The sequence below is a fragment of the Moraxella sp. K127 genome (assembly GCF_015223095.1).
GTDB lineage: Bacteria > Pseudomonadota > Gammaproteobacteria > Pseudomonadales > Moraxellaceae > Moraxella.
Map to the genome: position 1 here is coordinate 1 of NZ_JADFBZ010000023.1, position 43695 is coordinate 43695.

Genomic DNA, 43695 nt, shown 5'->3' on the forward strand with positions numbered 1-43695 from the left:
ACCCCACTCTCAACTTAAAATCATCTCAAACCTAAGTGGTGGGTTGCCAAGTTGTTTGTTAATCTGCACACAAACACTGTGAGCCAAGAGTTTTCTAATCACACGATTGGACAGGTGCCATAAATCTCTTGCTTTGATGATTTTGGCTTACACATAAAGCACCGAACACATTCATCATCTTATCCTTAATCCAGACCAAATTAGCACAGTGTTTGGCAATGTTTGGGTATGAGCCTAATTTAGGGAAGTAATGCTGATAGCAGTTTTTAAAGTAACGCCAAATGCCTTTGTCTGTATCAAAACCCAAGCTCTCACCTACAAGCTCCATGGTGATGACTTCGGCATCAGATAAGGCAGGGGGAAAGCTTTTGCTTCTTAAAGGTTGGGTTACAAGATTTTGATACAAAGCCTCTACCAAAAGATAGACAACAATGATAAAATCATCATACGACATGGCTTGCTCCCTTTGTTTTGTGGTGAAACTTAGGATTGGGCTATGTCGTTTTTGTTTCAAGGGGCTTGGGTTTAGTTGAGAGTGGGGTATTAGATAATTATTTTTGGGTTGTAGGGGTGAATTACAATTCGCCCTTGGCAAATCAATCGCTTATATAAAAAGAATGAAGCACTTCCCTATTTTTGTATGATAAGCTGGCAGGTGTAATTGGCACATTCTGCCTTTAATATGCCATGTCCTTGTAGCATTTCTGCCCCAATCGCTTGCTCTGACAACATCTGCTCCAACACCGCTTTGCCGTCATCGCCATATAAGGCGGTGGCTAGGGCATGGGCTTTTTGGGCGTGGGCGTGGCTTGCCTGCTTGATGGCATCGCTGTCTTTGGGGTGGGCGTAGTACCATGCCAGCTCAAAGATCTTATCCGACTCGATGACATATAGGGGCGGTTCGTGTCCTGATGTGTAGCTGTATTTGTCCGCCATAGCCCCATGAAAATCTAGGGCGTCCGACTTGGTGGCAGTGGGGGCTATCAGCGTCTTGGCACGCTCAAACCTGCCCTGCCCTGTCTCATCGATGGCAGGATTTGCTTGCCAATTTGCCACGTCATAGACCACTTTTTCATAAACCTTTGGCTCGCCGTCATCTTGTACCACGTCCTTGTGCGTGGCGGGACGAAAAAACAACGCCAATGCCAAAGCACAGGCGATGATGACCGCCCAGATGATGGGGGTTTTAAAGGATTTTTTGGCAGGGGCAGAATTGGTGTCGGTCATGGCTGGTATAAATGGTAAATGGTAAAATGGCTTGCGTTAATGATAGGGCGTGCCTGTCTTTGGTATTTGCAATGAAAAATAGGGGAAATCGCCCGTTTTTCAAGGAAAAGTCCGCAGTTGATATTGCAATATCAACAAGGATTTTGACGCAGAAAAACCAGATTTAGCCATTTTTCATGCAAAAATGGATTGAAATCGTCAAATCTTTGTCATATCCTATAACAATGTTATCAATGGCAGGCACGCCCTACATATGCGGGAAAATAATGGCGGTTATTGTAGCCGTTTTTGGGTCATTTTAACAGTTTTTATTGTAAATTCATCAGGACAAGATATGCACCATTTTATCGTCATTGGCAACCCCATTAGTCATTCCAAAAGCCCTGCCATTCACACCGCCTTTGCTCGTGCGGTGGGGATTGATATTAGTTATCGACGCCAATTTTGCCCTGATGATTTTGACAGTCTTAGGGCGGTAATAGAAGCTTTTTTTAACGGTGGCGGTGTGGGGGCGAATGTAACCTTGCCCTTTAAAGAAATGGCGTTTGACATCTGCCAAGAAGTCGGCACATTAAGCGAATACGCCAAAAACGCAGGGGCGGTAAACACGCTTGCCCTAAAAAATGGCACGCTCTTTGGCGACAACACAGATGGTCAAGGACTGGTGGCGGATTTGGTGAACCATGGTGTGGATTTATACAACAAAAAGGTCGCCATACTTGGGGCAGGTGGAGCAACTCGGGGGGTTATTTTACCACTGGTTCAACGTGGTGCCAGAGTATCAGTTTTTAACCGTACACCATCAAAAGCCCACATACTTGCCCAAAATTTCATCACGCAAGGCATTACCATAAATGCCCACGCCTTGGATGATTTGACAGGACATTTTGACGTGATTATCAATGCCACATCCGCCACAACCACAGGGCAAACGCTGGATTTGGGTGATGTATCGGCTGATGTGGCTTATGACATGATGTATGGCAAGCCGTCTGCTTTTTTGGAGCATTTTAATACCGCCAAACAGATAGACGGCATGGGTATGCTCATCAATCAAGCTCGCTTATCCTTTGAGCTGTGGACAGGTCGGGCGGTGGATTTGGATAAGGTGGTGTTGGATTTATAATTTATTTTTATAAAAATAATAAAAATGTATGAAAAATAGTTATTTTTAACACAAAACCCCTAGCATAAATCACAAAATAAGGTATAGTAGGGAAATGATGTTTTAACACATTTCCCCTTATCATATTTTTATCACAAAGGAGCTGTCTTATGCTAACGTACAAAGCCCCGCTACGGGACATCAAATTTCTCATCAATGAAGTCTTTGATTATCCAAGCCACTATAAAACCTTTGAGCATGGCAAAAATGCCGACAGCGAAACGGTTGGCATGATTTTAGAAGGCTTTGCCGACTTAGCCGAAAACGTCATCGCCCCCCTGTATCAGTCAGGCGATGCCGAAGGTTGTCATTTTAAGGACGGCGAAGTTACCACGCCCAAAGGCTTTAAAGAAGCATACGAGCAGTTCGCCCAAGGGGGCTGGCAAGGCATTGCCTACCCTGAGCAGTATGGCGGTATGGCTCTGCCAATGTCGCTCAATCTCATCAAATCAGAAATGCTTGGCACCGCCAACTGGTCATTTGCCATGTATCCAGGGCTATCGCTTGGGGCGGTCAATACCATTTTGGAATACGGCACGACCGAGCAAAAAGACCTATACCTACCCAAGCTCGTTACTGGCGAGTGGTCTGGCACCATGTGTCTGACCGAAGCCCAATGCGGTACCGACCTAAACCAAATGAAAACGTCCGCCAAGCCCAACGATGACGGCACTTATGCCATTAATGGCTCTAAGATTTTCATCAGTGCTGGCGAGCATGACCTGACCGAGAACATCGTACACATCGTACTAGCACGCCTGCCTGACGCCCCTGCTGGCACCAAAGGCATTTCGCTATTTATCGTGCCAAAATTCTTGCCTGACAATGACGGCAACATGGGCGAGCGTAATGGCGTAAGCTGTGGCTCTATTGAGCATAAAATGGGGATTAGTGCATCTGCCACGTGCGTGATTAACTTTGATAATGCCACAGGGTTCTTGATTGGCGAGCCGAACAAAGGACTAAAAGCCATGTTCACCTACATGAACACCGCCCGTGTCGGCACTGGCATTCAAGGCTTGGCTCACATGGAGCTTGCCTTCCAAAATTCATTGCCTTATGCCAAAGAACGTCGTTCTATGCGTGCCTTATCTGGCACCAAAGAGCCTGATAAGCCAGCTGATGCCATTCACTATCATGCCGATGTCCGCCGTATGCTACTGACCCAAAAGGCATTTAGCGAAGGGGCGAGAAGCATGATTTATCATGTTGGGCGTTATTCGGACAAACTGGCGGATGCGACCGTGCGTGGGGACAAAAAAGAGATTGCACATTGGGAAGACAAAATGGGCTTTTTCACGCCTGTGCTAAAAGGCTTTTTGACCGAAATCGCCCAAGAATCTGTAAAAAACGGCTTACAAATCTTTGGTGGTCATGGCTACATCAAAGAATGGGGCATGGAACAAATCGCCCGTGATGCCCGTATCAGCACGCTATATGAAGGTACGACAGGCGTACAAGCCCTAGACCTACTCGGTCGCAAGGTGCTACTACAAGGCGGTGGCAAGGTCGTGCGTGATTATACCGCCAGCATCATGAAATGGTGTGGTGATTATGCTTTGGATAAAGACATGCGTAAATACGTCTGGGCATTGACCAAACTGTGTGCCGAATGGAACGCCTTAACCTTACGCCTTGCCATTACCGCCAAACGCAAAAACCGTGAGATTATCTCGGCAGCGTCCGATGATTATCTCATGTACTCAGGCTATGTGATGATGGCGTATCACTGGGCGAGAATGGCGAGTGTCGCCCTTGACAAGATGAAAAATGGCGGTGAACAGCCCCGTGAGTTCTACCTTGCCAAGACCCAAACGGCAGAGTTCTATTTTGATAAAATCCTACCACGCACCAACGGGCTTGCCGACAGCATGACCGCCCCAAGTGAAGTGATGACCGACATGGACATCGAGCATTTTATCATTGATTAATTATTAGTTTAAAAATCATCAAAAACCACTCATCAATTTGGGTGGTTTTTGTTTGGCTTGGGCGTGTTGAATGTTGGTATTTGCCATGAAATGTCTGTTTAAAAAATTTTCATTTAAAAAAGTGCATAGCACGCCACTCTTCATGCCTAACCCCATTCCCAACTTTATATAAGCAATTGATTTATCATAGGGCAAATTGCAATTTGCCCCTACAATTTACCCAAAGGTATAGTTCATTAGCAATACCATTAAAACAATCAAAGGCGGATTTTGGTTTTGGTAATGGCATTTTGTGGTAAAATTTGCCTTTTGCAAACCTTTTAATTAAACGACACCATGACCGACATCAACCCATTACACCCCAACCCACAAGCCCCAACCGCCCTAAACCCCAAACCCAACGACATCATACCGCCAAAATCCGCCCACATCGCCAAGCATGGCGACAAGCGTATCCTAAGGGTGGTGTCTATCAACGTCAATGGGCTAAGAGCCAGTGAGAAAAAAGGCTTATTTGACTTTATCACAAAGTCGGACGCAGACGTGATATGTATGCAAGAGACACGGATAACCCATGAGCAGTGGACGGATAAGTTTAAGCCTGTGGGCTATCACGCTCATCTGTTCCCTGCCGAGCGAGCAGGCTATGCAGGGGTGGCGATTTATAGTAAATTGCCCTTTATCCCCACAGACGGGCTTGGTTTTGACATTGCCGACACGCAAGGGCGGTTTACTTGTGGGCAGTTTGACCTAAGCGAATGGGGACTTGATACGCCTGTGCATATTGCATCTTTGTATTTGCCATCTGGTTCATCAGGTGATGATGCTCAGGCTCGCAAAGATGAATTTTTGGAAAAATACAAAACCATATTAAAACGCTGGCGAGATGACAATAAATCCATCATCATCTGTGGCGATTATAATATCGTGCATAAACGCATTGACATCAAAAACTGGTCGGGCAACCAAAAAGCATCTGGCTGTCTGCCCCATGAACGGGCGTGGCTTGACCATATTTATGATGAGCTTGGTTATGTGGATACATTTCGGGTGGTGCGAGATGACAGCGACATCTATTCATGGTGGTCAAATCGTGGGCAAGCCCGTGCCAAAAACGTGGGCTGGCGTATAGATTATCACGTCTGTTCATCCGACTGGAAGTCTCGTACAGCAGGGGCGTGGGTCTATCGTGATGCGTGGTATTCTGACCACGCCCCTGTGGTTGTGGATTATGTGATTGGGTAGGTGCATTGCTGAATTAAAAATGAAGGCATTGTTAATTAACTATACCTTTGGGCGGATTTGTAGGGGCAAATTACATTTGCCCTGCGATAAGGCGTTGATTTTTGGGCGAATTGCAATTCGCCCCTACACATCAAATTTTATGTTTTAATTTTATGGTGCTTGATTTTGGCAGGGAGAAAAAATGAGCGATGATTTTTATAAAGAACTACACATATCAGCCCAAAAACCCTGCAAAATTAGCAAAATCCACAAAAATTCTGTATAATGAACCAAATCTATTTTTAGGAGAATGCAATGGCATTTAAAGACATGGTTGGACAAAAAGTCCCAAGCGTAACTTTCCGCACCCGTCAAGGCGACAACTGGGTGGACGTAACCACAGACGAGTTGTTCGGCGGCAAAAAAGTCGTGCTGTTTAGCTTGCCAGGGGCATTTACCCCAACGTGTTCATCAACACACCTGCCCCGCTACAACGAGCTGTGCGGTGAGTTCAAAAAACTGGGCGTGGACGACATCATCTGCGTGTCGGTCAATGACACCTTTGTCATGAACGCATGGAAAGCCGACCAAGAATGTGCCAACATCACCGTTATCCCAGACGGCAATGGCGAATTTACAGACGGTATGGGGCGACTTGTCGGCAAAGAAAATCTTGGCTTTGGCAAGCGTTCATGGCGTTACTCCATGCTTGTGGATAATGGCGTGATTGTCAAAATCTTTGACGAACCCGAAAAAGACGGCGACCCCTTTGAAGTGTCGGACGCTGACACCATGATTAAGTTTTTGAACCCCGAATGGACGGACAAGCCGTCTGTGGCGATTATCTCAAAAGCAGGGTGCCAGTTCTGCATTAAGGCAAAAGAAGCCCTAACCGCTCGTGGTGTGGCGTACGAAGAGCTGGTACTGGGTCGTGATGTTACCACAACGGCAGTGCGTGCCATGACAGGGCGTGAGACTGTGCCGCAGGTCTTTATCGGTGGTAAGCACATTGGCGGTTCGGACGATTTGGAAAAATATCTGACGAGTGGTGAGTGTGTGCTTTAATTAAAAGTATCACTTAGAACTATCAAAAAAACGTGGCAAAAATGCCACGTTTTTTAGTATTATCGCTCGCCCAGACCTTCGGATAACGTCTTGGTAATCGGCTTGGTCAGATAGGACAACACCGTCCGCTCCATTGCCTTGATGTCCACACTGGCAGTCATACCCGGTTTGATGACAATCTCATCTTCACGAGCCGCCACCTGAGCCCCTTCTATGCGAATCTGCACCCGATAATAGGGCTTATCGCCTTGTGGGGTTTTCTCCATGAGCGTATCTGGACTGATGTAGATGACCTCGCCATTCATCGCCCCAAAGATAGAATAATCATAAGCGTCCAGTTTGACACTGGCAGTCTGTCCCTCTTTGACATAGGCGATGTCCACAGGCTGAACCTTTGCCTCCACCACCAAATCACTGCTGGTCGGAAGCAGCTGCATGATGGTATCGCCTGATCGCACTACCCCGCCAATGGTCGTAACGGCGATGTTATTCACCTTGCCGTCCACAGGGGCAAATAGACGTTTTTCTTCTAATACTTGGGTTCGGTCTCTGAGCTGTTCGCTCTCAGATTCTAGCTCTTCTTGGGCTTTGGTCAGCTCGGTTTGAGCATCCTCAAAGTATTTGTTGCGTTTGTTGGTAATCTGTGCCTCGATGTCCGCCACTTGACGACGAAGCCTAATCACATCTGCCTGACTGACATCGCCATGAGCCAGTAGCGGTTCGTTCATGGCAAGTTCTCGCTTGGCAAGTTCTAGCATTTTTTGTAATGATGCCACATCTTGGGTAATGGCTTGACGGCGACGATTGTATAGCTCGGTTTGGTTTTGGACGTATTCGGCATACTTTTGTATCTCTTCTGGAAAATTTAATGGACGGTCAAAAATCTCCGCCTCCAAACGTGCTACTCTTGCTCGCAGTGCTGCTACTTTGGTTGCTGAATTGTCCAGTGCTGCTTTGGCACGCTCTTCTTCTAATATCGCCAATAAATCGCCTTTTTTGACATCATCGCCCTCTTTGACCAAAAGTTCTGATACCACGCCATTATCGGTTGCCTGAATCTCTTGGGTGCGGTCAGATGCGATGACAGTCGCCTGAGCTCTGGTAACCTGGTCAATCTTGGCAAATGATGCCCATGTAATAAGCACGATAATGGTCACCAGTGCCACCCAAATAATCACACTGGGCTTACTGCGTGATTTGGCTTTTTGATAGTTTTTTTGACTCACAGTATCTCCCTTTATGGTTGTTTGGGCGTATTAGGATTGGTGCCAATGTTTTGTGTGGCATTGCCCTGCTCTACTTTTTTCATGGCATCTTTGGCATTTTGCTCGTTTTGGATAAGCCGTGACAACACCGCCTGCTTGGGCCCATCCATGACCACTTTACCATCTGCCATGATGATGATACGATTGACCAAAGCCAGTAGTCCCATTTTATGGGTTGAGACGATGAGCGTCTTGGTGGGGTCTTGGAGCTCTTGGGCAAGCACTTGTAGACACTGATTTTCTTGCATGTTGTCCATGGATGCCGTTGGCTCGTCAAGTAGCCATACCGATGGTTTGGTCAGCACTAAGCGGGTGAAAGCAACCAGCTGTTTTTGTCCGCCTGACAGACCCTTACCCCCTTCACTGATGGGCAAATCCAGACCACTAGAATGCCCTGATACTAAGCGAATAAGCCCCGTGCGATGCAACTCTTGTCTGATGACATCATCAGGTGGGGCGGGCATGCCAATGAGCAGATTCTCACGGAGCGTCCCTTGGAAAAGACGATGGTCTTGTTGTAGATAGCCCACCTGCTCACTCATGGATTCACGGCTGATGTGGCTGATGTCCAGCCCATCTAACAATACATGACCGCCTGTGGGCATGTATAGACCTGATAGGATTTTTAAGAGAGTAGATTTGCCAGAGCCGATAGAGCCTAATATTGCCACACGCTCGCCTGCCTTGATGTCCAAATGCTCAATATTTAGGGCGTTCCGCTCATTGCCTGCATAATTAAAGGTCATGTTATGGCACTGATACCAGCCATGAATGCGAGATGGGGCAAGCGGATGAGCAACATTGTTATTGTCTTGTTCTAATGCAAAAAGCCTTTCAATATTGACTTTGGCGGCTTTTGCGTGTGAATACTGTACCAGCAAGTTTGGGGCGTTCATGATGGGAGCAAGAATACGGCCGCCCAAAATGGTACAAGCAATCAGACCACCGATGGTCATGCCCTGCGACATTACCACAAACGCCCCTGTAATGACAATCCCCACATAGCTGATTTGTTGGAGCATTTGTACGCTATAATTTAGGTTGTCATTGGCATGACGCATTTTTAGGTCGTTGTCGATGGTGTCGCCCGTCACATCCAGCCATTTGGATAAAAACTTCCAGTTGCCCGACCCTGCCTTGATGGTTTCCATGCCTTCGACCGTCTCCACCAAAATCCCCGTTTTTAGATAGGATGCGGCGGCGTTTTCGGCAGAGATTTTATCAATCTTTTTACGGCTAGATAAGCCCAATATGATGCCAATTACTGCGGCAATGAACGGAATAATGGCAACAATGGGCGAGCCGATGACCGCAATCAAGATGATGAACAAAATACTCATCGGAATATCAACAAGCGTAAACAGCGTGCTTGCCGTAAAAAACGAACGCACCTGCTCATAGCCACGAAGCTGAGCTGCCAGTGAACCGACTGAGTTTGGCATCTTATCCACACGCACCGCCAGCAGTCGCTCAAAGATATTTCTTGATAATATCTCATCAACACCGATGACCATCTTATCCATGACCTTAGAGCGGGCAAATTTCATCATCGCTTCAAAAATAATCATCAAGCCCACGCCTGATGCTAGGATAATCAAGGTGTACTGGCTGTTTGTTGGAATGACACGGTCATAGACCTGCATGGAAAATAGCGACACAGCAAGGGCAAGCAGGTTGATGATAAAAGATGCCACAACCGCTTCTACCACAACACGCTTATGCTCTGTCAGATTTTGCACCAAAAGTTCGTGAAAGCCGACTTTTTTCTCAGCGACCAGCTTGTCCGAGACACGAATTTTTGCCACAAAATCCAAATCCGACGTCTGACAGCTCACTCGCCCTTCGACACTCTCAAACAGCCAGCTTAGACCGTATTTTTGGACAATGCGACCATAGCCTAACTTTTGATGATGAGCAAGCAGGGGCATGTAAGCAGCATCTGGCTCATCCATGACATCTGGCTCATCAGAGATGCCCAAGATGTCAAGCAAATGGGTCAATCGCTCTTCATGGTCATCAAAGCCTGACACACGACCAAGTGCGGTGTCCAGACGATTTTTGTCCACGGTCACGCCCACGTCTTTTAAAAGCTCAAACACCGCAATGCCCAAGGCATTGTTGCTGGTGTATTGTTTTGGTAGCTGTTGGTTGTCGGGGTTGTCAGTGGTTTGGTTTAACGACATCAGTTATCCTTGGCTTGTCACGCTTTGGCATGACAATATTTGATAAATATAGGTAAAAACCATCACGGTACTCTTTGTTTAAATACACCCACATGTGTCGATGTTGATACATACCGCAACTTAATTCTGTCAAACGATAAGTTTAACACAACGGTTTTTTTATATGGTTAAGATTAAGTTATTGATTTGTTTGTTTAAAGTCATCAGCGGTCGGAAAACGACGTTCATCCACAGGCTGGATTTGCTCGCCCATTTGTACGCCTTCGCCATCAATGATGTGCTCCATCTGAGCATCTGATGAATGAATCTCATCGATTTCATCCATCTCATTGCCCATCTCATCTGCCAAGCGGGGTGGCTCTATCCACAAATCCTGCTGATTGACAAAACTGTCATCAACCATTGGGGTGCTTAGCTTTGGTGCTGACTGAGTATTGGTCTCACGCCATGCCAAAAACGTACGATAAGGACGAAACTCACTGACGGGTGCATGAATGACATGATAATCTGACTGCCAATCCATCGCCCCAAAGTCCACTTGTAGCTTATAAAAACTTGCCACCATTTGGCTTTGGACTTCTAGCAGTTGCTGTTCATACTGAGTGTGTTCACGCACGGCATTTAGCACTTCTAGCCATGATTTTCGCCCTGCGATGAACTGACGACCATACGAATCCACCACCAGTTTTGCCCCATCGATGGCAAGTTTAATAGACTGCTCTCTGTCTCTTGATGAGACGAACTCTTGGTACTGGGTTTGTAGGCTCTCCATGACTGTTCGCCGTGTCGCTTCTTGGGTCTGAGTTAGGCTCATGGCACGGGCATTGGCGGCACGGGTTAGGGCAAGCGATGAAAAACCCGCCCCTGGATCATAGGACATGCCCACCGAAAACTCGCCATCATCTTCGTTATTCTCATGCTCAAAGGTATGTTGATACTGGGCGTAGATGTTGGGATAACGTCCTGCCGCTTGGGCTTTTGCTTCTTGTTTGGCGGCTTCTACTTGAAAATGCTGACGCACCACACTAGGATGATGACTGCCCATATTGCCAAACACCTGCGTTTCAAAATTTACCGACTGTGCTTTGGCGTAGTCCGTTAAGGACTTCATGGTGATGTTGTATTTTTTATCGCCCAGCTCTTCACCGATGAGCTGTGAGAGTCTGGCGGCAGCGACCCGCTCTTGTTCTATGGCATTTTGTAGCGAGTTTTGGTCTTGGTAAATGCGATTTTTGACCAAATCCAGCTCAATCTTCGCCGACACGCCCTGTGCCACCCGACGCTCCATCATCGCTTCAAACTCTTTTAGGCGTGCCAAACTGTCAGCATACAGCTCCTGCAAGGCAACGGCGTAGATATAACCCCGCCAGATGTCAATGGTGTTTTTGGCAACGGTGTTTTGCTGTTCAAAGACATACGCATTGGCGGCTTTATTGTCATAAATGCTTTGGTTAATCTGTGCCGTCAGTCGCCCCCCTGTCCACAGTGGCTGACGAATGGCAACAGTGCTCACCAGTCCGTCGTTTTTGTCATGCCCTGTACTAATCGTGGGGGTCGGCAACATGCCCAGTTTGGCAGCACGCACGCCTTCGGCAGCCGCCATTTCATCAGCTTTGGCAGCATTGACCAAGGGGTGGGTTTGCGTGGCACGAAGTAGTAGTGCATCCAAGTCTAGCGGATTAATATTTGCCAAAACAAAGGTGGGCATCAGTCCTAGCCCAAAAAGCACGCATTTTTTTAGATTATGAAAAGTCATCAAAAAGTCCAATTACTTATCATGAATAATAAGCAAAGATTATGCCAACATGAACACCATGTTCAACTTTATGCGTTATTTTATTTGGACAGCCCTAACATCATCCAAAATATGGGACATTGCCATCTGCCCAAACAACAAGGCAGACAGATGAGCTTGGCATAAGTTGAGATTTGGGTAAAATTAGCACTATAATAGCAAATTTTGACAAAAAATGCTCTACATTTTGGATAAAGGGCGACTTTTAGACCGTGGCATCTTTGTCCGTCTGTGATAGCATGTTTGTGATGGGTTTGGCAAGCACCAACAGTAGCACCCCACAGACCACCAAAAAGACCGTCAATGCCGTAAAGAGCTTTGGCAAGTCCCCTATCGTCTCTGCCGACACATAGCCACCTGAGATAGAGCCTATCAGTCCGCCCAACGAGATGGACGTGTACCACAGCCCCATCATCACCCCTTGCATGCCTTGTGGGGCAAGTTTGGTCATGCTGGACATGCCCACAGGCGAGATACAAAGCTCAGCGATGGTCAAAAAAAGCAGTGATGAGACAAGCCACATCATGGACACGCTGGCACTGCCTGCCACAATCATCTTGCTCGCCATAATCATGATGGCAAAAGCAACCGACGCCAGTAGCATGCCTAGGGCAAACTTTGTCATGCTATTTGGGTTTTTGTGGCGTTTGCCCAGTTTTATCCACAACATGCTCACCAAAGGGGCAAAGAGCAGGATAAAAATGGGGTTTAGTGACTGAAACCACACCGTTGGAATGTTAAAACCGCCCAAACTGCGGTCAGTATAACGCTCAGCAAATAGGTTAAATGATGCAGGTTGCTGCTCAAAACTTGACCAGAACAAAGATGCTCCGATGATGAGAAAAAAGCAGACAAGCAGACGCATTTTTTCTGCCTTGACAAAGCGAGATGACAAAAACGCCCACCCAAAAAAAGCAAATAATGCCCCGATGATGAGATACGTCATGGCATCACGAATCGCCACGGCATTGATGGTTAGTACGCCTGTGCTTACCAGCACCACCAACCCACACAACGCCACCAAAAAGGCAAAAACCACTTTGCCCACATGAGCCACACGGCGACTGGGCTTATCCCAGCTGACACTCATGCCTTTGCTGTTTGCAAATTCGGTCAGGTATTTTTTGGCGACAAAGCGATACACCAACAACGCAATGAGCATGCCAATCCCACCGATGGTAAAGCCTGTGTGCCACTGACCTTTGTCCACAAAATAACCTGTGGCTATCGGGGCAACCATCGCCCCTAGGTTGATGGACATATAAAAAACGGTAAATCCTGAGTCTCGTCTGTCATCTTTGTCATCATAAAGCGAGCCGACCATCACCGCAATACACGTCTTAAACAGCCCCGTCCCCAGCACCAATAAAATCAGCCCCACAAAAAACATGGTCATGCCAAGCATGGGCAATGCCGACATGCCAATCGCCAAATGCCCCAGTGCCATGATGATACAGCCCCACCACAGTGAACGCTCCTGTCCAAGCCAGTTGTCAGCCAGCCATCCGCCTGCCAATGGCACCAAATACATCATGCCACTAAATATCCCATAAATGGCGGCGGCTGTCGTGTCATCAAAACCAAAACCACCCGAGACGATGGCGGTCGTCATGAACAAAACCAGCAAAGGGCGAATGCCATAATAAGAAAAACGCTCCCACATCTCCACAAAAAACAGCCCTTGCAAGGGCTTGGGATGTCCTAAAAATGCTTTGTCTAGCTTTTTAAAGTGGGCATCTGCGTTGGTGTCTGCCGATGAATTTGCCATGCTTTTTTCCTTAAAATGATGATTTTAGATATTTGCAAGCAACATTAACCCCATTCTCAATTTTATATAAATAATTGACTCATCAAGGGTAAATTGCAATTTTCCCCCACAACAAATAATGATAGAACAATCAATGAGTTACCATTTTAAGCTAGGATTGGGGTTTGTTTTATCAATTTTTTGCATAAAAATCATGATTCATAAAAAACCTTATTTAATGATAAATAAGGTTTTGTCAGATTACTGGGCGACTTCCTGCTCACTGGGAGCTGTTTGGGCATCATCACCTGCCACACTCTCGGCAGTGGTCTCATGTGGTGCATCGCTGGTCGCCACGTCACTGGCAACAGGCTGGTCTTCTGCTGACTTTTCTTGGACGGGGGTCTGAGCATCGCCTGCCGAGTTGGCAACTTGTTCGGCTGCTTCTTGTTCGGCGGTGTCGCTGGCGACAGTATCTGCGGTCGCATCAGGGGCGGTCGCTACCGCCACAGCTTCTGCCTTTTGGGCATCGGTGGGGTTGTTCTCTTGCTGGATGAGTTCGTCTAAGGCTCTGCCTGCGGGCGTGGCTGAGACGGTTGCAGGCTCATGGTTGCCCGCTGGGCGTAGCCATGCAAAAACGGCGATACCGCCGATGAGAACCAAAAGTAGAACCACACCAATCAAAGCATGGATGATTTCTTTGGTTGGGTTGTTTTCAGAAGCGTCGTGTGCGTGTGCCATAAATCACCTGTCGTGTTGATGGGTTTGATTTAACCGTTTGTTTGGGCATTTAATGATACGATTTTTAAAACCTTTACAAAGTTTTAAATGTCAAATTTTTAAAATTTTACAGTTTTTAAAATTCACTCATCAAATGCTTACATGAGTTTTATTTTTAAGACATAAATTTTTCTCTATTATATACCAATTTTTACCATTTTGTACAATCCCATATTAAAATTATGGGTAATTTTTACATTTTTTGTCATCAGTCTCGCACGCCATCGCCTTGATAGTACAGTTCATGACTGGCATCATAAAGGTTTTGACGTCTGACGACAAAGCTAAGCCCGATGAGCAACAAGCACAATATCAGTATCGGGTAACTGCCCCATCGCATAAAAGGTGTCGTCCCTGTCATCATCGGCACATCCCCACGCAACACCGTTGGCACAAAAGGGGTCGCTTGGCTGATGATACGTCCCTTATCATCAATAAATGCCGTCACGCCCGTATTGGTCGCCCGTGCAAACCAACGCCCTGTCTCTATGCTTCGCATTTGCACCATTTGTAGGTGTTGCAAAGGACCGGCACTCGTGCCAAACCACGCATCATTTGAGACAGTCAGGAGAAATTGGGTGTCTTTGGCGTTTTTGCGAGTGGTGTCAGGATATGCCACCTCGTAGCACACCGCCGGCCCCATGGGCTGATTTTTGACCAGTAATGGCTTTTGGTTGTCATTGCCACGGCTAAAACTGACTACATCCTGCATGCCTGCCAAATCAGGCAAAATATTCAACATCCCCTCAAAAGGAATGTACTCGCCAAAGGGGACAAGATTTTGCTTTTTATACAGACCACCACTATTCTCACCCAATGCCAACACACTATTATATAGATGTGGATAATCTCGCTCGGCAGGGTCATAATGCTCTATGTCCCGATAAGGAATGCCCATGACCCATGTCGCTCCCTGTGTGCGAGCATGAGTGTGTACGTCATGGATAAACGCCCACGCTTCGTCTTGGAACATGGGAATGGATGCTTCGGGCCACACCACGACATCCTGCCCCCATTCACTCTCTGACAGCTGGGCGTAGATGTTTAGGGTCTCGTGGCGGTATTCGGTTAGCCATTTTAAATCTTGGGGGATGTTGCCCTGCACGAGCGACATGGACAATCTCTCGCCCGTGGGGGTCGTCCATTTGGGGTCAATGACCCACACCAATATGGCAAACAACACCAAAAAAGCACTGATGAACAAAAACCCTAATTTTTGGCGAAACACTTCTACCACACTCGCCCCGAACAGCACCGCCACAAAGCTGATGGCAAATACGCCAAACATCGGTGCCAGCGAGCTTATCCACGCCAAATCGGCAAAAGCATAGCCCACAAACAGCCACGGAAATCCCGTCAGTAGCCATGTCTTTATCCACTCTTGTATCACCCACAAAGATGCAAACGCCAAAGGCTGACGACCCATAAAACGCACAAACATCCACGCCATCACCGCATGGAACAGCCCCATGATAAATGCCATCAGTGCTATCATGATAAGGGCAAGCCATATCGGGATGTTGCCATACTCATGAATGGACGTATAAAGCCAAAACGCCCCCACCGCCCACAGCCCAAAGCCATACGCCTGCCCCACCCAAAACGCACGCCCCGCCTTCTCTTCGCCCACCAGACAAGCATACAGCACCATGGGCGAGAGTATGGCTATCGTCCATAGTTTATAGGGGGCAAGCGACAATGAGAACATCGCTCCTGCCATCAGGCACAACAGAACAGGAATGATGAGTGGCAGGCGTTTTTTGGTGGTGATTTTTTGGCGAGTGGCACGCTTGGCAAGTCGGGAAGCTGGCATGCTGACGGAAGTGGCTTGATGGGTCATGACAAAGAACAAGGCAAATAACCGCTTATTTTAGCAAATTTTCGGGGTAAATGTCATCTTTTCATCCCCAATCGGGCAATCCGAGTGTACCGCCAAGATTGCCAAGGGGGAGTTAATCGGTATACAATACACCCTAACAACCCAAAATAAAGGGGAACGCCATGATTATAGACCTACCACCCCAAACCGAGCAAATCATCGCCCAAGTCGCCAAAGAGCAAGGGCAAAGTGTGCATGATTTTATCGTGATGAGTGCCTACGAAAAAGCAGTACAAGCCATGACGGACAAACCGCAAGCACAGGGCTTGGGCGAGCGTATTCATCTGATTTTTGCAAAGGCGGATTTTCCTGAACTTAGTTTACCGCAACGCACCGATCACCCAAGACACATTGAGTCATGAATGATTTATCAGTCAGCTATTTATTAGATACAGCTAACAAAATTTAATTTTACTACGGAAACCATTCGCCCTAAGCTCGTCAAAAATTCGGTTTCTTTTATGGCTTGACGGGATCGCCATGAATGGAGAGCGTAGCACTTTTTCATTTTGCAGAGTGTACTAATGTTATTTCAGAATTAAATAAGCCAGAACCTAATTTAAATGTCATTCGTTGGCTAAATCAGCACCCCACGGCTTTTATTAGCACCATTACCAAAGCTGAGTTATTGTATGGCGTGGCAAATTTATCTGATGGCAAAAGAAAACGACAACCATCCCAAGCCACCGATGAGATTTTGGCATTATTTGAAAATCACACATTGTCATTTTGCACCAAAAGTGCCGAGCATTATGCCAAAGTCATCAGCGACCGCCAAAAGCAAGGCAGACCTATTTTAATGGCAGACGCATTGATTGCCAGCATTGCCCTTGCCAATGGTTTGACAGTTGTTCCAAGAAACATCAAAGATTTTGATGGTATTGATAAATTAGCACTATTTAACCCTTTTAATCCATGAAAATCAAAATACCCTTTCCCAAACCCCCAATTTTACGGTAAAATTAGGGGTTTTTATTTTATATTCAATTCAAAGCATTTAAAGGTACTCTCATGACCCTACCCACAACCTACACCCCGTCCGAACTTGAACAAAAATGGTACACCACTTGGGAAGACAAGGGCTATTTTCGCCCCACCCTTGATAAGCCAAAATCTTTCTCTATCGCCATTCCTCCGCCAAACGTAACAGGCTCGCTCCATATGGGGCATGGCTTTAATAACACCATTATGGACGCTCTGACTCGCTTTCATCGCATGAAAGGCTACAACACCCTATGGCAACCAGGTACCGACCACGCTGGTATCGCCACGCAAATGGTGGTGGAGCGTCAGCTGGGCTTAGACGGCATTAGCCGTCATGATTTGGGGCGTGAGAAGTTTATTGAAAAAGTGTGGGAATGGAAAGGGCAGTCGGGTGGCAACATCACTCGCCAAATCCGCCGTCTTGGCTCGTCCGTGGACTGGTCTCGTGAACGCTTTACCATGGACGATGATTTATCCAAAGTGGTTAAAGAAGTCTTTGTCCGTTTGCATGATGAAGGCTTGATTTACCGTGGCAAACGCTTGGTAAACTGGGACTGCAAACTGCACACCGCCCTATCCGACCTAGAAGTAGAAAGCGTAGAAGAGCAAGGTAATTTGTGGCATTTTAGATATTATTTTGCCGACAAAAATTTGACAACCCAAGACGGTAAAAATTACCTTGTCGTGGCGACCACACGCCCTGAAACCCTGCTTGGTGATAGTGCCGTGGCGGTACACCCTGAAGATGAACGTTACGCCCATTTGATTGGCAAAACGATTGTCCTACCGATTACGGGGCGTGAAGTGCCGATTGTGGCGGACGATTATGTAGAAAAAGACTTTGGCACAGGGTGTGTCAAAATTACCCCTGCTCACGACTTTAACGACTATGAACTTGGCAAACGCCACAACCTGCCACTCATCAATATTTTTGATGAAAATGCACACGTTAAGGCAGAATTTGACTTTATTGCCAAAGCAGGCGAGCAAATCTCCGACCACATCACCGCACCTAGTGAGTATGCAGGGCTTGACCGTTTTGTCGCTCGTAAAAAACTCGTGGAGCAAGCCCAAAACGAAAACTGGCTTGAAAAAATTGAACCCTACACCCTAAAAGCCCCCCGTGGCGACCGCTCTGGCGTGATTGTTGAGCCACTTTTGACCGACCAATGGTACGTCAAAATCGCCCCCCTTGCCGAGCCTGCCATTCAAGCGGTGCAAAATGGCGACATCAAATTCGTCCCTGAGCAATACACCAATATGTACATGGCGTGGATGCGTGATATTCAAGACTGGTGTATCAGTCGTCAGCTGTGGTGGGGTCATCGCATTCCTGCGTGGTATGATGATAATGGCGGTGTGTATGTGGGGCGTGATGAAGATGAAGTGCGTGCTAAATATGGCTTGGGCGACACCCCCCTTCGTCAAGATGAAGACGTGTTGGACACTTGGTTTAGCTCGGCTCTGTGGACGTTTAGCACGCTGGACTGGACAGGAACAGATGCCGACTTTGACAACACCATTTTACAAAACTTTCACCCCACAAGCGTCCTAGTTACAGGCTTTGACATCATTTTCTTTTGGGTTGCCCGTATGATTATGATGACCTTGCATTTTGTCAAGGACAAGGACGGCAAGCCACAAGTGCCATTTCACACCGTCTATGTGCATGGCTTGGTGCGTGATAGCGAAGGGCAAAAGATGAGTAAATCTAAGGGCAACGTGCTTGACCCCTTGGATTTGATTGACAGTATTGACCTAGAAAGTCTGGTAGCAAAACGCACCACGGGACTTATGAACCCCAAAGATGCGGTTAAAATTGAAAAAGCCACTCGTAAAGAGTTCCCCGAAGGCATTCTTGCCTATGGCACAGATGCGGTGCGTTTTACCTTTGCAAGCCTAGCTAGCACAGGGCGAGACATCAATTTTGACCTAAAACGTGTGGAAGGGTATCGTAACTTTTGTAATAAGATTTGGAACGCCACTCGTTTTGTGTTGATGAATGTAGAAGGTAAGCCAATCAGCGACACGCCCCGCCCCGAGCTGTGGGAGTTGTCCGAAAAATGGATAATAAGCCGACTACAAAAATGCGAGCAAGCGGTGAATTTGGCGTTTGAGACGTATCGTTTTGATTTGGCAAGCCAAGCGATTTATGACTTTATTTGGAATGAATACTGCGACTGGTATGTGGAGCTTGTCAAGCCTATCCTAAACGATGAGAGCGTGCCTGATGAGCGTAAAGCGGAGATTCGCCGTGTGCTGTTGTCGGTGCTGGAAGTTGCTTTGCGTTTGACGCACCCCATTATGCCGTTTATCACCGAAGAGATTTGGCAAACGCTTGCCCCCATGCTTGGGCAGACAGGCGAGAGTATCATGCTTGCCCCATTCCCTGTGCCAAACGATGAACGCATTGACGAGCAAGCCGAAAGCGACATGGCGTGGCTACAAAGTCTTATCGGTGCGGTGCGAAACATTCGTGGCGAGATGAAACTGGGCAATGCCGTGCGTCTGCCTGTGCTACTGCAAGGCGTAACGGACGAAGAGAGAGCGAGCCTTGCACGCATTGAAAGCCAGTTTAAAGCCCTTGCTAAGGTTGAAACGCTAACCATTGTCGGCGATGATGACGAGATTCCATTGTCATCACAAGCCTTGATTGGTTCGCTAAAAGTGCTGGTGCCGATGAAAGGCTTGATTGACCCAACCGCCGAGCTAAACCGCCTAAATAAAGTGCGTGAAAAACTGCAAGCCCAAGCGGACGCAATTAGTAAAAAGCTATCCAATGAAGGATTTGTCGCCAAAGCTCCTGCCCAAGTGGTAGAAGCGGAAAAGGCGAAATTGGCGGAGTTGAACGGGCAAATTGGAGAGATTGAGAAGCAGGTGGGGCAGTTGAGTAGTTTGTAATCCCAATAACGGCAAATAGATTATTTTATAATCTATTTGCCCAATATGCCACTTAGTGATGAAAAAATAAATGAAACCTTTTATAAAATGGGCTGGCGGTAAGAGTTCTTTGCTTGATGAGATTCAAAAACGCTTGCCTGATTTTGTCTATTCACAAGATTTTTGTTTGGTAGAGCCTTTTGTTGGTGGTGGGGCGGTGTCCTTATGGGCATTGTCCGATTTGCCACATCTAAAACAGCTTATCATCAATGATTACAATGCCGATTTAATCAATGTGTATCAAGTCATTAAAAATAATCCTGATGATTTGATAGAATATATTGAAAATTTACAAAATCACTATGATAAATTAACAGATCTAGAAAGCAAAAAACCTTATTTTTATCACAAAAGAGATGTTTTTAATCAAAGAACCAGTAATAATATTGAACAGGCAGGGTTATTTATATTTTTAAATAAATCTGCTTTTAATGGCTTATATCGTGTTAATAAAAACAATCAATTTAATGTCCCCATTGGCAGTTATAAAAAACCAACATTTGTAGATAAAGAAAATATTTTAAATATTTCAAAAAAGCTACAAAATACCAAAATACTAACAGGTGATTTTGAATTGGTTTTGGCTCATTTGCCAAATAATTTTCCCTGCCTATTTTACCTTGATCCGCCTTATCGTCCAATCAGCGATACCGCAAGTTTTACTTCTTATTCCGATAGTGGATTTGATGATAACGAACAAAAACGCTTGGCTAATTTTTGTAAAAAAATAGATGAATTAGGTCATTATTTTTTATTAAGCAATTCCGATCCAAAAAACACCAATTCATCTGATGAATTTTTTGACGAATTATATCAAGGTTTTAAAATAGAGAGAGTACAAGCCAATCGCACCATTAGTGCCAACAGTAATGGTCGCAAAAAGGTAAATGAAATCATGGTCAGCAATGGAGCTTAATATGAAATTAGCATTTGATGATTTTTTAAATAGTATGTCAGAAACCAATGCCACTTTGGATTATTTTACTGATTTTGATAAAGTAAAAAAGAATGTCGCTCAAATTGAGATTCACTTAAACCAGCTTAATTATTTATTAGGAAAAGATGATTTAAAACAAGCAGTTTATGAATTATATGCAGAATGTCCAAATGCGTTTTCTATCTTAGAAATATTAATTGCCGTTAGAAAAAAGGAACAAAAGAAAAGTCTAGATGAGCAAGGTCAAGTGGTAACATTAAATAGCTACTTTCAATCAGCGGATAAAATTATAGATTTTCTTAATAATACAGGGCTTGCTGATGTATTTAGAGATAAAAACATCAAAAATTTGGTTGATTATGTGTTTGGCATTGAAGTAGGCTTAGATACTAATGCCCGAAAAAATCGTGGTGGCGATAATATGTCAAAAGCTGTTCAATTATTATTTGACAATGCAGACATTTATTATAAAAAAGAAGTTAGAAACACCATTTTTACAGACATTGAAAGCCTAGGAGCTGATGTTAAGCAATTTGATTTTGTCATCAAAACCAAAAGAAAAACTTATGTGATTGAAACCAATTATTATAATAGCGGTGGCTCAAAGTTAAATGAAGTTGCCAGAGCTTATACCGATGTCGCCCCAAAAATCAATCAATATCCGCAGTATGAATTTGTTTGGATTACCGATGGGCAAGGGTGGAAAACCGCCAAGAATAAACTACAAGAAGCCTATACTCACATTCCTTGTGTTTATAATTTATATACTTTGCATGATTTTGTTGAGCAAATAAATAGCGAAGGTGTTATAAGGGATTGGTAAAATGAAACTAAATTCTTATTTTGAATCAGATGATAAAAACTTTAATATTTATCAAGGTAATTGTATTGATATTATGTCGCATTTTCAGGACAATTCCATAGATATGATATTTGCCGATCCGCCCTATTTTTTATCCAATGATGGATTAACTTTTAAAAATGGCATTATCCAATCGGTTAATAAAGGCGAATGGGATAAAAATGACAATGAAGCTAGTATTTATAATTTTAATCATGAATGGATAGCACAAGCCAGACGATTATTAAAAGATAATGGAACTATTTGGGTAAGTGGCACACACCATAATATTTTTACTGTTGGTCAAGTATTAAAAGAGAATAATTTTAAAATATTAAATATGATAACTTGGGAAAAACCCAATCCACCGCCCAATTTTTCTTGCCGTTATTTTACTTATTCAAGTGAATGGATAATTTGGGCAAGAAAACATTCTAAGACACCACATTATTTTAACTATGATTTGATGAAAAAACTAAATGGCGATAAACAACAAAAAGACATATGGCGATTGCCTGCGGTGGGTTCTTGGGAGAAAATGCAAGGTAAACACCCTACTCAAAAACCACTCGGTCTTTTGTCTCGTATTATATTATCATCTACCCAAAAAGGCGATTTGATTTTAGATCCATTTTCAGGTTCTGGCACAACAGGCATTGCGTCAATATTGCTTGATAGGAAATATATTGGCATTGAACAAGAATTGAGATTTTTGAAATTATCCAAAAGGCGTTACCAAGCAATGACACTTGAATCAAAATATGAATTTAAACAAAAAATCCGTGAGCAAATCAGTGTGATTTAACCGCAAAAGAAAAAGCCATAGAAATGGCAATCAATGAGAATTATGGTGTACGTTGATACGAATATTTTTTACGTTATGTACGTCAATAATTTAGCAGATTAACCCCCAACAAGCCCCCTTGCCACCCTAAACACCCCACAATGCCCCTCCACCACCGTATCCACATCGTCCGAATAGCCCCCGCCCATGACGACAGCGACAGGTATGCCGTAGCGGTGGGCGACACTTAGCACCATTTCATCACGCTCATGACAGCCCTGCATGGACAGCGACAGCTTACCGAGCTTATCGGTAGCAAGCACGTCCACACCCGCCTGATAAAAGATAAAATCAGGACAAAACTCATGAATTAGCCTAGGCAACGTACCCGCAAGCACGCTCAAATACTCATCATCGCCCGTGCCGTCATCAAGCTCTATGTCTAGGTCGGACGGCGGTTTGATAAAGGGATAGTTCTTTTTGCCGTGCATACTAAACACAAAAACACGGGGGTTATGTGCCATGATAGACGCATTGCCATTACCCTGATGTACGTCCAAATCCACGCTCAAAATGCGTTTGGCTTGCCCCCGTGCCAACAGTAGATTGCTCGCCACGCACACATCATTAAACACACAAAAGCCCTCGCCATGCCCTGCAAATCCATGATGTGTTCCTCCTGATGTGGACAGCGATATGCCGTATTCTTTGGCATATAAGGCACATTCATAGGTGGCGTGCGTGATGTAGCGTTCTCGTTTGACAAGTTCTGCGGACATGGGCAGTCCGATTTTGCGGATTTCTTTGTCCGTTAGCGTGCCTGTTTTTAATTTGTGCCAATAATCAGCGGTGTGGGTGGTTAGGATTTCTTGCTCGGAGAGCAGTTGGGGGTGGAACAGATTGTCAGGCGTGATAACGCCTTCTTGAAGCAGTTTTTGGGGAATTAGGTCGTATTTTGCCATAGGAAAGCGGTGGGACGCTGGCACACTACGGCAAAATAGGGGCGAATGGGCGATTTTTAGCATGGCTTATTGGGCGGTGTGGGTGGGCAGAAAAAATGTCCGCTTTTCATCGTCCACAACCGCCTTTATCTCATCGCCCACGTCCACATAATCCCCTGCAAACTGGCTTGGCTCATCGTCCGCCAGCACAAGCGTCATGATACCCCGAGCCACTTCGGTAAGCCCTGCCAGAGCTTGTAGATAACAGCCGAGCAATTTGTCGGTTAAAGGATTAAATTCCACGTCAAAGGCAATCTTGGCACGCACTTCGCCGTCTGTGGGGTCAAACTCAATCCCGCCAAAGCTCACGTTCATGTTCATCTTGGCAATCTCCATGAGCATGGCGGTATAATGACTCACAGGCACGCTGTCGTCTAATATGCCAAATGCCGAGACAAGCTGATTGTCTTCGTTGATACGAAACACACACGTCCAGTCGTTCTCACGGTCGGTAAAGCCCATGATAAGATGATGTGTGTGTCCGCCGTCATCGGGTGGGCGGTGGTCGTATTTCCAGTCTTGTTTGTCAAGCCACGCCATGATATCGCAGGTTATGGGGTGCGATGTGGGCTTGGCGGTGGGGGCGGTTAGGATTTGTTTGGGTTTGGCGGTTTTTGGGGTATCTGCCCCCTTGTCCGCTACGTTATCCGCTGTCGTGTCCGCTTTTGTGTCGGGTTTGGGTTTTTTAAATAGACTTTTGATTTTTTTAAACATAAGATTGCCTTGATTGTATTTTAAGAAGTTGTATACCTAACGAGCTTGATAATTACCACGCCCCTACATCCACACATCATTGCGTCTGTAATAATTTTAAAATTTCTTGGACGTATTTCAAGAATTAGCATAACAAAAAATAAGGGAATTAAAAAGCATTATTTGGGGTTTTTGGGGATTTTTCAATTTATCTTTAATTATTAAAATCTTTTGGGTGTGGTGGGTCAATCACGGTTTTGCGTAATTTATGGGATAAATTTAAAAATGTGTTTTTATTAAATGGCTAAATTTTAAAATTTGCCAAATCCGCCACATAACATTCAAATTTCCCCCAAAATTTGCTATGATAACACTTTATAATCAAGAACAGCCCCATGACCCATTCAGTAATCCTACAACTACACCAAGTCGCCATTGGACGGGGCGATTTTATCTTGTGCGATGATGTCAATCTCACCCTACACGCAGGCGATGTGTGTCATCTGGTCGGCGAAAACGGACTGGGCAAGACCACCCTACTCAACCAAATCGCAGGACTACTGCCCACCACGCATGGCACGATAAGCAAATCCCCACTGGTGTACGTCTCTCATCAGCTTGGTATTAGCCCTGCCTTGACAGTTAGCCAAAATTTACGGTTTTTGTTTTCGCTGTATGACGTACAAGCGGATAATGACACCATTGATACCGCCCTAGACATGGTCGGGCTATATGGTTTGGGCGATACGTCCAGCATTCAGCTATCGGCAGGACAAAAAAGACGAATCGGACTGGCACGATTATTCATCATGACCCCCACCCACGCCCCCTTATGGCTCCTTGATGAGCCTTTGACCGCCCTAGATGTGGCAATGGTTGCCAAATTAGAAAAACGCATGGGTGAGTTTGCAGACATGGGCGGAGCAATCCTTGCCACGAGCCACCAAGCCATGCAAGGGGCAAACCGTGTGCTAGACTTAGCGGAGTTCGCCCTATGAAAGCTCTACTACAACGAGAATGGCAAATCAAACGTCAAGGGGCGGTGCAGTGGCTGTATCCGTTGGTGCTATTTTTGCTCATCATCACGCTGTTTCCGCTTGCTATCGGGGCAGAGCCTGCCACGCTGTTACGCTTGGCAAGTTCGGCGGTGTGGATAGCGGTGCTGTTGTCGCTCGTTATGGGTATCGAAGAGCTGTTTCGCCCTGATTTTGATAATGGCACGCTTGCCGAGCTTGTCGTCTCAAATGCTCCGCTTGCCACATGGGTCGCTGTGCGGTTGGCGGTGCATTGGCTGTTTAGTGCAGGCTTTGTGGCGGTGTTATCATTTCTGGCGATACCTTTATTTGGCTTGCCTGTGGGCGACACGCTCATGCTGGCGGTGTCTATCATGGTCGGCTCACCCATGCTTCTTATGCTGTCTGCCATCGCAAGCTCGCTCACACTCACCCTAAAAAATGGGGCGGTACTCGTGCCACTCATCGCCCTACCCATGCAACTGCCTGTGCTGATTTTTGCCACAGGGGCGGTCGATTTGCACGCCACAGGGCTAAATGGTTTGCCCATTCTTGCCATGCTCGGGGCAGGCAGTATCTTGGCGGTGATGATAACGCCGTTTGTCATTGCAGGGATTTTAAAAATGGCGTGGGCGGATTGATTGGGGTTTTTGTTTTACAATCATTTAAATTCAAAATACACCACCAAAGGGCATGGAAAGCACGCCCCTACAAAGGTATTTTTTAAGATTTGGGGGTCGGTTCAGACTTACCCCATTTTTATTACCCCCATTTTTATTACCCCATTTTTATAACTTCACTTTTATAACAACGGACTAAACAGTCTCACCGCCCCGTCTAGCAATTTTAAATGCCACTTTCTGGCTTGCCACTCATCAAAAGACAGCTCATCAGAACCTTTTAAATAATCCTGCTGTAACTCATCAATCTCATCAATCAGCCCGTAGCTCTCATTACCCCGATAAATGGCAAGGGTTACTTCCATGTTAAGATAAAAACTTCTCATGTCCATATTGACCGTGCCAAACAGGGCGTATTCTTTATCAATGCTAATGATTTTGCTGTGTAGCAGACCATTTTTATAAAGTGCCAAACGAACCCCTGCCTTTAACAATGGCTCAAAATAGGCTTGGGACGCATATTTGACCAGCTTAGAATCATTGACTTTGGGCATGATGATACACACGTCCACGCCACGGCGTTTGGCACTTAGTAGGGCAAGCATTAACGGTTCATCAGGCACAAAATAGGGCGTGGTAATGACAATCTCACGTTTGGCATGATATAGAGCCGTAACAATGGTCTCATACACCAAATGCCCTGCCAGTTGTGGGGCGGACGGTAACAGTTGTAATTGGACGTTGTGGGTTATGGGGTAGGATTTTTGTGTGGGTGTGGGCGTGGTTAACAGCGTGGCGGTGCGATTGGTGAGTTTGTTGCGGTAGTCGTTGATGATGTTTTTTAAAAAATACACGTTGTCATCGGTCTCGGCACCCATATCAGTCGTGATGACCGCCCCCATGGCTTTGACCACGCCCAAATCCTGCGTATGCACTACCCTTAGCATGACATCAATCCACTGCCCGACATCACTGTCTTGCTTAAAAAACTTAGGGTCTGCCAAATTAAAACTGCCCGTATAGCCGACATGCTCATCGATACACACCAGTTTGCGGTGATTGCGAACATCGGCACGAGCCACCAACGATTTGAACAGTCCCACAGGAAACAGCTCTTCGACACGCACGCCTGCCGATGTCAAGGTGCGATAACGTTCATGGACAAAAAACTTGGCACTGCCCACGCTATCTGCCAACAGCACGCACGACACGCCACGCTCACAAGCACGCTCCAAGGCGTCAAATACGTCCAGCACTTGCCCTTTGGGGTGGACAATATAAAACTCAAGCAACACCGACTCTTGGGCGTTATCAATGTCATCGATGAGTGCGTCAAACACCTGCTCCGCCCCCGACAGCAAAGTTACACTGTGATTGCCCTGCACGCCAAAGCCTGTCTCACGCTCGCCCCTATCTGCCAAGGCTCGCCATTTGTCGTGGGTGATGATGTCTTTATCACTGCCCAGATTGATGTTTTGGTGGCTTGCCAAGTCAATGAGCATGGTCTCAATCATGTCAATGCGGTGCTGATAGCGTTTACTGATGAAAATCTGCCCAAAAATCAGATACAGCACCACCCCCAAATACGGCATGAGTGCCAGCACCGCAATCCACGCAATCGCCACGCCATAGTTCTTTTGATGTATCAAGATATTGGCAATGAACACCAATATGATGATAAAGTGCAAAACGGCTAACAGCTCAAACAGCCAGTGGTTAGAATCTATCATGCAAGCTATCTTAATGGTAAAAGAAACATGGGCGTGGCAGGGCGGTCATGACTCTACCGCCAAACTCTCCATGCTCCATCGTGGCACGCACGCCACCGCCAAATCGTCCGCCTGCCCCATGCTAAGACGGCAATATCCTGCATAGGCTATCATCGCTCCGTTGTCGGTGCATAGGTGCAAGGGGGCATAATGCACGCTCGCCCCCATTTTGGCAAGGGCGGTCTCCAAATGCGTGCGTAGGCTCGCATTGGCAGACACACCCCCTGCGATGACCAGTTGTTTTAGCCCTGTTTGTTTTAGGGCTTTGGTGCATTTTTTGACCAGCGTATCCACCACCGCATACTGAAAACTTGCCGAGATGTCCGCCCGCACCACAGGGTCGGTGTCGCTCCCTTTGGTGTCCTTAATCAGATTATGCACGGCTGTTTTCATGCCACTAAAACTAAAATCCAGCCCCTTACCCATCATTGGGCGTGGCAAGTCATAGGCGTGGGGATTACCCCCTTTGGCAAGTCGCTCCACATTCGGCCCACCGGGGTAAGGCAGACCGAGCATTTTGGCGGTTTTATCAAAACACTCGCCCACCGCATCATCAATACTCTCGCCCAATATCTCATACCGCCCCACGCCGTCTGCTCGCACCAGCATGGTATGACCGCCCGAGACGAGCAGACAAACAAAGGGGAAATTGACCCCTTTATCATTTTCTATCATCGGAGCAAGCAGGTGCCCTTCCATGTGGTGAACGCCAATGGCAGGCACACCAAGCCCATAGGCAAGCGTCCGCCCAAATAACGCCCCTGTCATGAGTGCCCCAATCAAGCCGGGTCCTTTGGTGTAGGCGACCGCATCAATGTCGGATTTGGCGATATTTGCCTTATCTAGGAGTTCGTTAAACAGTGGTACCAGTTTACGAATGTGGTCTCTACTGGCAAGCTCAGGCACGACCCCACCATAAGTGGCGTGTAGCTCAATCTGGCTATACAGCACCTGTGCCAGCACCCCACCTTGACCGCCGTTTAGCTCGCTATCATAAATGGCAAGCCCTGTCTCATCGCAGGACGTTTCTAAACCTAATACTTTCATGATTTGTTTTCCAAAAATTTGGGGTATTATAGCATTTTTTAGATGATTGGCATTTGGATAAAGATTTTTGATTTTTAATATGTTAAATTTTATTTTATAAATCATTGATAAGATTAAAATTATTTAAAAATCACAATCCGCCCCTACCAATTACCCATCCTTTATTATAAACTAAATACCCTTTTATCATTTAAAAAGACAAACCATGCCAACCACTCCCAAATCCCCCCTTATCATCGGCTTAACAGGCGGTATCGGTAGCGGAAAAACTGCCGTGAGCGACCATTTTGCCACGCTCGGCATAGACGTGATAGATGCTGACGTGATTAGCCATGCCATCACCGCCAAAGGCTCGCCTGTGTTAGATGAGCTTGCCCACGCCTTTGGGGCGGATATTCTCACGGACGGCGTGCTTGACCGCACTTACCTGCGTGAGCTTGTCTTTGCTGACCCCGCCAAACTTGCCACGCTAAACGCCATTACCCACCCTGCCATACGCACCCAAATCAAGCACGAGCTTGACCACGCCAGTAGCCCCTACGCCATATTGTCCGCCCCGCTTTTATTAGAGAGCATCAAAGACGATGATAAAGGCTTGACTGCTTTTTGTGATAGGATTTTGATCGTGGACGTGCCGATAGAGCTGCAAATACAGCGAGCCAGCAGACGAGACGGACAGAGCGATAAGGACATTTTGGCAATCATTGACAAGCAAATCCGCCGAGATATACGCCTATCTTATGCCGATGACGTGATAGATAATACAGGCAGTTTGGATAATTTATACCGCCAAATCAATGCATTACATAAAAAATATCTGGCCATGGCAAATGATTTGGCAAAAGATAAATGATTTAAAAAGCACCTTGTAAGCAAATGCTTACACGCATTGATGACATTGGCGTATTTTCTTAGGGGCTAGATTTTGGCATAATACACCCATCAGCAAGGATATGGCAAATGGATAAGCCAACATGGAAGACCGCTGATATTATGGAAGCCCTTATGGATAACGCAAGTAGCAAAACCCCTATGAAACCACAAACTCCCCCAAGTTTGTGGTTTTGTTTTTTAGCCATTTTATAATCATAAATACGGTTAAAAAGCAAGGTGCATACCACGCACCTTCCAAATAAAAAATCATATTGGTACATGATATACACCCCACCACCAAACAAAAGTTGACAGCTCAGCGACTACCCAAATACAGCCCCACCATCGCCACGAGATACAACAGTCCTACATACGCCAACACATTGACCCACACAGGTTGGGGCGAGCATTTATGCCGTAAACCCCAATTTAACCACGCAAACACAGGGGCGAACAAAAACGACAAAGTCATGGCAAAGGCAATCATCTTACCCACCATGCCCCCAAACAGCCCAATGACCACCCCTGCCATCAACAGCGAGCCTAATGTCCAGTAACGAAGGTGTTTTTGTTGGGTGTTGTCATCAAGCGGTCGGTTTTGTAAAATCGCCACCGCCTGCTGATTGCCCCGTGAATAGCCGTCCACCGCCACGATTGTCGTACCATAGATACACACAAACGCCACAAAGAGCATGGGCAGACGTGTCCACTCGCCAATGGCGTGGGCGTACATACCCACGAACTCACCGACAAATTTACCGCCTTGCAACGGCTCGCCATCGCCTATCGCCACCATCGCCCCCAACGCCATAAACATAAGTGCCAGCACCACACTCACGGCATAGCTGACATTAAAATCACGGCGATAGCGGTGCTTATAGTCGGGGTTGATTTTGTTTTTTTCGGCAATCCACAGCGAGCTTGACACACTAAGCTCCATCGGAGCAGGCATCCAGCCCATCAGTGCCACCAAAAACGGCACGGCACTCCACACCCATGGGGACGGGGGCGACACAGGGGCAGACGGTGTGGGATTTGCCATGACCATGACAAGGGCGACCAGCGTGATGACACTTAGGGCAAGCATGATAAATTTGGAGATGTGGTCAAGTTTTTGGTATTGTTTGCCAAAGATGAGCCACACAAAACTTATCATGATAATCGCATTTAACATTGGCAACGGCACGCCCTGTCCCATCATCATGCCAAGCAGTACCGCCGACAGTAGCGTACCCCCTGCGACATTGACGACTGTGGCGAACATATTAAACACCAAAAACAGCATGAGATAGCCACGCCCACGCTCGGCATAGCCTGCCAGTAGCGTTTTGTCGTTTTGGTTGGCATAGTCAAAGGCAAGGCGAAAAAAGGGATATTTTAAGGCATTGACCAGCACAATCAGCCCTGCCAATTGCCAGCCATAATACACGCCTGCTTGTGTGGACGCAATAATGTGCGAACCGCCCACACAGGACGACGCCATGATGATACCAGGTCCATACTGGCTAAAAAATGCGGATTTGGGCGGTGTGGATAAAGTAGTGAGTTTGGTTGTCATGATAAACCCCGATAAATAAAGGGCAACCCATGACCGTCCACACCAAAAACTACCCTGATGATGACCACCAAGGATAAAGACAATAAGAATGACACGATTAGTTTCCTACGCCAGTATTAACTGTATCAGGTTCACGGGTATTTCTCAGCCGTCATGGACAGCACCCCGACTAATGGAGCGGTTATTGTATAAAATTTCACCCAGCTTGACAATATCATTTTGCCAATTTTTAGCATAAAAAAACACCTTGATAGCCATCAAGGTGTTTATCATTCATGCCGTCATATTAGGCAGGGATACGCAACACTTGACCCACATAGATTTTGTCAGGGTGAGATAGTAGCGGTTGGTTCGCTTCAAAGATTTTGTTGTACTCGTTGGCATTGCCGTACATTTCTTTGGCGATTTTAGATAAGGTATCGCCTGATTTGACGGTATAAAAACGAGACTCAGGCTCTGGGGTTGCCACAGTTAATTGGTCGTCCACTTGGGCGACGTGCTGAACGTTACCGGCAGCAAGCACCGCTTTTTCACGGTCGGCTTGCGATGCGGCCATACCTGACAGGACAACCGTATCAGTATTACCATTATAGTTGACCTTTAAGCCAGTGATATTAGCATTAGCTTGCACACGAGCCAACAGCAAATTGGCAATCTCTTGGGCGCTAGGCTCAGCAGGAGCTGATGTTGTTGGTGTAGGGGTTGTTGGGGCTGATTGCTCTTTTTTATTGCGGTTAAATACTTTATCGCCGATGTCTTTGGCAAAACTAAAAATACCCATGATGGCTCCTTATTTGGATTTGATAGAAAGTGTGTTGACGTTTAGCATGGTTTGTCTAGCAACCATCCTTAAACTCCCTGCTATCTTAGTATAAAATGATAAAAATTTGCACTGTATTTATGCGTAAAATTGTTATACTTATGTAGGGCATGCCTACCCTTTATAACACAATTTAATATTCAGAAATTTTATAGCAATAAAATGATGCTTTTGCATGAAAAATGGCTATCCGACCACTTAAATTTAAAAAATTAAGTAAAAAATCTTAAAAATTTACCCAGTTTAAGTGGTCGGATTGTTTTTCATCGTCAAAAACTTGCTTGATAGAATGACTATCAACCTGCGTTTTTTCCTTGAAAAACGGGCGATTCCCCTGCTTTTTTAAACAGGCATTTTTCATTACAAACATAAAAGGCAGGCGCGCCCTAATGACATAAAAAACCACTTTTTAAAACTAAAAAGTGGTGTGTGTTTGACTTCTGCCTGGCTTATACTTTGGCAGACACGTAGTCAATGGCTTTTTGAACAGTGGTCAGCTCAGCTGAATCTTCGTCGGGAATGGTAATACCAAACTCATTTTCAAACGCCATCACAAGCTCCACTAGGTCAAGAGAGTCTGCACCTAGGTCGTCCATGAAAGACGCTGCATTGTTAATCTCGTCAGCATTTAGGCTAAGTTGCTCAGCAACGGCTGCTTTTACTTTGGCTTCGATATCGCTCATAAGAGTATCCTTTTTAACATGGGAATTTAAGAAAATCAGCACCAATGATTTGATGACTGAAAACTTGTGTATGATAAAACATTTTTGTCATTTGTGCAAGTGCTATTAGTACGCTCGTTCACAAATTTACATAAAATCGTGACGTACACGTGACAAATCACATGTACATGCCACCATTGACCGCCAGCACTTCGCCAGTGATGTAGCTTGCCCCATCACTTGCCAAAAACGACACCGCCGCGGCAATCTCCTCAGGCTGAGCCATACGCCCAAGCGGTACAGCGTCCAACATGGAGTTTACCAAACGCTCGTCTAGCTCTTCGGTCATGTCTGTCTCTACAAAGCCAGGAGCGACACAGTTTACCGTTACGCCACGAGAGCCAATCTCACGAGCCAACGCACGGGTAAAGCCCTCCACGCCTGCCTTGGACGCGGCATAGTTGGTCTGACCTGCATTACCCATCTGCCCGACCACGGATGTGACGTTAATGATACGTCCAGAGCGGGCTTTCATCATGCCACGCACCGCACGGCGACTCATGCGATAGATGGCGGTCAAGTTGGTGTCAAGCACGCTCGCCCAGTCTTCATCTTTCATTCGCATGAGCAGACCATCTTTGGTAATGCCTGCGTTATTGACCAGTACATTGACCGAACCATACACACTATCAATCTCTTCAAAGAGCTTATCAATCGCCGCATCATCACAGACATCAAGCACACGCCCGATACCGCCCGACTCAGACAGATACTCTTCTATCGCTTCTGCCCCACGCTCGCTGGTGGCGGTGCCAATGACAAAATGCCCTTCGCTGGCAAACTGCTCGGCAATGGCACGTCCGATACCACGGCTCGCCCCTGTGACTAGGATAATCTTACGACTCATCTAATTGCTCCAATTTTTCTAAACGTGCTAATTTGTCCGTCGGCAAAGCGACAATCGGTGTCTCTTGGCGTTTGGCAAGGTTGGATAGGACATTGCCCGGCCCGCATTCAATCACAACATCGATTTGTTTATCGGCAAGTTTTTGCATGGTTTGTGACCACAACACCGGCATGGATAACTGTTCGGTCAAGGCGGTCTTGATGTCGTTGGCATGCTTATGCACTTGGGCATGACGGTTTTGGATGACGGGGATTTGGGCGGTGGCAAATTCGGTCTCATCCAAAAGTTTTGCCAATGCATCACTGGCAGGGTTCATCAGCTCACAGTGCGATGGCACAGAGACTTTGAGTGGCACCGCCTTTTTGCCCAGTGCTTCTACCGCTGACAGCACATGGCTCACACCCACTTGTGTGCCTGCAATCACCACTTGACCAGGGCTATTAAAGTTGGCAGGACCTACAATGCCTGCGTTTTCGGTAGCATCTTCGCACAGACTGGCGACCTGCTCATCATCTAATCCTAGCACCGCCGCCATCTGCGTATCTATCCCTGCCACCGCCCTTGTCATGAGCTTACCACGCTCATGCACAAGCTTGACCGCATCTGTCAGGCTAAGCACGCCACTTGCCACCAATGCCGAGTACTCACCGAGCGAATGCCCTGCCAAACACAGCGGTGTTATTCCCTGTGCTGACAGTTTGTCTTTGACAATCTGCCAAATCGCCACGCTCGCCGTAAGCAGAGCAGGCTGAGTAAATTCGGTCTTGTTTAGGCGACTCTCATCATGGGTTATCTCCCACAAATCCACGCCCAACGCACCACTTGCTTCGTCAAACGTAGTCTTTACCACACTAAAATGCTCGGCAAGCTCATCCATCATGCCAATGGTCTGCGAGCCTTGACCGGGGAAAATCACTGCCACACGTTTTGTTGTCATGTTACACCATTTACACCATTTTTTATCAAACATTCATCAGGCTGATGAACCAAACATTTTACCTTGACTTCCTCCCCGCCCTAAGTGCGGGGATTCCTTCTACAAGACGGTGAAGCCCCACCGCAAGCCTAAGATAGTGGCAACCGCCCGTACGACACACCGTACATCTTAGGTTCTTATTTTAAGCTAATCCTACTGTTAGGATTGTCATAGACACAAATTAGCTTAAGTGTGTGTTTAAAAACGTCTTACCAGTTAAGTTACTGCGTACTCGCAATTTAGTCTTAACTTAACTGTGGAATGTAAGACATTGAATATAGTGAGATGAGTATAGCAAAACTTATCGCATTTAACAATTGTCTTATATCCACCGCCCAAAGTCGCAGGTTTACGGCAACGGAGGATAATTTAAAGAGATTTTAAATAAAAAGCCAAGCTCATGGGTCATGAAACTTGGCCAGATTCGGTATTTACAAGGTAAATCCAAACAAATTAGCTTTCGGCGGCTACTTTAAATAGCTGACGACCACGGTAAAAACCGTCTTTGGTCGCATGGTGACGAATGTGTTTTTCGCCAGTGGTAGAATCAATGCTTAGAGTAGCAACGCTGATACGGTCGTGAGAACGACGCATATCACGGCGTGAACGGCTTTTGCGGTTTTGTTGAACTGCCATGATAGCTCCTAAAATAAAGTACGGCAAATGACTGCCAAATTTAAATGAAAGTGGGTATCTGTGGCGGTAGCATCATTTTCGCCTAATCAAATGGGTGCAGATACATTAAACGCCCTATTATACCAAAAATTTGACATTTTAAAAGCCCATTTTTGCAAAATTTACAAAATATTGGCTTAACCCGACAGCTTGCCCTTTAACTGCCCCAACACAGCAAAGGGATTCTCGGCAGGTTCATCCGCCACGTCGCCCACGCTGTCTGTATGCATATCACAATCATCATGGCGTGGCGAGAGCGGAATGGCAAGCAACAACTCATCTTCTAGCATGTCCGCCACAGGAATCATTTTTTTATCATCAAGACAAACCTCATCTAACAGGACATAATCTGCCGTCTCATCTAGGGCATTTAGGTAGCCAATTTTATTTTCGCTGTCTAAGATTGCCATGCGGTAATTGCCCGAGACATCCACAGGCATGGGGTCAAGACAGCGTTGGCACGCCACGGACAGCGTCGCTTTGACATCATAGGTTAGCCACAGGATTTTGTCTTGTCGGGCGAGCGTCAAGGCAACGCTTAGCAAATCACCACTAGCGATAACCTGCCCTGCTAGGCGTGGCAAGGCAGTCATAGGAACATCGCCCTGCCATGTAAAGCCGATGTCTGCCCATTTGTCAAAGGCGATGTTTTGGGGCAGTGTGCCTGATTGGTTCATGGGTGCGGTCATCTTGTCTTCATCATAAAAATTTGGCTTATTATTTCATAAAACCTGCCAAAATTCACGCAAAATTTGTGGGGCGTGGTATAATTTTTGTTTTTAGATTCAGATAAACCCCATGAGCACCACTGATTTTAGCAAGCTGGGTCTGCACGCCCAAACATCACTTTGGCAAGCCTTTTATGATGACAAAACCATACAGGCGTGCGTGGCAGACGTGTGCCGTTTTGATGAGACATATCGCACGCTAAAACGGACGTGGCAAACCCTAAGCGATGATGAGCATGAACAGACCGACTGGCTCATCGCCCTATTTAACCATCTCTACCAGCACAGTGCCATGCCGACCCTGCTCGTGCGTGGCGAGAGCGAACCTGAATACTTTGCCAGCAAAGACGGCATGCCTGCCCGCATTGAGTTCGCTCATGGGTTCTTCCAAAGTGCGTTGCATGAGATAAGTCATTGGTGCGTGGCAGGGGCAACACGCAGGGGACTTGATGATTTTGGCTATTGGTACTGCCCTGACGGGCGAGATGAGATGACCCAACGCCAGTTTGAGAAGGTAGAAATCAAACCCCAAGCCATCGAATGCCTGCTGTCATTGGCGTTGGGGCGGTATTTTTATGTCTCAGCGGACAACCTAAATGCCGATTTTGACACATCAAACAGCACCTTTGCCACAGACGTGTACGCCCAAGCTCATGCCTATTTGCAAAATCCACACGCACCGTCTCACCCTTTATCCAAAGATGCCAAACGCCTGATTTGGGTGTGTTTAGACATGAATATGGCAAGGCAGGGGGTGATTTGTAAATATCATTTATCCCACAAATCCATCTAACACATTATCAGTTTATAAGGACAATCCATGAAAACACTCTACATCCACCCTGACAACCCCCAACCCCGTCTGATAGACGAAACGGCAACTGCCTTATCATCGGGCAAAGTCATCATCATACCGACCGAGTGTGGCTACCGTTTCGCCTTTGGGATGAGTGCCAAAGACGCCTTTGAACGCTTGGTGCGTGTGGGGTCGGATGAGTCTGATTTGCTGTTGGTGTGTCAAAACATCAGTCAGCTGTCGGATGTGGCGGTCGTGGCAAATGACGCTTTTCGCACCCTAAAAAGCGACTTTACACCCCAGCACGCCTTTATCTTGGAGCCAACCAAAGCGGTCAATAAAAAAATCATCAGCAAAAAATCACTTCGCTTTACCACATCTGCCACGCCCGTGATGACGGCATTGTTAGAACAAATTGGCGAGCCGTTTTTTATCGCCCCACTCGTCTATCAAGGCGAGCCTGTCAGCGAGCATTATGACATCACGGACAAATTAGACTCACAAGCAGACATCTTTGTGGATGTGGGCGTGATTGATGATGTTGAGATAAGCGTGGTTGATTTGACGGGTTAGGATTTGTTTTTATTGGTAGATTTTTAAAACCCAAATACCAATTTTAAAAAACAAAAAAGGTGCAAATCGCACCTTTTTATCCGTCTTGCCTGTTATTTACGGTCAGGCAAATTGATGTTCATTTCAAGCACATCAAGGCTCTCTTCATGACGCTGTTTGATATTAACATCGTCAATCTGTACGCCACTGATGAATTTATTAACCACCGCCAAAATCTCACGCTTCATCTCATCCACACGCTCAGGGGTTAGGCGAGTGTTTAGGCGGTCGTGGCTTGCGACGATGACTTTTAGGCGGTCTTTGGCGATAGACGCACTGGTTGGCTCATCGCCCCCACCAAATAACGTACTCCAAAATCCTTTTTTCATATCAGCCCCCGAACAACTTAGCAAAGAAACCTTTCTTTTTGACATCAATGTGACGCAAAGGACGGTTTTCACCCAAGAATCGTGCCACGATGTCATCATAGCATTGACCTGCTGCCGAGTCTTTAAAATAAATGACAGGCTGACCGTGGTTTGACGCTTCTAGCACAGCATTCGACTCTGGAATGACGCCGATGAGTGGCACTTTTAGAATGTCATTGGCAATGTCATCAATGTCCATCATCTCACCGTGAGCGGCACGCTCTGGGTTGTAGCGAGTAATGATGAGATGTTCTTTGACGCTACCTCCTTCTTCGACACGTTTGGTGCGAGACTGCAAGATACCAATGATACGGTCAGAATCTCGCACGCTCGATACTTCTGGGTTGGTGACAATCAAAGCTTCATCGGCGTGATACATGGCAAGCTGTGCCCCACGCTCAATCCCTGCTGGACTGTCGCAGATGATGTAGTCAAAGCCCAGCTCATCAGACAGCTCTTTCATGACCGCTGCCACGCCTTCATCGGTTAAGGCGTCTTTATCACGGGTTTGCGAGGCAGGTAAGATGTACAGATTTTCCTGCTGTTTGTCTTTGACCAGTGCTTGTGAGAGCTTGGCATTACCACTGATGACATCCACAAAGTCATAGACAATGCGGTTCTCACAGCCCATGATAAGGTCAAGGTTACGCAAACCCACGTCAAAGTCGATGATGACCGTCTTATAACCACGCTCTGCAAGACCCGCCCCAAAAGACGCACTGGTGGTGGTCTTACCCACACCGCCTTTACCTGATGTTACTACGATGATTTTTGCCACAGGGCAACTCCTTATAATTTGGTATTACTACATTTATCAATTTAGCAATTTAAAAAATACTTTGTGCTCAACTGTCTTTTTTATCATTGCTGTTATTTTTACCCTATTCATCAATGATTTACTACCAGTTAAGATTTAGAAAAAATTTATCTATTTTACCATAATTTTAGGGCATGTTGAACTTTTGTATTTGCAATGAAAATCACGAAAAATCGCACGTTTTTCAAGGAAAAAGTGAAGTTTGATAGTCGTTCTATCAAACAAGCTTTTGACGATGAAAAACAATCCGACCACTTAATCGTGTAAATTTTAAGAGTTTTAACTTAATTTTTTAAATTAAGTGGTCGGATAGCCATTTTTCATGCAAAGACACCATTTTATTTCTATAAAATTTCTAAATTTTAAATTGTGTTATAAAGGTTCAACATGCCCTGAACAATGATAAACCAAACCCATCACGCCATGAGCGTAAAGATAAGCCCCTTATCTTCATCATAGCTGACTTGCACCGCCTTATCTATCATCTCAAGCGGAATGGCGTCGCTTAGGCAGTAGGTGCCTGCCACCGAGATCAACGTGGGGTTGAACTTTTGGCAAAAAATACGAGCGTGTTTGTCGCCTGTCGCCCCAGCAACCAGTCGCCCTTGTCCATGCCCATAAATGTGCAAACTGTTATCGGTAATGGCCTCTGCACCATTGTTTACCCCACCGATGATGATTAAATCGCCACCTAAGTGTTGTAAACTCTGACCTGAACGAAGCATTTGACCATGCACTCTACTGGTTACACCTTGCTCTTGCTGGGGGATGGTTTGGGGTGTAGGCCGATTGCTAAACTCGCCTGCTTGCTCTGATGATTTTAGTTGTGATGATTGAGATTGTGATGATGGGGCATTATTATCCACACTACTTGTTTTTGACGTTGGGGCAAAATGTGAGTCAACTGGCAAAATGCGTTCCATACGTTTACCATCAGCAGGAAAGCTCGCCAATCGTAGGGCATTTGCCTGCTCGCTTAATACACCATCAACCACGCCTATCGGCTGTACGCCCATCTGCCACAACATCTCAACCAATGCCGACAAATCAAGCTTACACTCACTGTCTAGCACCACAGGCACGGACGTGTTGTCTTTTAATAGAACACTTAGTTCATCTTGAATGGCGGTCAGGTCGTCAGTGTGCAGTTTTAGACGGCTAAAACTGAGCATTTTGCCAAATAAAGTAATCGGTTTCATAACATCATCACCTAAAATTTTGCCAATTTTACCATTTTTTTGGTGTTTTGGGGCAAAATCATCGCCTTTGGGTGGCGATTTTGGCATTTTTGGTGATGAGTGGCGTGGTTTTATTTGGTGACATAACAACCCGTTTTATAAATGTAACTGCTCTTTGTGTTTCCACTGCTGGACTTTGACTTGCTTTTCAAAGGCATTTAGAGCGTCATCAATCACCCCACTCACGAGCTTTTGTAGTTGTGGGTGTGTGGTATCAATGCCTGCCACCCCTTTGGCGACATTGACCATCAGGGCGTCTAGGGTTTTTTCATCAAACAAATGCTCATTGAGCGCCATGGTAACATTCTCACCAATATGACGACCCACACTCGTAATCTGCGACTCTATCATGCCCCCTGCGATGGGAATGAGTTTAAGATAACGTCTTAGCTCAGGCGTGTCAAGCAGTGCCTGCTCAACGGACGTGCCGATGTCATGCGAGAGCTGTTGCCCTGTCTGTGCCAAAAACGCCTGCTGTAACTTCGGGGCAAGCTCACGGCGAAGCAAATCAAGCATCACACTCTCAAACTCGGCACGGTTACGGTCAATGGTCGCCTGAATCAGCGTGCCATGTGTCTTGGACTGTGCCATCTGCTCACGAAAGTTATCAATGGCGGTCAAAATCACTCGGTCAGAGAGTTCCTCTAAGATGACATGATAATAAAACTGGGCAGATGTTATCCACTTTTTAGGAATGACCATCACGCCTGTGTCATGCAAGCGTTTGATGATAATCCCTGCTCGCAGCAGTCTTAACGCACGAAGTATGGGAAAACATGCCAGCACTTCATACCAATGCACAAAGGGAAAAAAGAACCAGCGATAATAAGTGCGACGCTTGATGGCAAGTAGCCACCGCACCAACAGCTCACTCACCCAAAACAGCGTAAACATCCCCCCAATGGCGGATAAGCTCACATGATAAGTCGCTTGATAGGCACTGAGCATGCCACTAAATCCGCCCCACTCGGCAAGTTTGGTCACAAGTCCGCTCATCAAAATGTTATCGGCAAATATCAAACACAGGTCAATAACCAGCAGGATAAGCATGCCGACATCGTAGATGATTTTGGTGCGACTTTGCTTAGCGGTCGGCTCTCGCTCGTCTTTGTCCGTGCCAAAGAGCGGAATGACATCATCTGGCACATCAGAGGGTTGGGGGATTTCTAGGTCGGACAAATGGGGGGTGTGTTTGCTACTCATGGTGTTTTGCTATGATTAAACTTGTAAACATTGGGGTATTGTAAAACTTTTTGGGCAGTTTTAAAAGGTTTGGTTTTCTCATTATTTAGCCCCACTTTTATTTAGACCTACTCAAACTCACTCATCATTTGCCCAACTCGCTCATCTTTGGCAGTCCACACCTTATCCAAAAAGTCAAACAGCTCCGCCTTGACCGTCTCATCACTGTCGTATTTACCGTCTTTTAAATCGGTAAATAACCGCTCATCCATGTCCAGATGACGAATGTCCACCCCCAAACGGGTCATCTTACCTGCCCACAGCTCGCCATAGTCAGGCACACCATCAGGATAGACCACCGTCATGTCCAATATGCCGTCTATCTTATCACCCAAACTGGCAATGGCTAAGGCAAAACCTCCTGCTTTGGGCTTTAATAGGTGCTGATAAGGCGAGTTTTGGCGGGCGTGCTTGTCCTTACTAAACCGTGTGCCTTCTAGGTAGTTGAGCAGAACAAATGGCTTATCAGCGAGCAGTCCGCAGGCACGTCTGGCTTCTTCCAAATCCCGAGTGGCAAGGGCAGGGTTTTTGGCGATTTGTGCCTTGGAGTGGCGTTTCATCATCGGAAAGTCCAAAAAATAAAACGCCTGCCCCACGATAGGAATATAGAGCAGTTCATGCTTGGCAAAAAATCGGGTAATCGGCAACCGTGACTCGCTCACATACTGCACCACACTCGTGTCCACCCACGACTGATGATTGCACACGAGCAGATACCGTCCGTCTTTTTTTAGGTCATCAGGCACCGATATCCGCCAGTCACGCTCTGGCATGAGTGTATCTAGCAGGCGGTTGTTGGTGTTAATCCAGTGGTTGGCGATAGACAGCACCGCCTTGTCGCCCTGCTTTGAACCGAGCAATGTCTTGGCAAGCCCCGCCCCATATAACGGCACGCTGATTGCCACGCTGTTGGCGACCATCGTCCCAAGCCCCGTACCTAGGCGGAGTTTTTGGGCAAGTTTGGGGTGTTTGTCATGGATTTTTTGAAAAAAAGATGTGGTATTAGGGTTATTTTTATGCATATGAAAACCGCTTATTGGATAAATGTAACAATTTGTGTCAAAATCTACTCATCATCAACCCATCAGAAAAAATGCCATACCGCACCCCAATGTCGCCTGATAATGAGTGTATTACCATGCACTATTTTAGCAAATTTTTATCAAAATAATCAAAAACATCAAAAAATAATTAAATCTCTTTCCAAACTAAAAATAAACCCTTATAAGTATTGGGGTTGAAGTTTTTAAAAATCCATAAAAATCAGGGTTTGGAAAGAAGTCTATTAAAAAATAATTAAAAATTATCAAAGTTTTCAAAGGCTTTTTTAAAAAAATGACTTTGAAAACAAATAAGCCGATTTTACCATCATTATTATTTAAAATAGAGGCCCTGGTTCAAAAAGTATGCTACAAAGAAAACCGTTCGTGGCGAGCTTGGGAAACCTAATGGTTTTCCTACCCGCAGGCAGGCTCAGGGCGAACGGAAAACCTAGTTCAGCATACTTTTTAGACTACTACCAAAATAGTCAAAAATCATGGTAAAAACCGCCCATTTTGACAAATTTTGATACAATTTTACCAAAATTTTATGCATTTTCCTGTAAGAATTGCCCCTATTTTAGGGCGATTGTGCAAAATACCAGTCCATTTTTACAATTAAAATAACCGATTAACTACATACTTATAACAAATAAGAGAGTTTTTTACGGCATAATAGTCTCATCAAATGGTTTGGGCTTGGTTTAAATATGTTTAAACACCTGTTTAGATTTTAATATCTAAACACCCATATCAAAATCAAGTCCAAGCCACTTTGGGGATTTTAAATTTACCATCTCTCATAGGAGTATTTTATGAAAAAAATTCTTACCATCACCGCCGTTTCTGCAAGTATGATTTTGGCAGGTTGTGCCAGTACTGGCACAGGCATGAACGACACCACAAGACAAACGGGTCTTGGTGCGTTGGGCGGTGCTGCCCTAGGTGCTGCCATCTCTAAGGCAACAGGTGGCGAACACACAGGTCGTGATGCTGCCATCGGTGCGGCACTCGGTGCAGGTGTTGGTGCTTATATGAGTCGTCAAGAAGCCAAACTCAAAGAGCAAACCGCAGGCACAGGCATTGAGGTTCAAAGAGACCCTGTTACCAATAACATTAACCTATCCATCCCAGAGGCGATTACCTTTGATGTTGGCAGATACGACATTAAGTCTAGCTCATATGGCACACTAAATCAGGTGGCTCAGACACTCAATCAGTATGACCAAACCACAGTGATGGTCAATGGTTATGCCTCCATTGAAGGCAATGCCAATTTTAATCAGGTACTATCACAAAATCGTGCCTCTGCTGTTGCCAACTATTTGGTAGGTCGTGGTGTTAATTCATACCGCATTGATGCCATCGGACATGGTGCAACCACTCAATTTGGTAGCAGATACGAACCAAACCGTCGTGTTGAGCTAACCATCCTAGCCCCACAAAGCGTGAACTAATTTTATCCCTTTGGGTAAACCAAAACAGGTCATGTA

The 43695-nt window shown here is 45.9% G+C and carries 40 protein-coding genes, 1 pseudogene and 1 riboswitch; of the genes and pseudogenes, 17 read left to right on the forward strand and 24 right to left on the reverse strand.

What is annotated here, in order from left to right:
- Nucleotides 1–172: 172 nt before the first annotated feature.
- Together IM753_RS12975 and IM753_RS06470 are read right to left on the reverse strand one after the other, a co-directional pair.
- Nucleotides 173–454, reverse strand: a pseudogene (locus IM753_RS12975) (IS982 family transposase); the annotation flags it as partial.
- Nucleotides 455–630: 176 nt separating this feature from the next.
- Complete coding sequence (locus tag IM753_RS06470) at nt 631–1227, reverse strand: hypothetical protein (RefSeq protein WP_065255281.1); 597 nt, start codon at nt 1225–1227, stop codon at nt 631–633.
- A 334-nt stretch (nt 1228–1561) separates the two neighbouring features.
- On the opposite strand from IM753_RS06470, the gene aroE reads away from it, so the two are divergent.
- The 4 genes from aroE (at nt 1562) to IM753_RS06490 (ending at nt 6612) form a co-directional block, all read left to right on the forward strand.
- Entirely contained in the window at nt 1562–2353 is a 792-nt protein-coding gene (aroE, locus tag IM753_RS06475; RefSeq protein ID WP_194108942.1) for a shikimate dehydrogenase, read from the forward strand.
- 149 nt (nt 2354–2502) lie between these two features.
- On the forward strand, nt 2503–4323 hold the full coding sequence (locus tag IM753_RS06480; protein WP_194108943.1) for an acyl-CoA dehydrogenase C-terminal domain-containing protein: 1821 nt from the start codon (nt 2503–2505) through the stop codon (nt 4321–4323).
- Nucleotides 4324–4659: 336 nt separating this feature from the next.
- A complete protein-coding gene (gene xth, locus IM753_RS06485; RefSeq protein ID WP_194108944.1) occupies nt 4660–5568 on the forward strand; it encodes an exodeoxyribonuclease III in 909 nt (302 codons plus the stop codon).
- A gap of 294 nt (nt 5569–5862) precedes the next feature.
- Complete coding sequence (locus IM753_RS06490; RefSeq protein ID WP_115008474.1) at nt 5863–6612, forward strand: glutathione peroxidase; 750 nt, start codon at nt 5863–5865, stop codon at nt 6610–6612.
- Nucleotides 6613–6671: 59 nt separating this feature from the next.
- Here IM753_RS06490 and IM753_RS06495 read toward each other — a convergent pair whose 3' ends face one another.
- The 3 genes from IM753_RS06495 to IM753_RS06505 form a co-directional block, all read right to left on the reverse strand.
- Nucleotides 6672–7838 carry an HlyD family type I secretion periplasmic adaptor subunit gene (locus tag IM753_RS06495; RefSeq protein WP_194108945.1) on the reverse strand — a complete coding sequence of 389 codons (1167 nt, stop codon included), beginning with the start codon at nt 7836–7838 and terminating at the stop codon, nt 6672–6674.
- A gap of 11 nt (nt 7839–7849) precedes the next feature.
- The gene (locus tag IM753_RS06500) at nt 7850–10060 is read right to left on the reverse strand and encodes an ATP-binding cassette domain-containing protein (protein WP_194108946.1); all 2211 of its coding nucleotides are present in this window, start codon (nt 10058–10060) and stop codon (nt 7850–7852) included.
- A 178-nt stretch (nt 10061–10238) separates the two neighbouring features.
- Nucleotides 10239–11816: a TolC family protein gene (locus tag IM753_RS06505; RefSeq protein ID WP_194108947.1), complete on the reverse strand. Its 1578-nt coding sequence runs from the start codon at nt 11814–11816 to the stop codon at nt 10239–10241.
- Between IM753_RS06505 and IM753_RS06510 the strand changes: the two genes are divergently transcribed.
- Entirely contained in the window at nt 11805–11981 is a 177-nt protein-coding gene (locus IM753_RS06510) for a hypothetical protein (RefSeq protein ID WP_194108948.1), read from the forward strand. The genes IM753_RS06505 and IM753_RS06510 overlap by 12 nt on opposite strands.
- 79 nt (nt 11982–12060) lie before the next feature.
- Here the strand turns inward: IM753_RS06510 and IM753_RS06515 are convergent, their stop codons facing one another.
- The 3 genes from IM753_RS06515 to lnt form a co-directional block, all read right to left on the reverse strand.
- Entirely contained in the window at nt 12061–13623 is a 1563-nt protein-coding gene (locus IM753_RS06515; RefSeq protein WP_194108949.1) for a peptide MFS transporter, read from the reverse strand.
- A 240-nt stretch (nt 13624–13863) separates the two neighbouring features.
- Nucleotides 13864–14343, reverse strand: a complete 480-nt coding sequence (locus tag IM753_RS06520; protein WP_194108961.1) for a hypothetical protein — start codon at nt 14341–14343, stop codon at nt 13864–13866.
- Nucleotides 14344–14590: 247 nt separating this feature from the next.
- The gene (gene lnt / locus IM753_RS06525; RefSeq protein WP_370582831.1) at nt 14591–16222 is read right to left on the reverse strand and encodes an apolipoprotein N-acyltransferase; all 1632 of its coding nucleotides are present in this window, start codon (nt 16220–16222) and stop codon (nt 14591–14593) included.
- A 161-nt stretch (nt 16223–16383) separates the two neighbouring features.
- Between lnt and IM753_RS06530 the strand changes: the two genes are divergently transcribed.
- The 6 genes from IM753_RS06530 to IM753_RS06555 all read left to right on the forward strand — a co-directional run bounded on the left by IM753_RS06530 (nt 16384) and on the right by IM753_RS06555 (nt 22768).
- Complete coding sequence (locus IM753_RS06530; RefSeq protein ID WP_065255272.1) at nt 16384–16623, forward strand: DUF1778 domain-containing protein; 240 nt, start codon at nt 16384–16386, stop codon at nt 16621–16623.
- Nucleotides 16624–16745: 122 nt separating this feature from the next.
- On the forward strand, nt 16746–17180 hold the full coding sequence (locus IM753_RS06535; RefSeq protein ID WP_065255271.1) for a type II toxin-antitoxin system VapC family toxin: 435 nt from the start codon (nt 16746–16748) through the stop codon (nt 17178–17180).
- A gap of 92 nt (nt 17181–17272) precedes the next feature.
- Nucleotides 17273–20146, forward strand: a complete 2874-nt coding sequence (locus IM753_RS06540) for a valine--tRNA ligase (protein ID WP_194108950.1) — start codon at nt 17273–17275, stop codon at nt 20144–20146.
- A gap of 70 nt (nt 20147–20216) precedes the next feature.
- A complete protein-coding gene (locus IM753_RS06545; RefSeq protein ID WP_065255269.1) occupies nt 20217–21101 on the forward strand; it encodes a DNA adenine methylase in 885 nt (294 codons plus the stop codon).
- A 1-nt stretch (nt 21102) separates the two neighbouring features.
- The gene (locus IM753_RS06550) at nt 21103–21945 is read left to right on the forward strand and encodes a type II restriction endonuclease (RefSeq protein WP_065255268.1); all 843 of its coding nucleotides are present in this window, start codon (nt 21103–21105) and stop codon (nt 21943–21945) included.
- Nucleotide 21946: 1 nt separating this feature from the next.
- Nucleotides 21947–22768, forward strand: a complete 822-nt coding sequence (locus IM753_RS06555) for a site-specific DNA-methyltransferase (RefSeq protein WP_065255267.1) — start codon at nt 21947–21949, stop codon at nt 22766–22768.
- 98 nt (nt 22769–22866) lie between these two features.
- Here the strand turns inward: IM753_RS06555 and IM753_RS06560 are convergent, their stop codons facing one another.
- Together IM753_RS06560 and IM753_RS06565 are read right to left on the reverse strand one after the other, a co-directional pair.
- Entirely contained in the window at nt 22867–23772 is a 906-nt protein-coding gene (locus tag IM753_RS06560) for a histone deacetylase (RefSeq protein ID WP_194108951.1), read from the reverse strand.
- Between the two features lie 3 nt (nt 23773–23775).
- A complete protein-coding gene (locus IM753_RS06565; protein WP_194108952.1) occupies nt 23776–24462 on the reverse strand; it encodes a hypothetical protein in 687 nt (228 codons plus the stop codon).
- Nucleotides 24463–24836: 374 nt separating this feature from the next.
- Between IM753_RS06565 and ccmA the strand changes: the two genes are divergently transcribed.
- Nucleotides 24837–25439, forward strand: a complete 603-nt coding sequence (gene ccmA, locus IM753_RS06570; protein WP_065255264.1) for a heme ABC exporter ATP-binding protein CcmA — start codon at nt 24837–24839, stop codon at nt 25437–25439.
- Entirely contained in the window at nt 25436–26095 is a 660-nt protein-coding gene (locus tag IM753_RS06575) for a heme exporter protein CcmB (RefSeq protein ID WP_065255263.1), read from the forward strand. Before ccmA ends, IM753_RS06575 begins: the two co-directional genes overlap by 4 nt.
- Nucleotides 26096–26256: 161 nt before the next feature.
- Here IM753_RS06575 and cls read toward each other — a convergent pair whose 3' ends face one another.
- Together cls and tsaD are read right to left on the reverse strand one after the other, a co-directional pair.
- On the reverse strand, nt 26257–27804 hold the full coding sequence (gene cls / locus IM753_RS06580) for a cardiolipin synthase (RefSeq protein WP_194108953.1): 1548 nt from the start codon (nt 27802–27804) through the stop codon (nt 26257–26259).
- Nucleotides 27805–27849: 45 nt separating this feature from the next.
- Entirely contained in the window at nt 27850–28890 is a 1041-nt protein-coding gene (tsaD, locus tag IM753_RS06585; RefSeq protein ID WP_065255260.1) for a tRNA (adenosine(37)-N6)-threonylcarbamoyltransferase complex transferase subunit TsaD, read from the reverse strand.
- A gap of 205 nt (nt 28891–29095) precedes the next feature.
- On the opposite strand from tsaD, the gene coaE reads away from it, so the two are divergent.
- Nucleotides 29096–29743, forward strand: coding sequence for a dephospho-CoA kinase (gene coaE / locus IM753_RS06590; protein WP_194108954.1), 648 nt, complete (start codon nt 29096–29098; stop codon nt 29741–29743).
- A 336-nt stretch (nt 29744–30079) separates the two neighbouring features.
- On the opposite strand, the gene IM753_RS06595 is transcribed toward coaE, so the two are convergent.
- The 7 genes from IM753_RS06595 to IM753_RS06625 form a co-directional block, all read right to left on the reverse strand.
- Entirely contained in the window at nt 30080–31321 is a 1242-nt protein-coding gene (locus tag IM753_RS06595) for an NRAMP family divalent metal transporter (protein ID WP_194108955.1), read from the reverse strand.
- Between the two features lie 85 nt (nt 31322–31406).
- Nucleotides 31407–31499: riboswitch (TPP riboswitch) on the reverse strand.
- Between the two features lie 108 nt (nt 31500–31607).
- The gene (gene lysM / locus IM753_RS06600; RefSeq protein ID WP_062498365.1) at nt 31608–32102 is read right to left on the reverse strand and encodes a peptidoglycan-binding protein LysM; all 495 of its coding nucleotides are present in this window, start codon (nt 32100–32102) and stop codon (nt 31608–31610) included.
- Nucleotides 32103–32590: 488 nt separating this feature from the next.
- Nucleotides 32591–32824: an acyl carrier protein gene (gene acpP, locus IM753_RS06605; protein WP_029103911.1), complete on the reverse strand. Its 234-nt coding sequence runs from the start codon at nt 32822–32824 to the stop codon at nt 32591–32593.
- A gap of 157 nt (nt 32825–32981) precedes the next feature.
- On the reverse strand, nt 32982–33710 hold the full coding sequence (gene fabG, locus IM753_RS06610) for a 3-oxoacyl-ACP reductase FabG (protein WP_029103912.1): 729 nt from the start codon (nt 33708–33710) through the stop codon (nt 32982–32984).
- Nucleotides 33700–34647: an ACP S-malonyltransferase gene (gene fabD, locus IM753_RS06615; RefSeq protein WP_194108956.1), complete on the reverse strand. Its 948-nt coding sequence runs from the start codon at nt 34645–34647 to the stop codon at nt 33700–33702. Before fabD ends, fabG begins: the two co-directional genes overlap by 11 nt.
- Nucleotides 34648–35139: 492 nt before the next feature.
- A complete protein-coding gene (rpmF, locus tag IM753_RS06620; protein WP_029103914.1) occupies nt 35140–35322 on the reverse strand; it encodes a 50S ribosomal protein L32 in 183 nt (60 codons plus the stop codon).
- Between the two features lie 176 nt (nt 35323–35498).
- On the reverse strand, nt 35499–36050 hold the full coding sequence (locus IM753_RS06625; protein WP_194108957.1) for a DUF177 domain-containing protein: 552 nt from the start codon (nt 36048–36050) through the stop codon (nt 35499–35501).
- 109 nt (nt 36051–36159) lie between these two features.
- On the opposite strand from IM753_RS06625, the gene IM753_RS06630 reads away from it, so the two are divergent.
- Both IM753_RS06630 and IM753_RS06635 read left to right on the forward strand, forming a co-directional pair.
- Nucleotides 36160–36882, forward strand: a complete 723-nt coding sequence (locus IM753_RS06630; RefSeq protein WP_194108958.1) for an elongation factor P hydroxylase — start codon at nt 36160–36162, stop codon at nt 36880–36882.
- 27 nt (nt 36883–36909) lie between these two features.
- On the forward strand, nt 36910–37458 hold the full coding sequence (locus IM753_RS06635) for a Sua5/YciO/YrdC/YwlC family protein (RefSeq protein WP_194108959.1): 549 nt from the start codon (nt 36910–36912) through the stop codon (nt 37456–37458).
- 92 nt (nt 37459–37550) lie between these two features.
- Here IM753_RS06635 and minE read toward each other — a convergent pair whose 3' ends face one another.
- From minE to IM753_RS06660, 5 genes are all read right to left on the reverse strand, one after another.
- The gene (gene minE / locus IM753_RS06640) at nt 37551–37826 is read right to left on the reverse strand and encodes a cell division topological specificity factor MinE (protein WP_029103917.1); all 276 of its coding nucleotides are present in this window, start codon (nt 37824–37826) and stop codon (nt 37551–37553) included.
- A gap of 1 nt (nt 37827) precedes the next feature.
- The gene (gene minD, locus IM753_RS06645) at nt 37828–38643 is read right to left on the reverse strand and encodes a septum site-determining protein MinD (RefSeq protein WP_062500703.1); all 816 of its coding nucleotides are present in this window, start codon (nt 38641–38643) and stop codon (nt 37828–37830) included.
- A gap of 455 nt (nt 38644–39098) precedes the next feature.
- Nucleotides 39099–39881 (reverse strand): septum site-determining protein MinC, encoded by a 783-nt coding sequence (gene minC / locus IM753_RS06650; RefSeq protein WP_065255295.1) that lies wholly within the window; start codon nt 39879–39881, stop codon nt 39099–39101.
- A 135-nt stretch (nt 39882–40016) separates the two neighbouring features.
- On the reverse strand, nt 40017–41123 hold the full coding sequence (locus tag IM753_RS06655; protein ID WP_083108239.1) for a hypothetical protein: 1107 nt from the start codon (nt 41121–41123) through the stop codon (nt 40017–40019).
- Nucleotides 41124–41230: 107 nt separating this feature from the next.
- Nucleotides 41231–42184: an acyltransferase gene (locus IM753_RS06660; RefSeq protein WP_065255253.1), complete on the reverse strand. Its 954-nt coding sequence runs from the start codon at nt 42182–42184 to the stop codon at nt 41231–41233.
- A gap of 833 nt (nt 42185–43017) precedes the next feature.
- Between IM753_RS06660 and IM753_RS06665 the strand changes: the two genes are divergently transcribed.
- A complete protein-coding gene (locus tag IM753_RS06665; RefSeq protein ID WP_062500313.1) occupies nt 43018–43659 on the forward strand; it encodes an OmpA family protein in 642 nt (213 codons plus the stop codon).
- Nucleotides 43660–43695 lie beyond the last annotated feature (36 nt).

What these genes read in the sequence shown, in the direction of transcription:
- acpP (WP_029103911.1), bottom strand. Translation starts at nt 32,824, where the DNA reads ATGAGCGATATCGAAGCCAAAGTAAAAGCAGCCGTTGCTGAGCAACTT.
- lysM (WP_062498365.1), bottom strand. Translation starts at nt 32,102, where the DNA reads ATGGGTATTTTTAGTTTTGCCAAAGACATCGGCGATAAAGTATTTAAC.
- fabG (WP_029103912.1), bottom strand. Translation starts at nt 33,710, where the DNA reads ATGAGTCGTAAGATTATCCTAGTCACAGGGGCGAGCCGTGGTATCGGA.
- IM753_RS06665 (WP_062500313.1), top strand. Translation starts at nt 43,018, where the DNA reads ATGAAAAAAATTCTTACCATCACCGCCGTTTCTGCAAGTATGATTTTG.
- fabD (WP_194108956.1), bottom strand. Translation starts at nt 34,647, where the DNA reads ATGACAACAAAACGTGTGGCAGTGATTTTCCCCGGTCAAGGCTCGCAG.
- IM753_RS06635 (WP_194108959.1), top strand. Translation starts at nt 36,910, where the DNA reads ATGAAAACACTCTACATCCACCCTGACAACCCCCAACCCCGTCTGATA.
- IM753_RS06560 (WP_194108951.1), bottom strand. Translation starts at nt 23,772, where the DNA reads ATGCTAAAAATCGCCCATTCGCCCCTATTTTGCCGTAGTGTGCCAGCG.
- lnt (WP_370582831.1), bottom strand. Translation starts at nt 16,222, where the DNA reads ATGACCCATCAAGCCACTTCCGTCAGCATGCCAGCTTCCCGACTTGCC.
- IM753_RS06510 (WP_194108948.1), top strand. Translation starts at nt 11,805, where the DNA reads ATGAAAAGTCATCAAAAAGTCCAATTACTTATCATGAATAATAAGCAA.
- minC (WP_065255295.1), bottom strand. Translation starts at nt 39,881, where the DNA reads ATGAAACCGATTACTTTATTTGGCAAAATGCTCAGTTTTAGCCGTCTA.
- IM753_RS06530 (WP_065255272.1), top strand. Translation starts at nt 16,384, where the DNA reads ATGATTATAGACCTACCACCCCAAACCGAGCAAATCATCGCCCAAGTC.
- IM753_RS06535 (WP_065255271.1), top strand. Translation starts at nt 16,746, where the DNA reads ATGGAGAGCGTAGCACTTTTTCATTTTGCAGAGTGTACTAATGTTATT.
- IM753_RS06470 (WP_065255281.1), bottom strand. Translation starts at nt 1,227, where the DNA reads ATGACCGACACCAATTCTGCCCCTGCCAAAAAATCCTTTAAAACCCCC.
- tsaD (WP_065255260.1), bottom strand. Translation starts at nt 28,890, where the DNA reads ATGAAAGTATTAGGTTTAGAAACGTCCTGCGATGAGACAGGGCTTGCC.
- IM753_RS06575 (WP_065255263.1), top strand. Translation starts at nt 25,436, where the DNA reads ATGAAAGCTCTACTACAACGAGAATGGCAAATCAAACGTCAAGGGGCG.
- IM753_RS06490 (WP_115008474.1), top strand. Translation starts at nt 5,863, where the DNA reads ATGGCATTTAAAGACATGGTTGGACAAAAAGTCCCAAGCGTAACTTTC.
- IM753_RS06555 (WP_065255267.1), top strand. Translation starts at nt 21,947, where the DNA reads ATGAAACTAAATTCTTATTTTGAATCAGATGATAAAAACTTTAATATT.
- IM753_RS06655 (WP_083108239.1), bottom strand. Translation starts at nt 41,123, where the DNA reads ATGAGTAGCAAACACACCCCCCATTTGTCCGACCTAGAAATCCCCCAA.
- IM753_RS06595 (WP_194108955.1), bottom strand. Translation starts at nt 31,321, where the DNA reads ATGACAACCAAACTCACTACTTTATCCACACCGCCCAAATCCGCATTT.
- IM753_RS06500 (WP_194108946.1), bottom strand. Translation starts at nt 10,060, where the DNA reads ATGTCGTTAAACCAAACCACTGACAACCCCGACAACCAACAGCTACCA.
- rpmF (WP_029103914.1), bottom strand. Translation starts at nt 35,322, where the DNA reads ATGGCAGTTCAACAAAACCGCAAAAGCCGTTCACGCCGTGATATGCGT.
- cls (WP_194108953.1), bottom strand. Translation starts at nt 27,804, where the DNA reads ATGATAGATTCTAACCACTGGCTGTTTGAGCTGTTAGCCGTTTTGCAC.
- xth (WP_194108944.1), top strand. Translation starts at nt 4,660, where the DNA reads ATGACCGACATCAACCCATTACACCCCAACCCACAAGCCCCAACCGCC.
- IM753_RS06515 (WP_194108949.1), bottom strand. Translation starts at nt 13,623, where the DNA reads ATGGCAAATTCATCGGCAGACACCAACGCAGATGCCCACTTTAAAAAG.
- IM753_RS06630 (WP_194108958.1), top strand. Translation starts at nt 36,160, where the DNA reads ATGAGCACCACTGATTTTAGCAAGCTGGGTCTGCACGCCCAAACATCA.
- ccmA (WP_065255264.1), top strand. Translation starts at nt 24,837, where the DNA reads ATGACCCATTCAGTAATCCTACAACTACACCAAGTCGCCATTGGACGG.
- IM753_RS06520 (WP_194108961.1), bottom strand. Translation starts at nt 14,343, where the DNA reads ATGGCACACGCACACGACGCTTCTGAAAACAACCCAACCAAAGAAATC.
- IM753_RS06540 (WP_194108950.1), top strand. Translation starts at nt 17,273, where the DNA reads ATGACCCTACCCACAACCTACACCCCGTCCGAACTTGAACAAAAATGG.
- IM753_RS06505 (WP_194108947.1), bottom strand. Translation starts at nt 11,816, where the DNA reads ATGACTTTTCATAATCTAAAAAAATGCGTGCTTTTTGGGCTAGGACTG.
- IM753_RS06565 (WP_194108952.1), bottom strand. Translation starts at nt 24,462, where the DNA reads ATGTTTAAAAAAATCAAAAGTCTATTTAAAAAACCCAAACCCGACACA.
- minE (WP_029103917.1), bottom strand. Translation starts at nt 37,826, where the DNA reads ATGAAAAAAGGATTTTGGAGTACGTTATTTGGTGGGGGCGATGAGCCA.
- IM753_RS06660 (WP_065255253.1), bottom strand. Translation starts at nt 42,184, where the DNA reads ATGCATAAAAATAACCCTAATACCACATCTTTTTTTCAAAAAATCCAT.
- IM753_RS06480 (WP_194108943.1), top strand. Translation starts at nt 2,503, where the DNA reads ATGCTAACGTACAAAGCCCCGCTACGGGACATCAAATTTCTCATCAAT.
- IM753_RS06625 (WP_194108957.1), bottom strand. Translation starts at nt 36,050, where the DNA reads ATGACCGCACCCATGAACCAATCAGGCACACTGCCCCAAAACATCGCC.
- aroE (WP_194108942.1), top strand. Translation starts at nt 1,562, where the DNA reads ATGCACCATTTTATCGTCATTGGCAACCCCATTAGTCATTCCAAAAGC.
- IM753_RS06550 (WP_065255268.1), top strand. Translation starts at nt 21,103, where the DNA reads ATGAAATTAGCATTTGATGATTTTTTAAATAGTATGTCAGAAACCAAT.
- coaE (WP_194108954.1), top strand. Translation starts at nt 29,096, where the DNA reads ATGCCAACCACTCCCAAATCCCCCCTTATCATCGGCTTAACAGGCGGT.
- IM753_RS06545 (WP_065255269.1), top strand. Translation starts at nt 20,217, where the DNA reads ATGAAACCTTTTATAAAATGGGCTGGCGGTAAGAGTTCTTTGCTTGAT.